Source organism: [Clostridium] symbiosum ATCC 14940, assembly GCF_000466485.1.
In the GTDB taxonomy this organism is placed as follows: Bacteria; Bacillota; Clostridia; order Lachnospirales; family Lachnospiraceae; genus Otoolea; species Otoolea symbiosa.
The window spans coordinates 1-40840 of the sequence record NZ_KE993015.1; the positions used below are offsets into that span (position 1 = coordinate 1).

The window sequence follows — 40840 nt, forward strand, 5'->3', positions numbered from 1 at the left end:
CGTTCCGGACGCGTCCTCCGGGCCTCAGTTAAATTCAATATTTCTCTTTTCCGTGAACTGTCAGCCTGTTTTTCCCATATGATAAATCAATAGGGGATGACGGCGCTGAAAAAAGTATCCGGTTGACGGAATACTCGGGTCAAAACAGGTCAATACTAAGGACATGAAGAATTTGACGGAGAGTGAGAACATTGATTATCAGACGTGGAGATATTTATTATGCAGATTTGAGACCGGTTGTGGGTTCGGAACAGGGCGGTGTAAGACCGGTGCTGATTATACAAAATGATATAGGGAACAAGCACAGCCCCACTGTAATCTGTGCAGCAATTACATCAAAGATGAATAAAGCGAAGCTGCCCACCCATGTGGAGCTGAATACAAAGAGGTGTGATATGATCCGGGATTCGGTAATCCTGCTCGAGCAGCTTCGGACCATAGACAAACAGCGGCTGAAAGAAAGAATCTGCCATATTGACGACGAGCTGTTAAAAGACGTGGATCGTGCGCTGATGATAAGCCTTGAGCTGGATACATAGGTTATCATTGACGAACCTCATTAAAAGATGATATAGTGACAGATGTCAGGATTTATTTTCCGTAAAGGATTTTGCACGGGCCGGTTTATATGCCGCTTTTGCAAAGATCGTTAATAAATGTACGAAAGAAACGATGGAAAGCTGTATTTAGCAGACTTTACACCATCACAGTTTAAAGGAGTAAGAAAGAAATATGGACGATGGGTATTGGCCCTTAAGTATACTGATACTGGTTGGTTTTATTCTGATTGACGCGGTTTTATACGGATTTGGTTCAGCCATACAGAACCTAAACGTAAACAGCCTTGAAAAGGAGGCGGAAGAAGGAAACGAACGGGCCGGGAAACTTTTGAGGCTGATCAATAAGCCTGGCGAATTTATCAATACGGTCCAGGTAATGACGAATATAATCGGAATAGTGGCCGGTGCTTATGTGATGCGCCAGCTCGGCCAGCTTTTCCAGATGCTTGTGAAGCATTCGGAGGACGGCCACGAGATGCTGGTTTATTCGGCGAGTGTGGCGGCGGCCGGCGTCATAGTGCTGGCGGTGCTTATCAGTTTCGGCATTGTGATTCCTAAGAAATGCGGGGCCAGAAAGCCGGAGAAGTGGGGATACGGTGTTTTTTCAATCGTGCAGGTGTTTGTGATCCTGCTGAGGCCGTTTACATTTCTCATATCGGCGCTCTCGGCACTGGTGCTGAAGCCGATGGGAATTGATTTGAATTCCGATGACGATAACGTAACACAGGAAGATATTATGCTGATGGTCAATGAAGGCCATGAGCAGGGAGTTCTGGAGGCCGGAGAGGCCGAGATGATCACGAATATTTTTGAGCTGAATGACAAAGAAGCCGGAGATATCATGACACACAGGACGAATATAACGGCGCTGGATGCGTCGATGTCACTGGACGAAGCGGTTACTTATATTCTCACGGAGGCCAACAATTCGCGTTTCCCTGTATTTGAGAAGGATATCGACGATATCATCGGAATCCTGCATATGAGGGATGCTCTGGGCTTTGCAGAGAAAGAAGAGAACCGAAGGAAGAATTTAAAAGAGCTGGACGGGCTGTTACGCGACGCCCATTTTATACCTGAGACCAGACATGTGGACACGCTGTTCAAGGAAATGCAGTCCCAGAAAATACATATGGAGATTGTAGTGGACGAGTATGGTCAGACAGCCGGAATCGTCACGATGGAAGATATTCTGGAGGAGATAGTAGGCAATATCCTCGATGAATACGACGAGGATGAGGAATATATATCCAGACGTGATGACGGAAGTTTTATTTTTGACGGGCTGGCACCGCTGGACGAGGTGGGGGAAGCCCTGGATGTGGAATTTGATGATGAGGATTACGAGAATTACGATACCCTCAACGGATTTCTGATTTCCAAGCTGGACCGCATTCCCAAGGAAGGGGAGCAGCTTGAGGTGGAATATAAAAATTACCTCTTCAAAGTGCTTTCTGTTGAGAATAAGATGATTCATGCCGTGACGGCGGTTCCTGTTTTGGAGAAAAAAGATGAAACGGAAGCGAAAAATTAAGTATATGAACGCCTGAGCGTGGCCCGGGCGTTCTTTTGATGGCCCGGCGGTAAAAAACATCTGTGCTTTTTGTCGCAGCGGGGCGGACTGATTTGGAAGAAGGGGATTATGAGAGCGATACTGCAAGATACGAAGATTATGATGACGGACAGGATATTCCTTTCCAAGGCTGTAAGAATAGCGCTGCCTGTGGCGATGCAGGGCATGCTGAATACAATTGTCAACATGGTGGATACCATGATGATTGGCTCGCTGGGGGCCACCTCCATCGCTGCGGTGGGATTGGCCAACAAGGTGTTTTTTGTAATGACGCTGCTGGTGTTTGGCATCGTCAGCGGTTCCGGGATTCTGGCAGCCCAGTTCTGGGGTAATAATGATGTGAAAAATATCAGGAAAGTCCTGGGGCTGGCGCTGCTTCTGGCAATCGGCGCCGCGCTTGCTTTCTTTATTCCGGCAGTCGCATGCCCGAAACATGTGATGAGAATCTTTACGACTGGAGGGGATACCATACGGATCGGGGCATCCTATTTGTCCCTGGTTGCTCTTTCCTATCCTTTTATTGCCGTCAGCAACACTTACGTTGCGATGCAGAGGGCGGTAGGAAAAGTAAAAGCTCCCGTTGTAATAAGCAGCTGCACGATTTTAATTAATATTTTTTTCAATTATATGTTTATTTTCGGCAAATTCGGGGCGCCGGCCATGGGCGTGGTAGGCGCGGCACTGGCAACGCTGATAGCCCGTATTGTGGAAATGACGGCCCTCCTTCTTGTCGTATATCTGAAGAAATCTCCGATTGCATGCCGGCCCAGAGAGCTGTTCGGCTATTCGGCCTCATTTGTAAAGAAATTCTTCGCAACGGCCTCCCCGGTTATCGCAAACGAATTTATCTGGGGGCTGGGCGTTACGATGTATTCTCTGGCGTATGGGCGCATGGGGGATAACGCGGTTGCCGCTATTACGGTAGCTACGACGATCCAGGATATTATGTCTGTCCTGTTCCAGGGGCTGAGCGCAGCGACGGCGGTTATCCTCGGAAATGAGCTGGGCGCCGGCCATCTGAAAAAGGCGGAGCGGTATGCGAAAAACTTCCTGATACTCCAGTTTATTGTTACGGTTATCATGGCCTTTATCTGTGCGGGAGTCCGGTGGCAGATTATCGATCTTTACCGTCTGGGCGGAGAGGTGGCCCGGGATGTCAGTCTCTGTCTGATTGTCTTCTCGCTGTTTATGCCGTTTAAAATGTTTAACTATGTCAATATAGTGGGGGTACTGCGAAGCGGCGGTGATACGAAAGTCTGTCTGTTCCTGGACTGCAGCGGCGTCTGGCTGATTGGAATTCCGATGGCCTTTATCGGCGGCCTGGTGCTGAAACAGCCGATTTACATAGTTTATGCGATGGTTACTCTGGAAGAGGTTTATAAAACAATTTTAAGTTATATCCGTTACAGGCAGAAAAAGTGGCTGAAAAACCTGACGCTTGAGATTCAGGGGTAGGCTTACGGGGATTCAGAGTTGATTTTTCAGGGAGATGGAAGCAAATTTCAGAGGGGGAAATTATGAACGAGGAAGAGAAGATTTTTGCAGGAAAAATGTTTGATCCGAGAAAGACGGAACTGAAGGATATCAAGCATAAGGCTCATGAGGCATGTCGCCGTTACAATGCCATGGATGAATACGATCCGGAACGAATTGCGGTTCTGCGCGGGATTATCGGCAAAATGGGAAGAACATGTTATTTCCAGGGGCCTGTACAGTTTAACTATGGGAGCCATACGTATATCGGAGAGAATTTCTTTGCCAATTTCAACCTTATGGTGATAGATGACGCGAGAATTTTTATAGGAGATAATGTCTGTTTCGGGCCGAATGTATCGCTGATGGCCACAAATCATCCCCTGATTGCTAAAGAGAGAGTTGGACTGGATAGGAACGGCAGCACAACGATGGCTGAATTTGCAGAAGAAATCCATATCGGCGATAACGTCTGGCTGGCCTGCAATGTAGTAGTGCTTGGCGGCGTAAGAATCGGCGACGGAGCCGTGATTGGGGCCGGCAGCGTCGTGACAAAGGATATTCCGGCCCATTATCTGGCTTACGGCAATCCCTGCCGCCCGATCCGCCTCATTACGGACGCGGACAGCAGGAGTGACCTGATTCTGGAGGAGGATCGGGAACATTTTAACTTTAACAGGTAGCAGAACGCGGACCCGGTACTTACCGGATTACGGTTACATGGTATTCGCGCATCCAGAAATCCACCTGAATCAGGTAGGCCATAAGCTGGGGCGCTGCCATAAGCTGGCCATACCATGGCTTACCGTAATCCGACGGGCTTTCCAGAAAGCGTTCTGCTTTCTTTTTGTCCACAAAGCCAAGCACAGGGGAGGAAGAGTCGTTTAGGATATCACGGACACGTCCGGCCAGCAGCGCTTCGTATTTTCTGTCATAAGTCTTTGGATAGGGTGATTTCCTCCTAAACAGTATCTCGTCGGGAAGCAGCCCGCGGCCGGCTTCCCGCAGAAGCGCTTTTACAATATTGCCCCGGGCCTTCATATCCCAGGGGACATTAAAGAGATATTCTATAATACGGTGATCGGCAAAAGGAACCCGGGCCTCCAGCCCGCTGTACATACTGGTCCGATCCATTCTGTTTAACAGCGTCTGCATGAACCATCTCAGGTTCAGATAGGAGATTTCCCGCCGTCTGGCCTCCTCCGCGCCTTCTCCGGCCAGCTTCGGAACCTCTGCCACGGAAGCTTCATATGCGTGTTTTACGTAATCCTCCATTTTTAGAAAATCGAGAAAATCATCGGAAAGCAGAACCTTGCGGGCCTCCAGATCCATCGTCCAGGGGAAGGTGTCTGCTAAGAAGCATTCCTTTTTATGAAACCAGGGATAACCGCCGAAGATTTCATCCGCGCATTCCCCTGTCAGGGCAACCTTGTGCTTTCTGGCGACAAGGGAACAAAAATAGAGCAGGGAAGAATCGACGTCGGCCATGGCCGGCAGATCATGGGCCCTGACTGAATCGAAGAGAAGATCGGCCTGGTCTTTGGTGGAACATTCGAGGTACGTATGCTCGGAGCCAAGGAAATCTACCATCTTGTCTACAAAGGGACGATCCTGGGAGGGCTGGAAGGAGCTGGCCTTGAAATTTTCCGCATTTCCCGCGAAGTCAAAGGAATAAGTGTGAAGCTTCTGGTTCCGGTTTTCCAGTTCTCTGGCGCAGATCGCAGAGACAAGAGAGGAATCAACGCCTCCCGACAAAAAGGTGCAGATGGGAACATCGGAAACCATCTGTCTTTTTACGGCGTCCCGGAGAAGGAAACCTGTTTTTTCCACCGTATCTTCAAAAGAATCGGTATGCGGCAGGCTTTTCAGCTTCCAGTAGGCTTTAAGACGGTTTCCTGAGGGAGTGCAGCAGAGAAAATGGCCGGGCAGCACTTCTTTGATATTTCGAAAGACGCCGCAGCCGCTGGTTCTGGCCGGGCCGATGCTGAATATTTCATTCAGTCCGTCCCTGTCAATTTCGGGGCGGATACCCGGGCAGGCCAGGAGCGCCTTCAGTTCCGAAGCAAAGTGAACGGTTCCCGTCTCCTCGCAGGCCGTATAGAAAAGCGGCTTGATACCGGAGCGGTCCCGGTAAAGAAGGAGCTGGTTTTTTGCCGTATCCATGATTGCGAGTGCAAAGATTCCATTGACCCTGCTGATAAAATCGGTACCCCAGGCCAGATAGGCGTTTAATAGGACTTCCGTATCGCTGTCCGTGTCAAAGGCCGCTCCTTCCGTTTTCAATTCATCTCTGAGCTCCTTTGTATTATAAAGCTCTCCGTTATATACGATACCGAAGGTCCGGGATCCGGACCGATGGAGCATGGGCTGATGGCCGGTGAGCAGATCGACGATAGCCAGGCGTACCTGGGCCAGACCGAAATGTTCATTTAAAAACGTACCCTCGTCATCCGGCCCCCGCCTTTTTTGTGCCTGGTTCATGGCATCCAGAATATTCAGATTATACACCTTCTCCTTCGTAAAATCCATTTCCGGGTTGAAAAAGCCGGCTATTCCGCACATAATAATTCCTCCTTAAATCTAGACTGTGTGTACAGGTTACTTACAGGTAAAGCTACAGTCAGCCTTCGGTCAAACTACTCCGCGCCGCATAAATCGGGATTTTCACAAAAACTGTGAAAACACCTTGCGGAATACATCATGGCTGAACTGTTACGTATTAAACGTATTAAACCAGCATCAGGCAGGCTGCTATAAAAGCTGCCGTTAAGCCAATCAGAACAGGGGGCAGGTTTTTCCGCGCCAGCTCAATCGGGCTTACATTGCAGATGGCTGCCACTGGAATCAGTCCCCAGGGAACGATGGTGCCTCCGCCTACAAAGATGGCGCCAATCTGTCCGAGAGCGGCCAGGACGGGAACAGAGGCGAAAGTAGCGGTTCCGAAGGTATGGGCGAGAGCGCCGGTGAGCGGAAGACCTGAAAAGCCGGAGCCGTCAAGACCGGTCAGACACCCGATAATCAATTGGAAAAAAGCGGCAATATACGGATTCAGAGGAGTATGGGCGGCAAGCCAGACAGCCCAGTCATTCAAAATCCCGTCGCCAAAACCTTCCCCGAGAATCGAGGTGATGCCTCCTCCTCCGAGAAAGAAGAAAGCCCCGATAACGATCACGGGGGCAAAAATACGGATAGCAAACAGAAAGCCGTCGGTCAGATAACGCGTGACCTTCTCAGGCGACTGTTTTCCAAAACCGAGTACGGCGCCGAAACACATAAGCAGGACGGCTGTACCGGATACAACGCTGGTAGCGTCTCCGCCGTTTAAGTCGAGGGCCAGCATGCATACAATATCCGCCAGGAAGGCGAGGGGAACGGCGGCTGCCAGCGCCAGAGCTGCCCTGGAATTGCCCTGGCTCCCGGAGTCCTGTTTATTTACGACATTTCCGCTTGAGGAAAGCTTTGCCGTACCCATGGATTTCCTGTTCAGAAGAAAGGCGGACAGGACGGTGACGCCGCCCATAACCCAGAAAACCGGCCATGCCTGGGAAAGGATGTCGGCCGCAGAAATTCCCGCTGCTGCCGCCGATATGGCCGGAGCGCCCTGTATCACCACATCATAGCTTAGGGCAAAACCATGGCCAAACAAGTTCATGGCCATGGCAGCGGCCAGAGGTGAGAGTCCGGCCCGGACGGCAAACGGAATCATAATCGCGCCGACGAGGGCAACTGACGGGGAGGGCCATAAGAAGAGAGAAAACAGAAACATCGTAACACCCAGAAGCCACCAGGTGCGCGCCGGTGTTTTCATTACCTTTGACATCGGCTCCATCAGAAGACGATCGCTTCCCAGATCCGCCATACATTTAGAAAGGGCGGTGACCAGTGCGATAGTGGCGATGATCTCCATAAATTCCCTGGCTGCATATAAAATGGCATTAAATACCGTTTGAATACCGCCGATAAAAGAGTGGAGCCCGAGAGCGCCCAGCAGAAAAAGAAACAGGGTGCATACGAGAGGAGTATCCCGCCTCAGGACCATTACGGCGAGAACAGAAACCACTCCCACGAGATAGAGAATATGGAGCGGCGTGATAATCATAGCTGATTCAGGCATAATTTAAGTCTCCTGATTAAAAGAATATACTACTATTGTATGTGGGGAGGTAAGCGAGGGTTAAGCATAATTGCAGACTTATTGGCTGTGGATGGAGGACGCGTCGGGAACGGACCATGTCCGGTGTGGTGAGGGGGCTGGCTGAGTCTTTCGTTCCGGTCTGCGGATGCCTTTGGAATCCATCGCTGATTAGTAAGGTCCTATCGGACTTAGCAGCGCGATGAACCGGGGCATTGAATGAAATAATAACCGGAAAATACTTGCGCTCCCATCCCATTAGTGCTAGAATAGTAAAGATTGTGAGCATAATTACCATGTAATATTTAACCCGGGAGCACACGGTGTGATCCGGAAATCATATTTTATTATAGAAAGAGGAGTGTTATTTTTATGTCAGGACATTCAAAGTTCGCCAATATTAAGCACAAAAAGGAAAAGAATGATTCAGCGAAGGGCAAGATTTTTACTGTAATTGGACGTGAGATTGCCGTTGCCGTAAAAGAGGGCGGAGCGGATCCGGCCAACAACAGCCGTCTTCGCGACGTAATCGCGAAAGCGAAAGCGAACAACATGCCGAACGACACGATTGAGCGCGGTATCAAAAAAGCGGCGGGAGATGCCAACTCTGTAAACTATGAAAACCTTACATACGAAGGATACGGCCCTAACGGCGTCGCTATCATCGTAGATGCGCTGACCGATAATAAAAACCGTACGGCTGCCAATGTGAGAAGCGCCTTTACCAAGGGCGGCGGAAACGTCGGAACGCCGGGAAGCGTCTCCTTCATGTTTGATAAGAAGGGTCAGATTATTATCGACAAAGAAGAGTGCGAGATGGATGCGGACGAACTGATGATGCTGTCTCTCGATGCAGGCGCAGAAGATTTCGCAGAAGAGGAAGACAGCTATGAAGTAATCACAGCCCCGGAGGATTTTTCAGCGGTCCGTGAAGCGCTTGAAAAAGAAGGAATACCAATGATGGAAGCCGATGTTACGATGATTCCCCAGACCTGGGTAGAGTTAACGGACGATGACGCCATCAAAAAGATGAACCGGATTCTGGATCTCCTGGATGACGATGACGATGTCCAGGCAACTTACCACAACTGGGACGAATAAAGAATAGAAAAATGATGCTGCAGGGAGAACCGGCGGCATCATTTTTTGATCCAGCGGCCGCAGGCCGGTGGACGGGGCCGATGCATTCCACCGAGTGAACACGTGATCCGCAGACTATATCTTCTTTGCAGTCCCAACTCACAGCAATTCACCCCGGGACAAAAGACTCATCCAATCACCCTCACCGCCCCGTCCGCTGGACATCCCGGCGGCGTCCAACCTTCTTTGTACAGGTAAATCTTGACTGTATTGTTAAAATAATGCTATAATATTTTACAGATGATTATATTACCTGATAACAGGGGAATCTTAGTTCTATTTTATCAAATCTATTGAATTATTGAATCTATTGCTCATGGGAGTCCTTTCCATGGGAATTCCGTAAGGAAAAACGAAAAGAAGAATGCATCTTAGGAGAAAGACGGGTTCAGCCTTTTTTGAGATGATGCTGATTCTATAAAAATATCATAAAGGAGGGTTGCTTATGCAGGATTTGAGCAACATTACGACACTGGATCTGGTAATAGTGGCGCTGTATCTGCTGGGAATGCTTGGGATTGGAGTTTATTTCGTCAGGCGGATTCAGAATGCAGGTGACTATTATGTGGCAGGCCGGAGCCTTGGCCCTCTGGTTTTGGCGGGAACGGTATGTGCAACGATTATCGGCGGAAGCGCGATGATGGGAAGAGCGGGACTAGGATATGATTATGGCTCCCTTGCGGTGGTTACGGCTCTGCCTTATCTGATCGGAATGTTTGTGTTTTCCGGAATCAGCGGCCGAATTCAGGAGGTAGGCGTAAAGTATAATATTACGTCGATACCGGAGTTGTTTGAAAAACGTTTCAGTAAAACGGCAAAATGCCTGATCGCGCTGCTGATCGGCTATACGATGATGGGAACTGTGGCATCCCAGATCACTGCCGTTGCGGTAATTGTGAAAATGATTGGCGGTAAAATTGGGATTACCTACGAGATGGGAGCATGTCTGGCAACATTTATATTTATTTTTTATACGGCGGCCTCCGGTCTGTTCGGCGTAGTGTATACGGATGTAGTGCAGTTTTTCATGCTGATTATTTTTGTCTATATCCTGCTTCCGCTTTCGGGGATCCGATATCTCGGCGGCTTTGGGAATTTTTGGAGTAATGTTCCGAAGGAGATGCTGATTCCTAACATCGACGGCAAGGTGGTCGGGGATATTGTAACATACCTGGTATTTACGATGGCGGGGGCCGAGATGTGGCAGCGGGCATTTGCGGCCAAGAGCCGGAAAGCAGCCAAAGAGGGGATGTTCTGGGGAACCTCCATCTATGGATGCACCATTTTTATTATCCTGATGCTGGGGCTGATGGGAAGACAGATCCTGCCGAATGTGAAAGAGCTTTACGGAACTGCGGAGGCCGTCATTCCGGGGCTGGTAATCCATATTCTTCCGGTCGGTATCACGGGACTTTGTCTGGCGGGCCTTCTTTCGGTTATGATGAGCTCGGCGGACAGTTATCTGCTTATCTCCACACAGACTTTTGTACAGGACCTGGGAAAGACGCTGAATCCTAAAATGTCCGATAAAAGGGAAGTATTCATATCCCGTATCCTGTCGGCGGTGCTTGCAATAGGAGCATTGATTATCGCCCTTTACATAAAGAATGCGTATAATGCCCTGATGTTTGCATGGACCTTCTACGCCGCATCGGTAGGCCTACCGGCTTTGGCGGCGCTCTATTGGCGAAAAGCCACCAATGCGGGAATTATAGCAAGTATTGTTTCCGGCTTTGTTGTGAGTATCGGCTGGGATTTGATAGGAAAACCATGGGGACTGGGCTCTGCGGTTCCAGGTTCCCTGGTCTGCGCTGTCGTTCTTGTGACGGTAAGTCTTGCAACGTATAAAACACATCCCTCAGAGATGGTATAATGTCCGCATTGCGTGCGCGGACCTTGTCGCGGCCACTAAGAGCTTCCGTGTACGGGAAATACGATATGCTTTCAATGCGCCTTTTTTAAATTGTGGAAGATTTGATATCTGCCCGCCTGAAACACGTAGTGGTTGCGACAAGGCCCTCCCCATTTAAGGACAATCAGCGCCCGGAACGGACCGGGTCCGGTGTGCGAAAACATCCGCCTGAGTCTTCCGTCCCCGGCGAAAACCTGACCGGGGGAAGTAGGCGGAATCAATTGCGGAGGGGACCTGGGAGTCCGCCGGTGCTTAGCGAGGTCCTCACGAGCTTAGCATTCCGATGCGCACTCCAAAGAGTGCAAACGGTCTCTGCAGCAATTCATTCCGGCCGGATTCCCCCTCCGCAATAACCTCCCACAGGGACGGAAGACTCAGCCAGCCCTCCCTCGCCACACCGGACATGGTCCGTTACGGACGCGTCCTCCGGACCTCAGTTAAATTGTATTCGCGAGGTGTTTTCGTGCACATTCCGATCATGCTTAAAGAGCTGGAAAAGTGACCCGCCCGCTCTGTATTTTTGGTGTGGGATTTGATATAATCAGCTGGGAATCATTCATTTCAAGAATAAGGGGGTGCGCATGAAGAACTTCTTGGGAATATTTATCACTTGTTTTTTGGGGCTTTACATCCTTGCTTTTTTCTTCTTATCTAATTTTTGGACCTTGCTGGCTGCCGCCGCTTTTTTGCTGACCTGGCTCATTACTGCCTGTCTGAAGATGTCCGATAAGGTCGATGAGCTGGAAAAACGGATCCAAAAGATGGAAGAAGCCGGTTCCGACGGCTGATATGGGATATGTGTAAAAGAAGAAGACCCCGCCGGCTGGATGACGGCGGGGTGTTTGACATGGCCCCGGCTTTATTCGGAGCGCCTAATTATTATAATGATAACTGTCCAGCAGCTGGTTTTTCATATGCCACAGTTCATTCGACAAATCTACATGAATTTCATGAGGGTTGACGAGACGTCTTGATTCGTCCCAGAGTGTTTCCTGTTCTTGTCTGCAGTATTCCCGCAGTTCCATTACTTTTGGAGACTGGTAAACACATTCCCCGTTTCTAAATACCGGAACAAGCAGTTCACGGATCGTGTAGGAGCCAGGAGCCAGGTGTGTCTTTTTCCAGGTTTCCACCGGATCAAAGAGAAGAAGGGAATTATTCTCATCATAAACCTCATCCACGAGACAAATCAAATCAGCAATGATTTTTCCGCTTTCTTTGTCGTAGATCCTGCGGATCGTCTTGTTGCCCGGGTTCGTGACCTTCTCCGTATTTTCGGAAAGCTTTATCTTTGGAATGAATTTTCCTGTTTTTTTATCCATGATAGCGGCGAGCTTGTATACGCCGCCGAAGGATGGACAGTCCTTGGAGGTAATCAGGTTGGTTCCCACACCCCAGGAATTGATGGTGGCTCCCTGGATTTTTAAGCTGTCGATCAGGTATTCATCCAGGTCGTTTGAAGCTGAGATGGTGGCGTCCGGGAAACCGGCTTCATCCAGCATCTTTTTCGCTTTTTTAGACAGATAGGCAAGGTCGCCGCTGTCCAGGCGGATTCCGTAGAAGGTAAGAGGGATCCCGGCTTCCTTCATTTCCCTGAATACTTTGATGGCATTGGGAACTCCGGAATTTAATGTATCGTAGGTGTCAACAAGGAGAATACAGGCGGACGGGTACAGCTTGGCATAGGTACGGAAGGCCGTCAGCTCATCCGGAAAACTCATAATCCAGCTATGGGCATGGGTGCCTTTGACCGGAACGTCGAAAAGCTTTCCAGCCAGGACATTGGAAGTACCGATGCAGCCTGCAATCATGGCAGCCCTTGCGCCGTAGGTTCCCGCGTCCGGCCCCTGGGCGCGGCGAAGTCCGAATTCCATGATTCCGTCTCCGCGTGCCGCATAGACGATGCGTGATGTCTTGGTTGCGATCAGGCTCTGATGGTTGATGATATTTAATATGGCAGTCTCCACCAGCTGTGCTTCCATGATAGGCGCAATTACCTTGATGATCGGTTCGCGCGGAAACATGACGGTGCCTTCCGGAATTGCATAGATATCGCCGGAGAATTTGAAGTGGAGAAGATAGTCGAGGAAGTCTTCGTCGAAAAGTCCCACGCTCCTTAAATAGTCCACATCTTCCGGCTCAAAATGAAGATTCTTTACGTATTCAATTACCTGCTCCAGCCCGGCGCAGATGGAAAATGCATTGCCATCCGGGTTGCTTCTGTAAAAAGCGTCAAAAATGACAGTTTCATTGGCGTCTTTTTCCTTGAAATACCCCTGCATCATCGTCAGTTCATACAGGTCTGTCAGTAGTGTCAGGTTCCTTTGGTACATGATTTTCTCCTTAGTTTTATCTTCTTGGATGGTGGCGGGTACGATTGGAAAATCTCGTTCAGTCTTCGGGTATGACCCGAAGGATTTCAAAATACCTCACCAAGTGCTCATAGTATACCACAAATTTGGAAAAAAATAAAAGGGTGATAAAAAAATATCAGATAATTTTGCAGATCAGGACAAAAACAGATGGAAGGTGGCTGTGTAACCCCGGATTTTCGTGTGAAAAGGCTGTGGCAGCATAAATGGGACTGTTCCGGTCTTGACAACTGCATGGAAAGTGTTTACAATTAAAAGGCTAAGGATTGCAAAAATAATTAATGGAAATAATATGGAAAAACTTTGATGGAGACAGTAGTTCCGACAGGAAAGCCAAAGCGAGACCGGGGCGGTGGAAGCCGGTTGTGAGTAGGGCGGATATGAAAATCACTCCGGAGTTTCAGACTGAACCCGGCGGCAGAGGAGCGTAATTTCAGGCGGCCGGTATGAGTAAGTCTTGACGGGATCCCCCGTTACAGGGAGCGCATATGGAAGTATGCAGTAATAGGTGGTATAGCAAGTAGGCCCTTGTCCTGTTACGGGATAGGGGCCTGTTTTTTTGATGGCGGTGAGCTGTGCGCGAGCTTGCAGTTATCGTTTTATATCGTTATAAGCAGAGATTAGGAGGAAGCAATTATGTACGACAAAGTCTCTACAAACCTTAATTTTGTAGAAAGAGAGAAAAACATCGAGAAGTTCTGGGAAGACCACCAGATCTTTGAAAAAAGCATCGACAGCCGTAAAGAGGGCGAAACCTACACATTCTATGACGGCCCCCCCACGGCCAACGGAAAACCCCATATCGGCCATGTGCTGACGCGTGTCATTAAAGATATGATTCCGAGATACCGGACAATGAAGGGCTATATGGTACCGAGAAAGGCCGGCTGGGATACGCACGGACTTCCGGTGGAGCTGGAGGTAGAGAAGAGCCTGGGACTGGACGGCAAGGAGCAGATCGAGGGGTACGGCCTTGAACCGTTTATTGAGCATTGTAAAGAAAGCGTATGGAAATACAAGGGAATGTGGGAGGACTTTTCCTCCACCGTCGGCTTCTGGGCTGATATGGAAGATCCTTACGTAACATACCACAATGAGTATATCGAGTCCGAGTGGTGGGCTCTGAAAAAGATCTGGGACAGGGGCCTTTTATATAAAGGCTTCAAGATTGTGCCGTACTGCCCGCGCTGCGGAACTCCGCTTTCCAGCCATGAAGTGGCGCAGGGCTACAAGGATGTCAAAGAGCGTTCAGCAATCGCCAGATTTAAGGTAACGGATGAAGACGCCTACATTTTGGCATGGACGACGACTCCATGGACTCTGCCCTCCAACGTGGCGCTCTGCGTAAACCCGGTGGAATCCTATGTTAAAGTGCGGATGAAGGAAGACGGCACTGTATATTATCTGGCCGAAGCGCTCTGCGATACGGTACTGGGAGAAGGAACCTATGAGGTAAAGGAAAAGTATACGGGAAAAGAGCTGGAGTACAAGGAATACGAGCCGTTATTCGACTTTGCCGTAGAGACCTGTAAGAAACAGAACAAAAAAGCTTTTTATGTGACATGCGACACCTACGTTACACTGACGGACGGTACGGGCGTAGTTCACATCGCGCCGGCCTTTGGTGAGGATGACTCCAAGGTGGGAAGAAACTATAACCTTCCTTTCGTACAGCTTGTAGATGCAAAAGGTGAGATGACAGAAGAGACTCTGTGGCCGGGAACCTTCTGTAAGAAGGCGGATCCGCTGGTGCTCGGGGACCTGAAAGATAGAGGACTGCTTTTCTCGGCACCTGTATTTGAGCATAGCTATCCTCACTGCTGGAGATGTGATACACCGCTGATTTACTATGCCAGAGAATCCTGGTTCATCCAGATGACGGCGGTGAAGGAGGATCTGATCCGAAATAATAATACAATCAACTGGATTCCTGAGAGCATCGGTAAAGGACGTTTCGGCGACTGGCTGGAGAATGTCCAGGATTGGGGCATCAGCCGTAACCGTTACTGGGGAACTCCGCTCAATATCTGGGAGTGTGAGTGCGGCTGCCAGCATTCCATCGGCAGCATCGAAGAGTTAAAGAGCATGTCGGACAACTGCCCGGATGATATCGAGCTTCACCGCCCGTATATTGATTCGGTGACAATCACCTGTCCGGAGTGCGGCAAAGAAATGCACCGTGTCCCGGAGGTAATCGACTGCTGGTTCGATTCCGGCGCCATGCCGTTTGCACAGCACCATTACCCATTTGAGAATAAGGATTTGTTTGAGCAGCAGTTCCCGGCTGATTTTATCTCCGAGGCGGTGGATCAGACGAGAGGCTGGTTCTACTCCCTGCTTGCAATCTCAACACTGATTTTCAATAAGGCTCCGTATAAGAATGTTATCGTTATGGGCCATGTCCAGGATGAAAATGGGCAGAAGATGAGCAAGTCCAAGGGCAATGCGGTCGATCCCTTCGACGCACTGGAGACCTACGGCGCAGATGCCATCAGATGGTATTTCTATGTAAACAGCGCGCCATGGCTGCCCAACCGATTCCACGGCAAGGCCGTAATGGAAGGACAGAGAAAGTTCATGGGTACCCTCTGGAATACCTATGCATTTTTCGTGTTATATGCAAATATAGATAATTTTGATGCAACAGAATATAAACTGGAGTACGATAAACTGCCGGTTATGGATAAGTGGCTGCTCTCCAAGCTGAACACGCTTGTAAAAGAAGTGGACGACGATCTGGCAAATTACAGGATTCCGGAAGCTGCAAGAGCGCTCCAGGATTTTGTGGACGATATGAGCAACTGGTATGTAAGAAGAAGCCGCGAGCGTTTCTGGGCAAAAGGGATGGAGCAGGATAAGATTAATGCATATATGACGCTCTATACCGCACTTGTGACCGTATGCAAGGCGGCCGCTCCGATGGTTCCGTTTATGACGGAGGATATCTACCAGAACCTCGTCAGGAAGATCGACAAAGATGCCCCTGAGAGCATCCATCTGTGCGATTTCCCTGCGGCGGATGAGAACTGCATTGATAAAGAACTGGAATCGAGGATGGATGAGGTGCTTAAGATTGTCGTATTCGGCCGTGCGGCCAGAAATACGGCCAATATCAAGAACCGTCAGCCGATCGGCAAGATGTTCGTAAAGGCGGAAAAAGCTCTTCCGGAATTCTACCAGGAGATTATCGAAGATGAGCTGAATGTAAAAGAGGTGATATTTACCAGCGATGTGCGCGATTTCACATCCTACAGTTTCAAACCTCAGCTTAAGACAGTGGGACCAAAATACGGAAAACAGCTGGGCAGTATTAAAAAGGCCCTGGCTGAAATCGACGGAAATAAAGCGATGGATACGCTGAATGAGAGCGGAAGCCTGACATTTGACTTTGACGGAGCAAATGTGGTTCTGACAAAAGAGGATCTTCTGATCGATACGGCTCAGGTGGAAGGCTACATTTCCGAGGGAGACAACTCCATTACCGTTGTCCTTGATACGAATCTGACACCGGAACTGGTGGAGGAAGGATTTGTGCGCGAAATTATCAGCAAAATTCAGACAATGCGTAAAGAAGCCGGTTTTGAAGTAATGAACCACATTAATGTTTTCCAGGATGAGAATGAGGTCATTGCCGGCATCCTCAAAAAATACACGGACGAAATCAAGGGCGAGGTTCTGGCAGACAACATCATGCTCGGACAGACCGGAGGATATGCAAAAGAATGGAATATCAACGGTGAAAAGGTTATGCTGGGAGTCGAAAAAACCACCGACTGATTAGGAGGATAACAGATGCAGACTTTTGATAAGGAAGCGATAAAGAAGAGTATTATTGACAATGTGAAGAACCAGTTCAGAAAGACGATTGATGAAGCGACGCCGCAGCAGGTATATCAGGCGGTTGCCTATGCGGTAAAGGATGTAATTATCGATAACTGGATTGCGACGCAGAAAACATTCGATGATTTAAAGGTAAAAAAGGTTTACTATCTGTCCATGGAATTCTTAATGGGCCGTGCCCTGGGGAATAACATCATTAACCTGGGCGAGCAGAAGGAGATAAGGGAAGCCCTGGAAGAGCTGGGCTTTGATTTAAACGCCATCGAGGACCAGGAGCCGGATCCGGCTCTCGGCAACGGCGGTCTTGGCCGTCTGGCAGCCTGCTTTCTGGATTCCCTTGCTACGCTTGGATACCCGGCCTATGGCTGCGGTATCCGCTACCACTACGGCATGTTCAAGCAGAAAATTGAAAACGGTTATCAGATCGAAGTGCCGGATGAATGGCTGAAGAACGGATATCCATTCGAAATACGCCGTGCGGAATATGCAACGGAGGTAAAATTCGGAGGTTATGTGAAGACGGTCTGGAACGGGCAGCGCAATGTGTTTGTCCAGGAAGGCTATCAGTCCGTTCTGGCAGTGCCTTATGATATGCCGATTGTAGGCTATGGAAATAACGTGGTCAACACACTCCGTATCTGGGATGCGCAGCCGATTAACACGTTCAGCCTGACCGCCTTTGACAAGGGAGATTACCAGAAGGCAGTGGAACAGGAAAACCTGGCGAAGAACCTTGTTGAAGTTCTCTACCCAAATGATAATCACTACGCCGGCAAAGAACTGCGCCTGAAGCAGCAGTACTTCTTCAACTCCGCCAGCCTGCAGGTGGCGATTAAAAAATTCAAAGAGCAGAATGAAGATATCCATATGCTGCCGGAGAAGGTAGTGTTCCAGATGAACGATACCCATCCGACCGTATCGGTTGCGGAGCTTATGAGAATCCTCCTGGATGAAGAACATCTGGAGTGGGAGGACGCCTGGGATATCACAACGAGATGCTGCGCCTACACAAACCATACCATCATGGCAGAGGCTCTGGAAAAATGGCCGATCGAGCTGTTCTCCAGGCTGCTTCCGCGTATCTACCAGATTGTGGAGGAGATCAACCGCCGCTTCCTGCTGGAAGTTGGGCAGAAGTATCCGAACAACTATGAAAAAGTAAAGAAAATGGCGATTATCTTCGATGGCCAGGTTAAGATGGCACATCTGGCCATTGTGGCCGGATTTTCCGTAAACGGAGTAGCCAGGCTCCATACGGAAATCCTGAAGAAACAGGAACTGCGCGATTTCTATGAGATGATGCCGGAAAAATTCAACAATAAGACAAACGGAATTACCCAGAGGCGTTTCCTGCTTCACGGCAACCCGCTTCTGGCTCAGTGGGTGACCGATAAGATAGGGAATGAGTGGATCACGGATCTGCCCCATATCAGCAAGCTGGCAATCTATGCGGAGGATGAGAAGTGCCGCCAGGAATTTATGAATATTAAATATCAGAATAAACTCCGCCTGGCAAAATATATCAAAGAGCACAATGGCATCGATGTAGATCCCCGCTCGATTTTTGATGTGCAGGTAAAACGGCTCCACGAATATAAACGCCAGCTTTTGAATATTCTTCACGTTATGTATCTTTACAACCAGCTGAAGGATAATCCGGGCATCGATATGGTTCCGAGAACCTTTATTTTCGGGGCAAAGGCGGCCGCCGGATATCAGATTGCCAAGAAGACAATCAAGTTAATCAACTCTGTGGCCGATGTAATTAACAACGATAAATCGATTAACGGTAAGATAAAAGTTGTCTTTATTGAAGATTACAAGGTATCCAATGCCGAGATCATTTTTGCTGCAGCTGATGTCAGCGAGCAGATTTCCACAGCCAGCAAGGAGGCGTCCGGAACGGGCAACATGAAATTTATGCTCAACGGAGCGCTTACACTGGGAACCATGGACGGAGCCAATGTGGAGATTGTCGAGGAGGTAGGAGAGGACAACGCCTTTATTTTCGGCCTTACCTCGGACGAAGTAATTAACTTTGAGAATAACGGAGGCTATAATCCGGTAGAGATCTTTAATACGGATCAGGAAATCCGCCGTGTGCTGATGCAGCTAATCAACGGCTACTACGCACCGCAGGATCCGGAGCTGTTCCGCGACATTTATAATTCTCTGTTGAATACGAAAAACAGTGCGAAAGCCGATACCTACTTTATCCTGAAAGATTTCCATTCTTATGCGGATGCGCAGCAGAGAGTGGAAGCGGCATACCGTGATGAGACAAAATGGGCAAAAGCGGCGATGATGAATGTGGCTTGTTCCGGCAAGTTCTCCTCGGACAGAACCATTGAAGAATATGTAAGGGACATTTGGCACCTTAAAAAGGTAAAGGTGGAATTAGACTAAATGAGAACCGGTTTTCTTTCTAAGAACCATTTTAAGAACAGGAATAATCGAATTTCCCTGCCGGTCATCCTGGCGGCGTGCCTGTTTCTGGCATCTGTGTTCTGCTATATTACATTTTCAGCCAGCAGCAGAGCCCAGGCGGAGCGGATAGTAAAAAAATTATTTACATCCGAAAGCTACAGGGAACTGGAGGAGGCCGCAAACATTGGCCTGCCACAGATGTATGACACCCATTTTCCGGGAGATTTTACCCCGGAGGGCAGGGACAGCCTGCTTCCCGTGGGAATACCCTACACTCTGTTCCTGGAGCAGTTTCCCTCGCCTGTAGAGCGGATTTATGCGCAGGAACCGGTTCTGGCTCTGGAGGAAGAGAGCGGGAAGACGGTGCGGTACCGGTACACGGTGGAGACGGAATTTTATCTGGAGAGAAGACTGGAGGAGGTTTCGCCTGTGGTGCAGAAGAGCTTCACGGGAACAATTACCCTTAAAAAGACCGGTTTTCTGAAATGGAAGATGGAGGCTTTTACCGCCGGCTAGATGACGGAGCGGAAGAAGTGTTCACAGGCAGTTAAAAATAAGCGGTTGGAATAGAAATCCGGCCCGTAACATAGAATGATAATGCGAGATCTATTATTCTGTGGAACGGAGCCGGATTTTTTATGAGAAAAGCAGCAGCGGTTTGCCTGTTGGCAATCCTGATACCATATATAACGACACTGGCCTGGACAGGCCGGGTGGAGGGAAATACAGACAGAGGCGCCGTATCGGGGCGCACAATCCTGCTGGACAGGGAGGGTTCCCCGGCGCCTGTCGATATGGAAGAATACCTGATTGGAATTACGGCACTGCAGATTCCGGCGGAGTATGATATGGAAGCCATCAAGGCACAGGCGATTATAGCCAGGACTTATCTCTGCAAGCAAATGCAGGGGAAGGACCGGATTGAAGAGTCGGCACTGGACCTCGACTATCTGGAACAGAGCCAGATGGAGGAAATGTGGGGGAAAGCCGATTATCTGGCAAATTACAAAAAAATAAGGGATGCGGTCCAGGCGACGGCCGGACAGGTGATACAATATAATGGAGACTACATAGATCCCTTGTTCCACAGGCTGAGCGCCGGGATGACGAGAAACGGGGATGAACTTCATCCCTATCTGGTACAGGTGGATGCCGCCGGGGATGTGGAGGGAGAAAACTACCTGGGCGTATATCTGTTTACAAGGGAGGATTTGGCCGCCAGGCTTAACTCGATGCCGGATTCGCCAGAAGTCAGGCCGGAGGAGGTGCTGGAAAGTATCCAGGTCATTAAAAAAGACGAGGCCGGGTATGTGGAATCCATCCAGGTGGGCCCAAAAAGCTATGGAGGCGAGGAGATACAATATGCCCTGGGGCTTCCGTCCCCGGCATATTCATTTGAGGAGGCGGAAGGCAATATCAGATGCACGGTAAAGGGGATAGGCCATGGTTACGGTTTTGACCAGTACGGCGCCGGCCTGAAAGCGAAGGAGGGGTGGACGGCTGAAAAAATACTGGAATTTTATTATAAAAATATTGTTGTAGTTTTTGAATAAAAAGCTTCGGTCAGGTAAGAATATAACCGAGGTGATAAACGTGAAAAATAAGATGAATCAGTTGTTCAAGGACAAATTGTTCCTTGTGATGATGGTGTTAGGCCTGCTGACTATAGTAGCTGCAGCAGGAGCGGTAAAGATTAGAAAGGGAGATAATATTAACGAGCAGAATCCGTACCTGGAAGTCCCTCAGACTCAGGGAATTCTTGCGGAAAACATACCGCAGAACAAAACCGGAAACGGCGGCAGTACGGAAAATGCTGAGACAAAAGCCCAGGCGGCCGGAAGCTCAGACGCTTCCTATTCTTCCGATGACAAATCAGACTCCGCAGACAAAGGAGAAAACAGTGCAAAAGCAGCAGGAGCCGGAGACGGCGCCGCCCAGGCTGTGACACTTAATTTCGGGGGCCAGCGCACGCTGCAGTGGCCTGTCAAAGGAAATGTAGTGTTGGATTACAGTATGGAGACAACCGTATACTTCCCGACTCTCGATCAGTACAAATGCAATCCGGCCCTGATTATCCAGGGTGATATCAGCGATCCGGTAAGCGCGCCGGCAGACGCCAGAGTTCTGGAGTCAGGCTCCAATGAGGAGATCGGTAATTACGTAGTCCTGGACCTAGGCAACGAGTACACAGCCGTATGCGGCCAGCTCAAAGATATCCAGGTGGCAGAAAATGAGTATGTTACAAAAGGCACTCTGCTGGGATATGTATCTGAGCCTACAAAATACTATTCAATCGAGGGCAATAACGTCTATTTCGAGTTAATGCATGAAGGGCAGCCTGTTGACGCTCTGGATTATCTGGAGTAACCGGTCGGCGGGAAGACAGAAGGAACTGAGAAAACTGAATAATGATAATCATAAAAGTGCCGCGGCAGTTTATGGAAGGGAAAGGAAATTTGACCTTGCATAAAGTGCGGCGGTATTTTTGTATCTTTTCATGTTTACTTAGAGGTACAACTGGGGTTATAATAATCAGAGCAGAGCTGTGAATCAATTTAATTTACGATTATATTGCAAGGAGAAGTGCTATGAATCAGGAAATACTGAAACAGAATTTTGAAAATCATGGTTTTAAAACAGCTTTTTTTAGTACTGCAAAAGAGGCGGCGGATTATCTTTCCGCCCGGATCAGAGAGACCAGCGTTTCGATCGGAGGCAGTATTACGGTGAAGGAGATGGGGCTGGCCGAGCGTCTCAGGGAGAATAACGAGGTGATTTGGCATTGGGATATCCCGGGAAGAGAGACTCTGCTGCAGGCAAGAGAGGCAAAGGTCTATCTGGCCAGTGCAAACGGAGTGTCCGAGACGGGAGAACTGGTCAATATCGACGGAACGGGAAACCGTGTTTCGCAGACCCTCTATGGACCGGAAAAAATATATTTTATTGTGGGGAGCAATAAGATAGAGCCGGATCTTGCCAGGGCAATGGAACGGGCTAAGAATGTGGCGGCGCCGAAAAACGCCCGCCGCCTCGGTTCGGCTACGCCGTGTGCGGCTAAGGGGGATCGCTGCTATGACTGCAGCAGCCCGGGAAGAATCTGCCGGTCAACCGTAATCATCGAGCGTCCGTCGAATGGGATGGAAGCAGAGATAGTATTTGTGGACGAGGCTCTGGGATATTAATCAGACACACCCCGGGGGTATTTCTTAAAATTTAATAAATCTAATGGAAATATCATGATTTGTTCACAAAGTTTTCAAAGGGGAGCGTTATAATAGTACCGTGCTTAGACAGCATAGAACACACAAGGAGAAGGCAGATGAATATTTTGTTTTTTTTAACACCTAAAAGTGAAGTTGCGTACATAAATGATGATGATACACTCAGACAGGCACTGGAGACGATGGAATTTCACAAATATGCGGCTGTTCCGATAGTCAACCGTCAGGGAAGGTACATCGGTACGCTGACAGAGGGGGATTTGCTTTGGGGTATTAAAAATAAGTATGATTTATCATTGAGAGATGCGGAGCGGATCCGCATTACGGAGATTCCAAGAAGATCGGACAATAAACCGGTTCTTGCGGATTCCGATATGGAAGATTTGATTGATAAAGCCCTGAACCAGAACTTTGTCCCGGTATTGGACGATCAGAAAAATTTTATCGGCATTATAACAAGAAAAGATATCATTAAATACCTTTGTAAAGAAAAGGAAAAAGAGCTGCAGACAAGAAAATAACGAAACAGCTCAGCCAGGATGTATTCCGCGAGGTGTTTTCGCTGTTTTTGCGAAAATCCCGAGTTATGCGGCGCGACGCGATGAAAAGTGAACTTTTCACCACAATCAACGGCGCTTTTAGCCGTTTCTGTGCATCATTTGTTGCAGTTTGGCCGAAGGCTGAACTGTAACAAAATAATAGATAGACAGAAGCTTTTTAAAGATGCGAAATGGCCGTCAGCCGGTCCTTTTCGCATCTTTTTTTGTCAATTTTCTTTCTGCAACATAGTATAAAGTATAAGTCTCAGGAAAGGTTTTAATGAATATGAATTGTTTTAATCCTCATTATCCGGACGGAATGGATTTCAGAAGACAGGATCCCATGCCTGATATGTCATCCTGGTACATGGATCAGGGATATCCTCCCTGCGGAATGCCGCCCACAATGATACAGCCGCGATCAGAATCGAATTCCCGCCAGTCAGGCCGCACACCATGGATGCCTGCTGATACGTCTATGCCGTCGGGCAGCGGCAGCGTACGGGATGGAATGGGCAGCATGCCTGACAGAATGGGCAGTATGCCGGGGGAGACAGCTCCGATGAATATGGGAACAGTTCCGGCAAACATGGGAACAGCTCCGGCAAACATGGAAACGGCTCCGGCGAACATGGGAGCTATGCCGGCAATGCCCGGCAATATGGCGCAGGGACAGAATAATATGGCATTCTGCGAAGATTTGGATCGCTTCCCGATCGGCATGGGCTATGTGCCGATGCAGAGATGGTCTCAGCCATCTCCCCTTGATGAAGGTTTTTGCAGGGGAACGATATTCACAGAGCTGGATCTGCCATTTGTGATGGGGAGGTGCATGTAAATGAACGAAACTGCCAGAACGCTTATGCAGAGAATTTATGAAGCGAGCTTTGCTGTAGACGATATCGTCCTGTACCTGGATACGCATCCGGATGATATGAACGCTCTGAATTATTATAACTATGTAGTGCAGCTGCGGAAAGAAGCCGTGGATGCCTATCAGCAGCAGTTTGGCCCTCTTACAACCGACGGAGTTGAGAGCGATTCAAAATGGACGTGGCTGACAGATAAATGGCCATGGGAAGGAGAGATGTAAGGTATGTGGAAATATGAAAAGCGTTTACAGTATCCGGTAAAAATTAAACAGTCAAATCCACAGATGGCACAGTTTATTATGAGTCAGTATGGTGGTCCGGACGGAGAAATTGGAGCTTCCATGCGTTATCTTTCCCAGCGGTATTCCATGCCTTACAAAGTGGGAAAAGGCCTTTTGACGGACATCGGAACCGAAGAACTGGCACATATGGAAATTGTGGCGGCCATTATTCATCAGCTGACACGGAACCTGACGCCGGAACAGATTAAAGAGTCCGGTTTCGGCCCGTATTATATTGACCATACGACAGGAATCTGGCCGCAGGCTGCGGGAGGAATACCTTTCAATGCATGTGAATTCCAGTCCAAGGGAGACCCGATTACCGACCTCTTTGAGGATATGGCGGCTGAACAAAAGGCAAGATCCACTTATGACAACATCCTCCGTGTCGTTAAAGACCCTGACGTTTGTGACCCGATCCGATATCTGAGAGAGCGTGAAATTGTTCATTTCCAGCGTTTCGGCGAGGCTCTCAGGGATCTCCAGGATCATCTCGACAGCAAGAACTTTTATGCTTTTAACCCGTCTTTCGATAAAGTCAAAAGCGAATAAATGTAAAAAAATTCCGTATGCCCTCCGCGCATAAATCGTACGATTATGCAGATAATAATATAAAATCTATTTAAGGAGGCATACTCATTATGGTAACAAACGGAAAGAATACTTGTATCGAATGTACAATTGTTAACTGCGCTAACCATGCAAAGGACGCAAACTACTGCGCATTAGAGAGGATTAAAGTTGGTACACACGAGGCCAACCCGACTCAGAAAGAATGTACTGACTGTGAGTCTTTCGTAAACAGAGCTTAAAAGACGTCACGTTGTTCTTCCTTTACAAAAAACGGTCCGCGGCTATAAACTGCGGACCGTTTTTATGTTAAACGATAACCGGCACGCTCCGCGCGCAGATGTACTTTCCCGTTAAATGAAAAAGCTGTTGCAATCTGCAACAGCTTTAATGACCTGTCCGGGAATCGAACCCGGGTTTACGCCGTGAGAGGGCGTCGTCTTGACCGCTTGACCAACAGGCCTTAAATCTTCAATCGAGGCGACGTGATTCGAACACGCGACCTCTGCGTCCCGAACGCAGCGCTCTACCAAACTGAGCCACGCCTCGATGTCGTTTAATGGTGAGCGATGTATATCATATCATTAAATTGTAGAAAAAGCAAGAGAAATTTGAAAAAAAGTAAATATTTTTTTCACGGCCGCTCATACTAACATTGAGGTGAAGCAGATGACAGATAATATGAATCAGAAACAGCAGGAAAAAATACAGGAGAAAAAGAACCTGGAAAAGTTTAACAGTATTACACAGAAAGTAAAACCTGAAAACCAGAACCAGACCCACAATGTACGAAAAGAAGCGGTAGACCCGAAAATGAGGCAGGTATAAGCGTCCTATCCGGATGCTATAACTGCCGGCGGTAACAGGCGCGCCGATCGCGCCTGTTACCGTTAACAAGGAATTTAGTTAGGACAGTATCCTGGCGGACGGCAGGCTCAGATACAGCTGGTTCGAAAAAGGTCAGGATGCCGGCAGGGTCAGCGCGCTTCCATCGCTCGTCAGGGTGATGGTACCGGATTCATCAGTACGGAAAACCGTGATGTTCCGGCTGTCCAGACGCTCCAGGACCGCTTTGCCGGGGTGACCGTAAGAATTATCCCTGCCGCAGCTTATAACGGCGATGGAAGGATTAACGCTGTCGAGGAAGGCTTCCCCGGTGGAGGTGGGAGAACCGTGGTGGCCGACACATAATACATCGGCTTTCAAGTCAGGCCAGTACTCCGTCATCTCCTGTTCGCTTTCCTGTTCGGCATCGCCTGCCAGGAGAATAGAGGTATCGCCGTAGACAAGCCGGATTGCAATCGAATAATTATTTACATCATCGTATTGGGCGGAAAGAGGGGAGAGAATTTCAAAATATCCCCCGCCCAAGGGATACCGTTCTCCCGGCTGCGGATGGACTACCTCTTTTTTCATCCTTTGTACCGTATCGGTAAATGATTTATAAATCTTTGTATCGGTTTCGTAGCCGGGGCCGAGAATCATATCCGTGTTGAAGACGTTGAGCGCGCCTACCAGTCCGTTCAGGTGATCTGCGTCATAATGGGAGGCCACCATATAATCCAGCTTTGCAACCCCCTTCTCTTTCAGATACGCCACGACAAAGGAAGAGGCGGTTCTGTCACCGCCGTCATAAAGCATAAAGTGGCCGTCTGCATTTATCAGGACGGACAGGCCCTGGCCCACGTCGAGAAAATCCACTCTGAGCCCGCTCCGTTCAGACGGATCCGTGACAGAGGGAATATCCTCAAAGCGGCCGCTTCCGGGAGCTTTTGGTGAATTGGGAATATTACCTGAAAGTACGTCGGAAACAGCTTCGGAAACAGCAACATAAGCGCTTTGAAAATCGGCATTATCAGGGCTGTTTCCGAGCAGCCTACCGGATATGAATTCCGGCAGCAGCCCGCAGACACAGAGCAGGGCTATCAGCCCAATCACTATCTTTTTAATATTGGAATATTTTTTTAAGTTATTATTTTTTTGTTTCTGATATTTTCTGCTTTTGCTTTTATTCATAATGGTCCTCCTTTGCCGCCGGCAAAGCCGCAGGCAGTACCAGTATAAACGATTTACAGATACCTGTAAACCTTTCCGTATTTCCATGCCAGGAAAGCGGCCAGCAGAAATGCAATGGTTTCCGCAGCCGGAGTGGCCGACCAGACGCCCGTAATCCCAAAGAGGGAGGAGAAGAGCAGGATCGCCGATACCAGCAGTATAAGAGTTCGCATAAAGGACAGGATGGCCGACAGGGTTCCGTTGCCGAATGCCGTGAACAGAGCCGATGTAAAAATACTGAAGCCTTTGAACAGGTAGCTGACGGCAAATATTCTGAGTCCGGTAGCCGCAAGTGCGTGTACGGCGCTGCCGGCTGGTGAGAATACGGAAGCCAGCCAGTCTGCAAAGAGAACGGTGCCCGCCGTCATGACTACGCCGACACTGGTACAGAAATATAAGCTTATGCGAAACAGCTTTTTCAGCTTCCGGCAATCACCGCTTCCGTAGTTATAACTGAATAGCGGAGCCACACCGATGGAATATCCAAGGTTAATGGCGATCAGCACAAAATCGAGATATAAAAGGATCGAAATTGCAGCCACTCCGTCAGGCCCGATGAGCCTCATCATGATAATGTTAAATAAAAAGGTCGTAACACTGGTAGACAGGTTGCTGACCATTTCAGACGAGCCGTTGGTCATGGCGCGCATAAGAGTCTGCATGGAAGCGCGTGGTTTTACAAAGTGCAGCGGAGCCTCCCTGTGGCGTGCGAAATAGTACAGTCCGAAGACTGCGGCAATAAAGTAGCCGATCCCTGTTGCAACGGCGGCGCCGGCTACACCCATATTGCAGACTGCAATAAAGTAATAGTCCAGAAAAACATTGGCAAGACCGCTGACCAGGGTCACCAAAAGCCCTGTACCCGGTTTTCCGTTGGCGACAAAAAGGCTCTGGAACTGCACCTGCAGAAGGCTGAAGGGCAGAAACAGAATAATCGGCAGCGCATATTCGCGGCAATAGTCAAAAACGGCGTCATTGGCGCCCAGAAGATGAATAATATCACCAAGAAACAGGCAGGAGACGACGGAAAATGCGATGCCCAGACCAATCGTAAACAGAATAATGAATGTAACGATCTGGTTTGCCTCTTTTTGTCTTCCTTCTCCGAGTTTTCTCGATACGATGGCGGTTGTGCCGGTTCCGAACATAGTGCCCAGACCGATGACAATGCTCATCAGCGGATAAATGATATTGACTGCGGAAAATGCGTTGGTGTTAATAAGACGGGATACGAAGATTCCGTCCACGATAGTATACAGTGACATTACCACCATCATAAAAATAGAGGGCAGGGTAAATGCCAGGATTGATTTCAGATTAATTTCACGGTTCAGTTCGTTATTCATTTTTTAATTGCCTCCAATTATAGCCTGAAATCGTCTGCAGGATGTCCCCAAACAGTTCAAGCTGTTCCTCTGTATATTTTGTTCTGAGATCTGACTCCACTTTCTGGAATATCTCATCATAGAGCCCCATTATATTGGCTATTTCCGGGCTCAGCTTCAGATAGTAAACCCGCTTATCCATGGAACTTTGTTCCTTCAGAACAAGCTTTTGCCTGACCAGTTCATTGATTTTAATGGTAACGGCGGATTTGGTTATATGGAGCGCTTGGGCCAGTTTACTTACGGTGCAGTCCTCAAGCTGTTCAATAACATTAATATAGAGAAGGCTGTTATAGGACAGGCCGTTGAAATAATCGCTTCCGTTCATCATCTGAAGCTCATACAGGGACATATGATAATAGAAGCTGTTCATTTTATCAGTGATCGTCATATTATACTCCTTTAGTTATATTGATTTAATTAAATTTGCTTAACTATATTACACGATTAAATAATATATGTCAATCTCATTCGTTGACTTTTTGGGAAATTGTGATATAATGGTTATTGTTCACAGCATAAATCATTGGATACAGTCAATACATGAGTCTTTACTTTGCAGATATGGTTCATCGGTAGAACGCTAGCTTCCCAAGCTGGAAAGGCGGGTTCGACTCCCGTTATCTGCTTCTGAAAAACCTTGCATAGCCAAGGTTTTTTCTTTTATATCCCGGACGCCAGGTTTACGGTTTCTGCATCTTATTATCAGCAGGGAATACCCAGCCGCTGTTCTTTGAAAATTTCAAGCGATTAACGAAAGTTTAAATTTTCAATAATCCTGACAATTTATTAAAAATTGTCTTAAGGAAATGTTAATAATTCTTTGTTAGCTAGCTAAGCATTGCGTATTCGGTGAATAGCTGTTATACTGATAAAGAGTCAGAAACGGGATAGTATTACAAAAAATTGACAGACAGGAGGGGTTACATGAAGAAAAAAAGAACAATAGTTGCTGTTCTGGCAATGGTGTTGACCTTAGGGGCAGGGCTGGCCGGATGCAGTACAAAATCAAGAGAGATTGCGTTTGCCGATGTAGGATGGGACAGTGTGAAATTCCATAATGCAGTTGCAGGCCTGGTAGCGGAATCTGCTTTTGGTTATACCTGGAAGGAGATGCCGGGTTCAAGCCCGATTATGCATGAGGCCTTGAAAAACGGTGAAATTGATGTGAATATTGAGGAGTGGACGGACAACCTGTCGACCTATTATGAGGACAGGGATGCCGGGCTCTTTAAGGATCTGGGAACGAACTTTGGTGACAACATCCAGGGATTTTACGTTCCGAGATACGTGATAGAGGGAGATCCGGAGCGGGGAATTGAGCCGATGGCTCCGGGACTCAAAACCGTGCAGGATTTAAAAAAGTATGCAGATGTTTTTCCGGATGATGAAAAACCGGGTATGGGACGCATCTACGGAGCAATCCCGGGCTGGGAAATCAATGAGATCATGCAGAAAAAGGTGAAGTTTAACGGACTTGACAGTCAGTATAATTACTTCCAGCCGGGGTCGGATGCGGCGCTTTCGGCGGCATTTACCTCCGCCTTTGAAAAGGGTGAGCCGATTGTCGGTTATTATTGGGAACCAACCTGGCTGACCGGTAAGTATGATATGGTGCTCCTGGAAGATTACCCCTATGTGGATTTGGAGAAATACAAAGCCGGAGAGACCGCTTGTCCGTCTGTCGATGTTACGGTCGGCGTCAGCAACCAGTTCTATGAGGAAGAGCCGGAGTTCTGCGAATTCCTGGAAAAATATGAGACCAGCAGTGCGCTGACCTCGGAAGCGCTTGCCTATATGCAGGACAACGAGGGAGTTACCTATACCGATACCGCAAAATGGTTTTTGACAGAGCATAGTGAATTAATCGATCAGTGGCTGCCGGAAGACAAAGCGGAAGATGTAAGGGGCGCGCTCGGCCTTTCACAGGAGAAGACAAATTATTTCTTTGATTTCCCGTTTGTGATTCCGATTGATGTCAATGCCTTTGATACTTCCGTGAAAGCGTTTGCGAACCAGTCAACCGTATTTAAGGCAATCAGGGACGGGCTTAATATTCTGATCAATGTTCTCAATGCAATCCTCAATTTGATTCCGTGGTGGCTTCTGATTGCAATTGTTTTCTTCGGAGGTTATAAACTGAGCGGTAAAGTGAGAAATGGCATTATTTACAGTATCCTTCTGTTCCTTGTGGGAGCCATCGGGCTGTGGGATTTGATGTATGAAACGCTGTCGATTGTGCTTGCGTCTGTTGTGATTTCACTTCTTATAGGCCTTCCTGTGGGAATTATGATTTCAGGCAGCGACAGGGCGAATGTGATCGTGCGGCCGATTCTGGATACGATGCAGACAATGCCTGTGTTTGTTTATCTGATTCCGGCAGTGCTTTTCTTCGGACTGGGTAAAGCTCCGGCCGTTATTGCCACGACTATTTATGCCATTGTGCCTGTAATCAGGCTGACCAGCCATGGTATCAGGCAGGTGGATCCGGAAGTGGTGGAAGCTGCCAGATCCTTTGGCTCCACGAAGTGGCAGTGTCTTTTCAAAGTTCAGATACCACAGGCCCTGCCGACTATCCTGACCGGCGTCAACCAGACGCTTATGATGGCGATGGCCATGGTAGTTACCTGTTCCATGATTGGCGCCTCCGGACTGGGAATGGAAGTGCTTATCAGCGTTAACCGTATTGAGATCGGCAGGGGACTTCTGGCCGGTACGGCAGTCGTAATAGTGGCAATTCTCATGGATCGACTGACTCAGGGATGGTTCAAGAGAAAGGAGGACAATGCGGATGGCAGAAAATAAAGTGATTATCGACGGAAAAGACAGGGAAAAAGAGAATGATTATATTTTACAGGTGAATCATCTGATAAAGCTGTACGGGGCCTCCAACAAAGCAGAAGCCGCAAAGCTGATGAAAGAGGGAAAAACCAAGGATGAAGTTTTTAAAGAAACGGGTGTCACCGTTGCGCTCTGGGACGTAAGCTTTAAGGTTAAGAGAGGCGAGGTGTTTGTCATCATCGGCCTTTCCGGCTCCGGCAAATCCACGGTGGTCAGAATGCTGAATATGCTTAACAAACCGACGAGCGGCCAGGTCATGTATGAGGACAGCGAAATCGACACTTTCAGTAAGAAAGACTTGAATGAATACCGCCGGGACAAGATTTCCATGGTTTTCCAGAGCTTCGGCCTGATGAGCCACAGGGACGTCCTCGGTAACGTGGTCTATGGCCTGGAAGTTAAAGGCGTTCCAAGGGTGGAACGGGAACGCAAGGCGATGGAGATGATAGAGATGGTCGGCCTGAAAGGCCACGAGCATACATTAATAGGCAATCTGTCCGGCGGCATGAGACAGAGAGTTGGAATTGCCAGGGCATTGGCCAACGATCCGGAGGTGCTTTTAATGGATGAACCGTTCTCGGCATTAGACCCTCTCGTCAGAAAGGATATGCAGTTCGAACTTTTGTCCCTGCAGAGGAAGCTGGAAAAGACGGTGGTGTTTATCACACATGATATCAACGAGGCGTTTAAACTGGGAGATACTGTGGCGATTATGCGTGACGGCCGCCTGATCCAGGTGGGCACGCCAGAGGAGATGAGCGCAAATCCGGCAGACGACTATGTCCGCCAATTTATCAACAGTGCAGATATGACGAAGGTTCTCTGCGCAAAGAATGTAATGATTACTCCCTGCGTGGTGCGTGAGACGGATTCTCCCGAGTATGCGCTCCGCGAGATGAAGAACAACGGAGTGTCCACGGCCTATGTGGTGGGCCGCCACATGAAGTTCCTCGGCATTGTAAATGTTGAATCAGCGATCAGGGCGAGAAAAGAAGAAAAATCGCTGAAGGAAGTCTATGTGACGGATGTCGAGACCACGACGAGAGATACCGTTATCAGTGATATCCTGCCTATAGCGGCAGAGGCAAAATATCCGATAGCCGTTCTCGAGGAGGATGGAAGTCTTGTCGGTATCGTTTCCAAGGCATCGGTACTGTCTTCTCTGATGTAACGCTAAAGAAAACGTTAAGACAAGATAAAGATGGCGTTAAGACAGAATTAAGATGATATAAAGACAGAATTAAGATGGCATTAAGACGGTATAAAGATACCGTAAAGAGTGAAAAAAGTTAATAATATGATAGAAAGACGGTCATTTCTGCAATATCAAGGGGGAGATGGCCGTTTTCTCTATTCTTTCTATTTGAAAAAACAGGATATGGTGGTATAATAGGAAAATAGACATTCTAGACAAAAATGTACAGACTTGTATTAAGTGTACGCACGGAGGACTTTATGGAAGTTATCATTATCGGGTGTGGAAAAGTTGGAGTCACACTGGCAGACCAACTGGTCAGGGAAGACCACAATGTTGTGATGGTTGATACGTCGGCGGAGAGGCTGCAAAGTTTTTCGGAAGATATTGACGCTATTAAACTGGTTGGAAACGGCGCCAGCATCAGCACCCAATTGGAAGCCGGGGTTCAGACTGCCGACATTCTGATAGCAGTGACAGGTTCCGATGAATTAAACCTGTTTTGCTGCCTGATCGCCAAGAAGGCGGGCAAATGCCACACGATTGCCAGGGTAAGGAACCCTGTATACAGTAATGAGATAGGATTCATCAAGGAACAGCTGGGAATCTCCATGATTATCAATCCGGAGCTTGCGGCAGCTACCGAGATTTCCAGAATTCTGCGCTTCCCTTCCGCGATTAAGATTGACCCGTTTGCCAAGGGTAAGGTGGAGCTTTTAAAATTTAAAATTAAACCGGAATTTCATATGGACGGTTTGACGGTTATGGACGTGGACAGCCAGCTTCGCTGTGACGTGCTGATCGGAGCGGTGGAACGGGGGGACGATGTGACGATTCCCGCCGGTAATTTTGTGCTTCACGACGGCGATATGGTATCGATTATTGCATCTCCCAGGAATTCTATGGAGTTTTTCCGCAAGATAGGAATCCAGACGAATCAGGTTAAGAATACGCTGGTAGTGGGCGGAGGAACCATTGCCTATTATCTTGCCCAGCAGCTTTCTGCGATGCGTATTAAAGTAAAAATTGTTGAAAAGGATAAGAAACGCTGTGAATTGCTCTGCGAACTGCTTCAGGACACCCTGATAATCAACGGTGACGGTACGGACAGGCGGCTTCTGATGGAGGAGGGGCTGACGGACGCGGAATCTTTTGTAACACTGACCAATATGGATGAGGAGAATGTATTTCTTGCCTTATTTGCAAAGGAGAATTCCAAAGCCAAGCTTGTCACAAAGGTAAACCGGATTGCATTTGATGAGCTGATCGGGACACTGGATCTTGGTAGCGTGATTTATCCCAAATATATAACGGCCGATTACATTCTCCAGTATGTAAGGGCAATGCAGAACTCAATCGGAAGTAATGTCGAGACATTATACCATATACTGGACGGCAAGGCGGAGGCCCTCGAATTTTCGATTCAGGAGGAGTCGGAGGTGACCGGCGTTTCACTGATGGAACTGAAGCTGAAAAAGAACCTGTTGATCGGCGGAATTAACCGGAATGGGAAAATCCATATACCGAGAGGACAGGACAGTATCCTGAAGGGCGATACGGTAATTGTCGTGACTACACAAAAGGGACTGCAGGATATCCGCGATATTTTGAAAAAGTAGAAGGAGCTGAAGAGATGAATTATTCCATCATATTTTATATTATGGGGTGGATTTTGAATTTTGAGGCTGCTTTTATGGTGCCTCCCTGTATTGTTGCCCTGATTTACGGGGAGCAGGCAGGATGGAGTTTTGTTATCACGATGGCCTTATGTCTGCTCATTGGCGTCCCGTTGGTGATTAAGAAACCTAAAAAACAGATATTTTATACTTCGGAGGGATTTGTAACAGTTTCCCTGTGCTGGGTGGTTATGAGTATTATGGGAGCGCTGCCGTTTTTGTTCAGCGGCTCTATTACAAGCCCTGTGGACGCCCTGTTTGAGACGGTATCCGGTTTTACGACAACCGGAGCCAGTATCCTGAGCGATGTTGAAGTGCTTCCGAAGTCTATTCTTTTCTGGCGGAGCTTTACGCACTGGATTGGAGGTATGGGAGTTCTCGTCTTTATCCTGAGCCTTCTTCCGCTCACCGGCGGTTCTCATATGAACCTGATGAAAGCAGAGAGCCCCGGGCCTTCCGTAAGCAGGCTTGTACCAAAGGTAAGACTGACTGCCAAGCTGCTGTATTCGATTTATATATTCATGACGGTTGTGGAAATCCTTTTTCTGCTGGCGGGGAAGATGCCGCTATTTGATGCTGTTACCGTTACATTTGGAACGGCAGGAACGGGCGGCTTTGCAATTAAAAACAACAGTATTGCCGGTTATTCCCCCTATATTCAGAACGTTGTGACGGTATTTATGATATTATTCGGCGTGAATTTCAATGTTTATTTTTTGATTCTGATGAAGAGGGTGGGACAGGCATTCAGGACAGAGGAATTGCGGTGGTATCTGATAATTATAGCTGTCTCCATAGGAATTATCACGGTAAATACAGCAGGTCTGTACAGGAGCCTGGGAGATGCGCTGCATCACGCTTCGTTTCAGGTCGCTTCCATTATAACCACAACAGGCTTTGCCACCCAGGATTTTGACCTTTGGCCGCAGGCCTCAAAGACGATCCTGGTATTGTTAATGTTTATTGGCGCCTGTGCCGGCAGTACCGGCGGCGGAGTCAAGGTGTCGCGTCTGGTGGTGCTTGTAAAGACCGTCAGAAAAGAGCTGATCCAGTTTCTGCACCCACAGGTTATCCGCAAAATTAAGATGGACGGAAAAGTGGTGGAGCATGAAGTAGTGCGGTCAATCAATGTGTTTATGGTGGCATACACGTTACTGTTTTCACTGTCGGTATTTCTCCTGGCGTTTGACGGAGAAGACCTGATAACGAATTTTACGGCAGTGGCGGCCACATTTAATAACATTGGGCCTGGACTTGAACTGGTCGGACCGTCCAAAAATTTCGGCATTTTTTCAGAACCGGCAAAGCTTGTCCTGATATTTGACATGCTGGCGGGAAGACTTGAGATTTTCCCGGTGTTAATCCTGTTTTCAAGGGAAACATGGAAAAAGTTTTAATCGAGCGGTTCGATTGAGTGGTTTAATACGTCCATGATCCGGAGTAGTGTCTCTCTGTCATGGGATTCCAGAATCAAAAGGTTCCCGCGGCAGTACAGGTCGGCGAACATACTGATTTGGCGGACTGGGCCGATATACCGGGAACGGAGATTACGGGCGGCGGATGCATTTTTGCAGGCAGCGGCACATGAAAAGCCGCCGTTTGTTTCCTGATTGATTTTTTCATTGTTAAACATGATTTTCACCTCACAGTGTTTAAGTTTTACTGCTCACGGAACTGCTTTTTCAGCGGGGTTGTGAATAGTAATTTTAAGTTTACAGACCGTCAAAATATGATTTAGAAAGGATTGGCCTGATGGATATTTTGTTTTTTCTGATAGGTTGCCTGTTTCTTGCCGAGACAATTGATCTGTTTTGCAATAGGGATTTTCTGATTTTTGTATCGGACACGATTAATCCGGCTGATTATGACATTAAAAAGGTATACTCTGTTGAAAAGTGGCTGTTTGCCATCGACACTTTGGCCAGCTATTCAATCTCCTTCCATCTGGGAGGAATGATCGGTGATTTTGTGATGCTGGCGGTTATTTTTGCCACGATGATCGCACACTGGTGGGTTTTTAAAAGTCCTAAATTCAGGGTTCCGGGCAGGACCCCCGGCGGAAAAAAGAAGAGGTAATATGGACAGGTTCTGCCTGGGCAGACGCAGTACCGGCACCGGAAATTTCCGGTGCTTTTTCTTTTTACGGAAAAGTACATCCTGTCAGGTGCGCATAGAGGTTTTCCGGTAACACATTGTCCCCATGTACATACTATATACTATAAAGAAAAACAAATAAAGGAGATATTAAGTATGTGTTGTTTATTTAATAGATGTAGATGTGGATGTGGATGCTGGAATTCTGGATGCGGATGTAACAATAACGGATGCGGCTGTGGCTGCGGTTCCAACAGTGGCTGCGGCTCCAACAGTGGCTGCGGTTCCAACAACGGCTGTGGCTGCAACAGAGCTTACAGAGCAGGATTTAACGATGGTTACGCTGTCGGCTACAGAGACGGATTTAATGCAGCTTCCAACAACGGCTGTGGCTGCAACAGCGGATGCGGCTGCAACAGTGGATGCGGCGGCGTAATGCCGATTAATGATGGAGGCTGCGGCTGCAATAACTAATTGATGGCGGTGGCCTGTATGCAGAGCGTGCAGGCTATCGCTGCTAATTTTCCTTTCACAAAATATTTACCGTGTGTTCAAAATATATTCACATTTTCTACAAACAGAGGTCACAATTAAAAGATATACTAAGACCATAAAGATAAAGCAAATGAATCAAGTAAAACGAAAGAAGAAAAAACACAAATTAATCAGACATTCAGAATAGTAATATTTTTTTCATAATAAGCCGGATGGCCACTGGGCCACCCGGCTCCTCCTTTTTATAAATCATTTATCCGGAGAAGAATTTTTGCAAAGTCCATATAATTGTTCTAATTGTACAAAACACTGCATATAATTTAATGATCCGGGAAAAACTGGTAAGAGAAAGGAGACGAAATAACTATGCCAAGAGGAAAGAAAAAATCATGTACGGAGAAACTGAGTGAGGTCAGGGAGATGATTGACGCTCTGGAAGCACAAATTAAAGATTTGAAGGCGAGAGAAAAAGAGCTTCTGAAAGAGCGGAGAGAGGAAGACTTGAAACATATTGCAGATATTCTTGAAGAGCGCAATCTGACCCCGGACGAATTGGCCGGGATGCTGGATCAGATGACCCCGGCCGAGCGAGTGAGGTTGTTATCTCATGTGGAGCCTGAAGAGCAGGCGGAGTGGCAGGCAGTGTAGAACGTGAACTGCCTTTCAGTTCAGTCGGTCAGAAGACCGAGATGCAGGCAGGCGCGGTAGATGCCGTCCTCTGCAATGGGAGAAGTCACATAATCCGCGGCCTCTTTCAGCTCTTTCACAGCATTGCCCATGGCAACGCCGATGCCTGCTTTGATAATCACTTCCATATCATTCATACTGTCACCGAAGGCAACGGAATCGGAGAGGTCTTCCTTCTCGCCGAAATATGCGGCAAGGCGGCTCAGGCCCTCTGCTTTTGATATACCGTGTTCCATGACATCGGCTCCGCGGCGTCCGGCGAACAAAGGCATTTTTAAATTGGGAAATTCTGCTTCAACCCGGCGTACCTGGGATTCATCGCCGATAAAGGCGAGGGTCCGGATGTTCATATCAAGCATCTTCCATGGATCCTGAAAACGCCTTCCGCAGCTTCCCCAGGCGTTAATGTCGCTGGCCTCAATAATCTCAGGATGAATGTAATAATCGTCATCACCCAGAGTCATCCCAATTCCATAGCCCTCGCGGTCACAGAAGCAAAGCAGTTCTTCCAACAATTTACGGTTAAACAGATGTTCAAATATCAGGTTGTCACCGACGGTTATTTTCGTGCCGTTCATATGGATAACAGCATCAGGTTTTATAATGTCACGGTATTGCCGGCTGTAGTAGTTGTCCATATCGCGGCCTGTGGCAAGTACGATTTTATGTTTTTTTCGAAGTATATCAATCGCTTCCAGCGCACTTGGTGTAATCTTCCCTGTGTTGTGGTCCAGGAGAGTCATGTCAAGGTCAAAACTGATCATGGTGTATCCGCCTTTCTGGAATTATGTTTTCATAGGAGATTATACCCGAATCCCTCAGGAACGTGGAGCCGACGTAAATCAGCGCCGGATTCCTGCAGTGGACGCAGAAACCGTTTATGCGCAGTATAATGCCCGCTATGCGGCCATTATACCATAAAACCCGCACGGATTCATGAGTTTCCTTTATTTTTATAATTATAGAAAATTTTCATTGATTTTTTAGATATATTTGGTATAATAATAGAGCAGAGTACGGAGTATGGCGTAGCTTGGTAGCGCGCTCGGCTGGGGGCCGAGAGGTCGCAGGTTCAAATCCTGTTACTCCGAGTCATATAAAAACATTATTTAAAGATACTGAATTTACAGTGCTTGAAGATAATGTTTTTATTTTTTTGCCTTTTCAAACACACATCTTAATTTAATAAGAATATATAGAAATTTAAGTATGCGGCAAATATACACCATATCAGATAGGGAATCTGCAAATAAGCGGCCGTGGGACTGACAATATAAAATTGTTTTATCATACTGATTATTATAAAGATCAATGCGATGAGCCAGATAAATGCAAACAGATAAAGGTCTAATCCGAAAAAGATAATGCTCCAAAAACAGTTAAAGAATAACTGTATGCCATAGAGCAATAAAGCGTTTGGTTTATAGGGGCTGTTTGAGGTATAAACGAGATAAGAGGAAATTCCCATCAGTATGTAAAGCACTGTCCATACGATTGGAAAAATAAACCCTGGCGGGCTGAAAGCCGGTTTTTCGAACATAGAGTATGATGACATATTGCCGCTGAATAATGCAGATAGTGAACCAACTGCTAAGGGGATAAGTATTGATATAATAATAGCGCTTTTACTGCGTAGTTTCATATACCGGTATGCCTGTTAATTATATTTATCTAATTTTATGTAATGAAAATATTTAATATGACTTTCATAAAATTGATAAATGCAATGCCGGTCGATAATAAAAGCTGGCAAGTTTTAACTGAATGTGGTATACTTATACCAAGTATGGTGTTATAAAGTTATCAATGCTGGGGCTCGGGTACAGAAGTGCTTTAAATTCTATTGCTTCGAGCAGCTGAAATAGCGCTGGGAATCTTTATTACGATGGTAAAATGTGCGCGAATCGTTCTTTTGCCACCGGATAAGATTTCCGGCATTTCTTATATATTTAACAGGAAATTTCACCTGTTAAATAAAAAACGCTCCGCGGAGGAGCGCACTCGCTAAGTGAGCCGATGCCTGCGGCGGCAGGGAATAGTGTTGCTACAGCGACCCGCCGCAGGCGGAGAAGTTCCGGTGCTGTGGTTAGTTAAATCGCGATGGCAGGCCGGACATTGCATAATAATATCCTGACATGGGAGAGTAAGAGGAATATGGAAATTTATCTGGATGAAAAATCGCCGCTGCCGAAGTACCAGCAGATTACGGAGCAGCTCTATGCGATGATTCGGAGCGGAGAGCTGAAGGCTGGAGAGAAGCTTCCGCCGGAGCGGGAGCTTGGAAAAGAAAACCATATAGCAAGAGGCACGGTTCAGATGGCCTATCAGGAATTAGTGCATCAGGGCTATGCTTATGCTGTCCGCGGGAGTGGGACATACATTTCTGAGATAGGAAACAGCCAGAAAGAAGAGATTCTGACGAAGGAGATTAATAATATTTTTGACCGCGCCGAGCAGATGGGCCTCCAGACCCGCGAAGTGGTGGACATATTCAGAAAGCAGATGGTCCGCCATATGGCCGGAGACGTAAAACTGATGATAGCCTGGGTAGAGTGCAGTCCGGAGTCGATTCAGCTGGCAAAAAACGAATATAAGAATGTGGAGAACAGCAGTATCCAATATTTTCTACTCGAAACAGTGCTGAAGGAACCGCAGCTTTTGGAGGATAATTTTGATATAATTGTGACGACGACACACCACTATGAAACGTTTGTCCAGGCATTCCCGGAACTGGTCAGCAAGGTGGAGGTGGTTACCACAGTCACGAGCAGCGAAACTTTGATAGGACTGGCTAAAATATCATCGGAAACAAGAGTGGTAGCCTGGACGATCAGCAACCGTTTTATGGAGAATCTGCTTTGGCAGATTCGGGATTTAGAGAATATCAATATTGTGAAAACCTTTGTTTCGGATAAGGAACGGGATGAGATTGGCGAAAGCTTAAGCAATGCGGACCTCCTGCTGACAACGAAGGAATACAGCACACTGGGCGAGCCGTTTATGGTCAGCCTGATTCAGAAATACAAGAAGGCTGGAGGAAGAGTCCTGTATTTTGACTATGTTTTTGATTCGGGTTCCCTCCTTCATCTCCAGACAAGCATCTGTGAGAAAATAGCGGAAAAAGAGAAGGATATATTGTAAGGGAAACCACAGGAAATAGAGTGGATAGAACCTGATTTAGTGATGAATATAGTATTAAAAGAGACGTCTGTTTTCGGAGAAACAGGCGCCTCTTTTTTTGCGTAAATATGAGAAATCATCCGATAGGTACAGTTCCAATTTTAATATTAAATGTATAATAAACTGGACATATCTGGATTGGTATAGTCCAAACTAAAGTTAAAAATATAGAATTTTAAACAAAAAACTGAAAATAGCTTGACAAATTATATATAGAATATTAAAATAAGAGCCATAAGTAAAGAGAGTGTTAAAAACGGCCGTGAAATTATTGATAATTTAATGGATTGGAATAGTCCAATTGAAAAAGGAGGAAGGAA

36 protein-coding genes and 4 tRNA genes are annotated in these 40840 nt (G+C 47.5%); 29 read left to right on the forward strand and 11 right to left on the reverse strand.

All coding sequences use genetic code 11. The features are described 5' to 3' along the window. The first annotated feature begins 191 nt into the window (after positions 1-191). From CLOSYM_RS18935 to CLOSYM_RS18950, 4 genes are all read left to right on the forward strand, one after another. Positions 192-539, forward strand: coding sequence for a type II toxin-antitoxin system PemK/MazF family toxin (locus tag CLOSYM_RS18935; RefSeq protein ID WP_003504415.1), 348 nt, complete (start codon positions 192-194; stop codon positions 537-539). Between the two features lie 193 nt (positions 540-732). Then, positions 733-2094 (forward strand): hemolysin family protein, encoded by a 1362-nt coding sequence (locus CLOSYM_RS18940; RefSeq protein ID WP_021643398.1) that lies wholly within the window; start codon positions 733-735, stop codon positions 2092-2094. Between the two features lie 108 nt (positions 2095-2202). Then, complete coding sequence (locus CLOSYM_RS18945; protein WP_009296406.1) at positions 2203-3588, forward strand: MATE family efflux transporter; 1386 nt, start codon at positions 2203-2205, stop codon at positions 3586-3588. Between the two features lie 62 nt (positions 3589-3650). Next, complete coding sequence (locus tag CLOSYM_RS18950; protein WP_021643400.1) at positions 3651-4289, forward strand: sugar O-acetyltransferase; 639 nt, start codon at positions 3651-3653, stop codon at positions 4287-4289. A gap of 19 nt (positions 4290-4308) precedes the next feature. Here the strand turns inward: CLOSYM_RS18950 and asnB are convergent, their stop codons facing one another. Continuing rightward, entirely contained in the window at positions 4309-6168 is a 1860-nt protein-coding gene (gene asnB / locus CLOSYM_RS18955; RefSeq protein ID WP_003504424.1) for an asparagine synthase (glutamine-hydrolyzing), read from the reverse strand. Between the two features lie 166 nt (positions 6169-6334). Beyond that, the gene (locus tag CLOSYM_RS18960) at positions 6335-7720 is read right to left on the reverse strand and encodes a hypothetical protein (RefSeq protein ID WP_021643401.1); all 1386 of its coding nucleotides are present in this window, start codon (positions 7718-7720) and stop codon (positions 6335-6337) included. Between the two features lie 390 nt (positions 7721-8110). On the opposite strand from CLOSYM_RS18960, the gene CLOSYM_RS18965 reads away from it, so the two are divergent. The 3 genes from CLOSYM_RS18965 (at position 8111) to CLOSYM_RS18975 (ending at position 11578) form a co-directional block, all read left to right on the forward strand. Beyond that, positions 8111-8839, forward strand: coding sequence for a YebC/PmpR family DNA-binding transcriptional regulator (locus CLOSYM_RS18965; protein WP_003504427.1), 729 nt, complete (start codon positions 8111-8113; stop codon positions 8837-8839). A gap of 484 nt (positions 8840-9323) precedes the next feature. Next, positions 9324-10751, forward strand: coding sequence for a sodium:solute symporter family protein (locus CLOSYM_RS18970; protein WP_003504430.1), 1428 nt, complete (start codon positions 9324-9326; stop codon positions 10749-10751). Between the two features lie 620 nt (positions 10752-11371). Beyond that, entirely contained in the window at positions 11372-11578 is a 207-nt protein-coding gene (locus tag CLOSYM_RS18975; RefSeq protein ID WP_009296402.1) for a hypothetical protein, read from the forward strand. A gap of 84 nt (positions 11579-11662) precedes the next feature. On the opposite strand, the gene CLOSYM_RS18980 is transcribed toward CLOSYM_RS18975, so the two are convergent. Continuing rightward, entirely contained in the window at positions 11663-13123 is a 1461-nt protein-coding gene (locus CLOSYM_RS18980; RefSeq protein WP_003504435.1) for a nicotinate phosphoribosyltransferase, read from the reverse strand. A gap of 675 nt (positions 13124-13798) precedes the next feature. On the opposite strand from CLOSYM_RS18980, the gene ileS reads away from it, so the two are divergent. The 11 genes from ileS to CLOSYM_RS24150 all read left to right on the forward strand — a co-directional run bounded on the left by ileS (position 13799) and on the right by CLOSYM_RS24150 (position 25154). Then, positions 13799-16939: an isoleucine--tRNA ligase gene (gene ileS, locus CLOSYM_RS18985; RefSeq protein ID WP_021643405.1), complete on the forward strand. Its 3141-nt coding sequence runs from the start codon at positions 13799-13801 to the stop codon at positions 16937-16939. 15 nt (positions 16940-16954) lie between these two features. Next, the gene (locus tag CLOSYM_RS18990; protein WP_003504439.1) at positions 16955-19408 is read left to right on the forward strand and encodes a glycogen/starch/alpha-glucan phosphorylase; all 2454 of its coding nucleotides are present in this window, start codon (positions 16955-16957) and stop codon (positions 19406-19408) included. Continuing rightward, complete coding sequence (locus tag CLOSYM_RS18995) at positions 19409-19945, forward strand: hypothetical protein (protein ID WP_003504441.1); 537 nt, start codon at positions 19409-19411, stop codon at positions 19943-19945. It abuts the gene before it with no gap. Between the two features lie 122 nt (positions 19946-20067). Then, positions 20068-20982 carry a SpoIID/LytB domain-containing protein gene (locus tag CLOSYM_RS19000; protein ID WP_003504443.1) on the forward strand — a complete coding sequence of 305 codons (915 nt, stop codon included), beginning with the start codon at positions 20068-20070 and terminating at the stop codon, positions 20980-20982. Between the two features lie 40 nt (positions 20983-21022). Beyond that, positions 21023-21796: a murein hydrolase activator EnvC family protein gene (locus tag CLOSYM_RS19005; protein ID WP_003510474.1), complete on the forward strand. Its 774-nt coding sequence runs from the start codon at positions 21023-21025 to the stop codon at positions 21794-21796. Between the two features lie 221 nt (positions 21797-22017). Next, positions 22018-22611 (forward strand): lactate utilization protein, encoded by a 594-nt coding sequence (locus CLOSYM_RS19010; protein WP_003510475.1) that lies wholly within the window; start codon positions 22018-22020, stop codon positions 22609-22611. Between the two features lie 137 nt (positions 22612-22748). Then, a complete protein-coding gene (locus tag CLOSYM_RS19015; RefSeq protein WP_003504448.1) occupies positions 22749-23171 on the forward strand; it encodes a CBS domain-containing protein in 423 nt (140 codons plus the stop codon). A gap of 298 nt (positions 23172-23469) precedes the next feature. Then, positions 23470-24027 (forward strand): spore coat associated protein CotJA, encoded by a 558-nt coding sequence (locus tag CLOSYM_RS19020; protein WP_044902906.1) that lies wholly within the window; start codon positions 23470-23472, stop codon positions 24025-24027. Beyond that, on the forward strand, positions 24028-24282 hold the full coding sequence (locus tag CLOSYM_RS19025) for a spore coat protein CotJB (protein ID WP_003504452.1): 255 nt from the start codon (positions 24028-24030) through the stop codon (positions 24280-24282). 3 nt (positions 24283-24285) lie between these two features. Beyond that, positions 24286-24894: a manganese catalase family protein gene (locus CLOSYM_RS19030; protein ID WP_003504454.1), complete on the forward strand. Its 609-nt coding sequence runs from the start codon at positions 24286-24288 to the stop codon at positions 24892-24894. Between the two features lie 89 nt (positions 24895-24983). Then, positions 24984-25154, forward strand: coding sequence for a DUF1540 domain-containing protein (locus tag CLOSYM_RS24150; RefSeq protein WP_009296396.1), 171 nt, complete (start codon positions 24984-24986; stop codon positions 25152-25154). 149 nt (positions 25155-25303) lie between these two features. On the opposite strand, the gene CLOSYM_RS19035 is transcribed toward CLOSYM_RS24150, so the two are convergent. Both CLOSYM_RS19035 and CLOSYM_RS19040 read right to left on the reverse strand, forming a co-directional pair. After that, a tRNA-Glu gene (locus CLOSYM_RS19035) sits at positions 25304-25375 on the reverse strand. A 12-nt stretch (positions 25376-25387) separates the two neighbouring features. Beyond that, positions 25388-25461: transfer RNA gene (locus tag CLOSYM_RS19040), tRNA-Pro, on the reverse strand. Positions 25462-25581: 120 nt separating this feature from the next. On the opposite strand from CLOSYM_RS19040, the gene CLOSYM_RS23100 reads away from it, so the two are divergent. Further along, positions 25582-25740, forward strand: a complete 159-nt coding sequence (locus CLOSYM_RS23100) for a hypothetical protein (protein ID WP_003504456.1) — start codon at positions 25582-25584, stop codon at positions 25738-25740. A 132-nt stretch (positions 25741-25872) separates the two neighbouring features. On the opposite strand, the gene CLOSYM_RS19045 is transcribed toward CLOSYM_RS23100, so the two are convergent. The 3 genes from CLOSYM_RS19045 to CLOSYM_RS19055 are packed head-to-tail and all read right to left on the reverse strand — an operon-like array spanning position 25873 to position 28743. Beyond that, the gene (locus CLOSYM_RS19045; protein ID WP_021643411.1) at positions 25873-26928 is read right to left on the reverse strand and encodes a ComEC/Rec2 family competence protein; all 1056 of its coding nucleotides are present in this window, start codon (positions 26926-26928) and stop codon (positions 25873-25875) included. 53 nt (positions 26929-26981) lie between these two features. After that, positions 26982-28313, reverse strand: coding sequence for an MATE family efflux transporter (locus CLOSYM_RS19050; RefSeq protein ID WP_003504459.1), 1332 nt, complete (start codon positions 28311-28313; stop codon positions 26982-26984). Then, a complete protein-coding gene (locus tag CLOSYM_RS19055) occupies positions 28306-28743 on the reverse strand; it encodes a MarR family winged helix-turn-helix transcriptional regulator (RefSeq protein WP_021643412.1) in 438 nt (145 codons plus the stop codon). Before CLOSYM_RS19055 ends, CLOSYM_RS19050 begins: the two co-directional genes overlap by 8 nt. Positions 28744-28910: 167 nt before the next feature. Here CLOSYM_RS19055 and CLOSYM_RS19060 point away from each other — a divergent pair. The 5 genes from CLOSYM_RS19060 (at position 28911) to CLOSYM_RS19080 (ending at position 35461) form a co-directional block, all read left to right on the forward strand. Further along, positions 28911-28981, forward strand: a tRNA-Gly gene (locus tag CLOSYM_RS19060). Between the two features lie 298 nt (positions 28982-29279). Then, positions 29280-31157, forward strand: coding sequence for a glycine betaine ABC transporter substrate-binding protein (locus tag CLOSYM_RS19065; RefSeq protein ID WP_021643413.1), 1878 nt, complete (start codon positions 29280-29282; stop codon positions 31155-31157). Continuing rightward, positions 31144-32364: a quaternary amine ABC transporter ATP-binding protein gene (locus CLOSYM_RS19070; protein ID WP_021643414.1), complete on the forward strand. Its 1221-nt coding sequence runs from the start codon at positions 31144-31146 to the stop codon at positions 32362-32364. The genes CLOSYM_RS19065 and CLOSYM_RS19070 overlap by 14 nt, the downstream gene beginning before the upstream one ends. A 284-nt stretch (positions 32365-32648) precedes the next feature. Further along, on the forward strand, positions 32649-34007 hold the full coding sequence (trkA, locus tag CLOSYM_RS19075) for a Trk system potassium transporter TrkA (protein WP_003504468.1): 1359 nt from the start codon (positions 32649-32651) through the stop codon (positions 34005-34007). A 14-nt stretch (positions 34008-34021) separates the two neighbouring features. Next, positions 34022-35461, forward strand: a complete 1440-nt coding sequence (locus CLOSYM_RS19080) for a TrkH family potassium uptake protein (RefSeq protein ID WP_003504470.1) — start codon at positions 34022-34024, stop codon at positions 35459-35461. On the opposite strand, the gene CLOSYM_RS19085 is transcribed toward CLOSYM_RS19080, so the two are convergent. Continuing rightward, entirely contained in the window at positions 35458-35697 is a 240-nt protein-coding gene (locus tag CLOSYM_RS19085; RefSeq protein WP_021643416.1) for a hypothetical protein, read from the reverse strand. The two genes, CLOSYM_RS19080 and CLOSYM_RS19085, sit on opposite strands and share 4 nt — an antisense overlap. A gap of 119 nt (positions 35698-35816) precedes the next feature. On the opposite strand from CLOSYM_RS19085, the gene CLOSYM_RS19090 reads away from it, so the two are divergent. The 3 genes from CLOSYM_RS19090 (at position 35817) to CLOSYM_RS19100 (ending at position 37301) form a co-directional block, all read left to right on the forward strand. Beyond that, positions 35817-36140, forward strand: a complete 324-nt coding sequence (locus CLOSYM_RS19090) for a hypothetical protein (protein ID WP_021643417.1) — start codon at positions 35817-35819, stop codon at positions 36138-36140. 208 nt (positions 36141-36348) lie between these two features. Beyond that, complete coding sequence (locus CLOSYM_RS19095) at positions 36349-36594, forward strand: hypothetical protein (protein ID WP_242828705.1); 246 nt, start codon at positions 36349-36351, stop codon at positions 36592-36594. Positions 36595-37019: 425 nt separating this feature from the next. Continuing rightward, positions 37020-37301 (forward strand): H-NS histone family protein, encoded by a 282-nt coding sequence (locus tag CLOSYM_RS19100; RefSeq protein WP_003504476.1) that lies wholly within the window; start codon positions 37020-37022, stop codon positions 37299-37301. 20 nt (positions 37302-37321) lie between these two features. Here CLOSYM_RS19100 and CLOSYM_RS19105 read toward each other — a convergent pair whose 3' ends face one another. After that, positions 37322-38104 carry a Cof-type HAD-IIB family hydrolase gene (locus CLOSYM_RS19105; protein WP_003504478.1) on the reverse strand — a complete coding sequence of 261 codons (783 nt, stop codon included), beginning with the start codon at positions 38102-38104 and terminating at the stop codon, positions 37322-37324. A gap of 253 nt (positions 38105-38357) precedes the next feature. Between CLOSYM_RS19105 and CLOSYM_RS19110 the strand changes: the two genes are divergently transcribed. Next, positions 38358-38431 (forward strand) — tRNA-Pro (locus tag CLOSYM_RS19110). 86 nt (positions 38432-38517) lie between these two features. On the opposite strand, the gene CLOSYM_RS24155 is transcribed toward CLOSYM_RS19110, so the two are convergent. Then, entirely contained in the window at positions 38518-38982 is a 465-nt protein-coding gene (locus CLOSYM_RS24155; protein WP_044902909.1) for a TspO/MBR family protein, read from the reverse strand. A 512-nt stretch (positions 38983-39494) separates the two neighbouring features. Here CLOSYM_RS24155 and CLOSYM_RS19120 point away from each other — a divergent pair. Beyond that, a complete protein-coding gene (locus CLOSYM_RS19120; protein ID WP_044902913.1) occupies positions 39495-40481 on the forward strand; it encodes a GntR family transcriptional regulator in 987 nt (328 codons plus the stop codon). The last annotated feature ends 359 nt before the right edge of the window (positions 40482-40840 follow it).

Bases quoted from the DNA above. Each gene is read 5' to 3' on its own strand.
- CLOSYM_RS18940 (WP_021643398.1), top strand. From the start codon at position 733: ATGGACGATGGGTATTGGCCCTTAAGTATACTGATACTGGTTGGTTTT.
- CLOSYM_RS18945 (WP_009296406.1), top strand. From the start codon at position 2,203: ATGAGAGCGATACTGCAAGATACGAAGATTATGATGACGGACAGGATA.
- CLOSYM_RS18950 (WP_021643400.1), top strand. From the start codon at position 3,651: ATGAACGAGGAAGAGAAGATTTTTGCAGGAAAAATGTTTGATCCGAGA.
- asnB (WP_003504424.1), bottom strand. From the start codon at position 6,168: ATGTGCGGAATAGCCGGCTTTTTCAACCCGGAAATGGATTTTACGAAG.
- CLOSYM_RS18960 (WP_021643401.1), bottom strand. From the start codon at position 7,720: ATGCCTGAATCAGCTATGATTATCACGCCGCTCCATATTCTCTATCTC.
- CLOSYM_RS18965 (WP_003504427.1), top strand. From the start codon at position 8,111: ATGTCAGGACATTCAAAGTTCGCCAATATTAAGCACAAAAAGGAAAAG.
- CLOSYM_RS18970 (WP_003504430.1), top strand. From the start codon at position 9,324: ATGCAGGATTTGAGCAACATTACGACACTGGATCTGGTAATAGTGGCG.
- CLOSYM_RS18975 (WP_009296402.1), top strand. From the start codon at position 11,372: ATGAAGAACTTCTTGGGAATATTTATCACTTGTTTTTTGGGGCTTTAC.
- CLOSYM_RS18980 (WP_003504435.1), bottom strand. From the start codon at position 13,123: ATGTACCAAAGGAACCTGACACTACTGACAGACCTGTATGAACTGACG.
- ileS (WP_021643405.1), top strand. From the start codon at position 13,799: ATGTACGACAAAGTCTCTACAAACCTTAATTTTGTAGAAAGAGAGAAA.
- CLOSYM_RS18990 (WP_003504439.1), top strand. From the start codon at position 16,955: ATGCAGACTTTTGATAAGGAAGCGATAAAGAAGAGTATTATTGACAAT.
- CLOSYM_RS18995 (WP_003504441.1), top strand. From the start codon at position 19,409: ATGAGAACCGGTTTTCTTTCTAAGAACCATTTTAAGAACAGGAATAAT.
- CLOSYM_RS19000 (WP_003504443.1), top strand. From the start codon at position 20,068: ATGAGAAAAGCAGCAGCGGTTTGCCTGTTGGCAATCCTGATACCATAT.
- CLOSYM_RS19010 (WP_003510475.1), top strand. From the start codon at position 22,018: ATGAATCAGGAAATACTGAAACAGAATTTTGAAAATCATGGTTTTAAA.
- CLOSYM_RS19015 (WP_003504448.1), top strand. From the start codon at position 22,749: ATGAATATTTTGTTTTTTTTAACACCTAAAAGTGAAGTTGCGTACATA.
- CLOSYM_RS19020 (WP_044902906.1), top strand. From the start codon at position 23,470: ATGAATATGAATTGTTTTAATCCTCATTATCCGGACGGAATGGATTTC.
- CLOSYM_RS19025 (WP_003504452.1), top strand. From the start codon at position 24,028: ATGAACGAAACTGCCAGAACGCTTATGCAGAGAATTTATGAAGCGAGC.
- CLOSYM_RS19030 (WP_003504454.1), top strand. From the start codon at position 24,286: ATGTGGAAATATGAAAAGCGTTTACAGTATCCGGTAAAAATTAAACAG.
- CLOSYM_RS24150 (WP_009296396.1), top strand. From the start codon at position 24,984: ATGGTAACAAACGGAAAGAATACTTGTATCGAATGTACAATTGTTAAC.
- CLOSYM_RS23100 (WP_003504456.1), top strand. From the start codon at position 25,582: ATGACAGATAATATGAATCAGAAACAGCAGGAAAAAATACAGGAGAAA.
- CLOSYM_RS19045 (WP_021643411.1), bottom strand. From the start codon at position 26,928: ATGAATAAAAGCAAAAGCAGAAAATATCAGAAACAAAAAAATAATAAC.
- CLOSYM_RS19050 (WP_003504459.1), bottom strand. From the start codon at position 28,313: ATGAATAACGAACTGAACCGTGAAATTAATCTGAAATCAATCCTGGCA.
- CLOSYM_RS19055 (WP_021643412.1), bottom strand. From the start codon at position 28,743: ATGACGATCACTGATAAAATGAACAGCTTCTATTATCATATGTCCCTG.
- CLOSYM_RS19065 (WP_021643413.1), top strand. From the start codon at position 29,280: ATGAAGAAAAAAAGAACAATAGTTGCTGTTCTGGCAATGGTGTTGACC.
- CLOSYM_RS19070 (WP_021643414.1), top strand. From the start codon at position 31,144: ATGGCAGAAAATAAAGTGATTATCGACGGAAAAGACAGGGAAAAAGAG.
- trkA (WP_003504468.1), top strand. From the start codon at position 32,649: ATGGAAGTTATCATTATCGGGTGTGGAAAAGTTGGAGTCACACTGGCA.
- CLOSYM_RS19080 (WP_003504470.1), top strand. From the start codon at position 34,022: ATGAATTATTCCATCATATTTTATATTATGGGGTGGATTTTGAATTTT.
- CLOSYM_RS19085 (WP_021643416.1), bottom strand. From the start codon at position 35,697: ATGTTTAACAATGAAAAAATCAATCAGGAAACAAACGGCGGCTTTTCA.
- CLOSYM_RS19090 (WP_021643417.1), top strand. From the start codon at position 35,817: ATGGATATTTTGTTTTTTCTGATAGGTTGCCTGTTTCTTGCCGAGACA.
- CLOSYM_RS19100 (WP_003504476.1), top strand. From the start codon at position 37,020: ATGCCAAGAGGAAAGAAAAAATCATGTACGGAGAAACTGAGTGAGGTC.
- CLOSYM_RS19105 (WP_003504478.1), bottom strand. From the start codon at position 38,104: ATGATCAGTTTTGACCTTGACATGACTCTCCTGGACCACAACACAGGG.
- CLOSYM_RS24155 (WP_044902909.1), bottom strand. From the start codon at position 38,982: ATGAAACTACGCAGTAAAAGCGCTATTATTATATCAATACTTATCCCC.
- CLOSYM_RS19120 (WP_044902913.1), top strand. From the start codon at position 39,495: ATGGAAATTTATCTGGATGAAAAATCGCCGCTGCCGAAGTACCAGCAG.